This window comes from Pirellulales bacterium, from assembly GCA_035939775.1.
GTDB lineage: Bacteria > Planctomycetota > Planctomycetia > Pirellulales > DATAWG01 > DASZFO01.
Map to the genome: position 1 here is coordinate 1 of DASZFO010000360.1, position 45,315 is coordinate 45,315.

The 45,315-nt window shown below is 61.1% G+C and carries 42 protein-coding genes; 17 read left to right on the forward strand and 25 right to left on the reverse strand.

Going from position 1 to position 45,315, the window contains the following annotated elements:
• Positions 1–185: 185 nt before the first annotated feature.
• From VGY55_23800 to hisF, 3 genes are all read right to left on the reverse strand, one after another.
• Positions 186–1,979, reverse strand: a complete 1,794-nt coding sequence (locus tag VGY55_23800) for an ATPase, T2SS/T4P/T4SS family (protein HEV2973011.1) — start codon at positions 1,977–1,979, stop codon at positions 186–188.
• Complete coding sequence (locus VGY55_23805; protein ID HEV2973012.1) at positions 1,979–3,088, reverse strand: PilT/PilU family type 4a pilus ATPase; 1,110 nt, start codon at positions 3,086–3,088, stop codon at positions 1,979–1,981. Before VGY55_23805 ends, VGY55_23800 begins: the two co-directional genes overlap by 1 nt.
• A gap of 91 nt (positions 3,089–3,179) precedes the next feature.
• Complete coding sequence (gene hisF / locus VGY55_23810; GenBank protein HEV2973013.1) at positions 3,180–3,968, reverse strand: imidazole glycerol phosphate synthase subunit HisF; 789 nt, start codon at positions 3,966–3,968, stop codon at positions 3,180–3,182.
• Between the two features lie 393 nt (positions 3,969–4,361).
• On the opposite strand from hisF, the gene VGY55_23815 reads away from it, so the two are divergent.
• Positions 4,362–5,138 carry a DUF1080 domain-containing protein gene (locus tag VGY55_23815; protein ID HEV2973014.1) on the forward strand — a complete coding sequence of 259 codons (777 nt, stop codon included), beginning with the start codon at positions 4,362–4,364 and terminating at the stop codon, positions 5,136–5,138.
• A gap of 44 nt (positions 5,139–5,182) precedes the next feature.
• Here the strand turns inward: VGY55_23815 and VGY55_23820 are convergent, their stop codons facing one another.
• The 4 genes from VGY55_23820 to VGY55_23835 form a co-directional block, all read right to left on the reverse strand.
• Positions 5,183–5,956 (reverse strand): hypothetical protein, encoded by a 774-nt coding sequence (locus VGY55_23820; GenBank protein ID HEV2973015.1) that lies wholly within the window; start codon positions 5,954–5,956, stop codon positions 5,183–5,185.
• A 240-nt stretch (positions 5,957–6,196) separates the two neighbouring features.
• Positions 6,197–7,234, reverse strand: coding sequence for a PIN domain-containing protein (locus VGY55_23825; GenBank protein HEV2973016.1), 1,038 nt, complete (start codon positions 7,232–7,234; stop codon positions 6,197–6,199).
• Positions 7,235–7,419: 185 nt separating this feature from the next.
• The gene (locus VGY55_23830; protein HEV2973017.1) at positions 7,420–8,406 is read right to left on the reverse strand and encodes an endonuclease/exonuclease/phosphatase; all 987 of its coding nucleotides are present in this window, start codon (positions 8,404–8,406) and stop codon (positions 7,420–7,422) included.
• 396 nt (positions 8,407–8,802) lie between these two features.
• On the reverse strand, positions 8,803–9,312 hold the full coding sequence (locus VGY55_23835; GenBank protein ID HEV2973018.1) for a MogA/MoaB family molybdenum cofactor biosynthesis protein: 510 nt from the start codon (positions 9,310–9,312) through the stop codon (positions 8,803–8,805).
• Positions 9,313–9,465: 153 nt separating this feature from the next.
• Between VGY55_23835 and VGY55_23840 the strand changes: the two genes are divergently transcribed.
• Positions 9,466–10,683 carry a HEAT repeat domain-containing protein gene (locus VGY55_23840; protein HEV2973019.1) on the forward strand — a complete coding sequence of 406 codons (1,218 nt, stop codon included), beginning with the start codon at positions 9,466–9,468 and terminating at the stop codon, positions 10,681–10,683.
• A gap of 218 nt (positions 10,684–10,901) precedes the next feature.
• Positions 10,902–12,305, forward strand: coding sequence for a DUF1598 domain-containing protein (locus VGY55_23845; GenBank protein ID HEV2973020.1), 1,404 nt, complete (start codon positions 10,902–10,904; stop codon positions 12,303–12,305).
• Positions 12,306–12,312: 7 nt separating this feature from the next.
• On the opposite strand, the gene VGY55_23850 is transcribed toward VGY55_23845, so the two are convergent.
• Together VGY55_23850 and VGY55_23855 are read right to left on the reverse strand one after the other, a co-directional pair.
• Positions 12,313–14,688: an ABC transporter permease gene (locus tag VGY55_23850; protein HEV2973021.1), complete on the reverse strand. Its 2,376-nt coding sequence runs from the start codon at positions 14,686–14,688 to the stop codon at positions 12,313–12,315.
• 76 nt (positions 14,689–14,764) lie between these two features.
• Positions 14,765–16,087 (reverse strand): efflux RND transporter periplasmic adaptor subunit, encoded by a 1,323-nt coding sequence (locus VGY55_23855; protein HEV2973022.1) that lies wholly within the window; start codon positions 16,085–16,087, stop codon positions 14,765–14,767.
• Positions 16,088–16,377: 290 nt separating this feature from the next.
• Between VGY55_23855 and VGY55_23860 the strand changes: the two genes are divergently transcribed.
• Positions 16,378–17,205, forward strand: a complete 828-nt coding sequence (locus tag VGY55_23860) for a sugar phosphate isomerase/epimerase family protein (protein ID HEV2973023.1) — start codon at positions 16,378–16,380, stop codon at positions 17,203–17,205.
• Between the two features lie 105 nt (positions 17,206–17,310).
• On the opposite strand, the gene VGY55_23865 is transcribed toward VGY55_23860, so the two are convergent.
• Complete coding sequence (locus VGY55_23865; protein ID HEV2973024.1) at positions 17,311–17,706, reverse strand: 4Fe-4S binding protein; 396 nt, start codon at positions 17,704–17,706, stop codon at positions 17,311–17,313.
• A 297-nt stretch (positions 17,707–18,003) separates the two neighbouring features.
• On the opposite strand from VGY55_23865, the gene VGY55_23870 reads away from it, so the two are divergent.
• A complete protein-coding gene (locus VGY55_23870) occupies positions 18,004–18,456 on the forward strand; it encodes a hypothetical protein (GenBank protein HEV2973025.1) in 453 nt (150 codons plus the stop codon).
• 11 nt (positions 18,457–18,467) lie between these two features.
• Here VGY55_23870 and VGY55_23875 read toward each other — a convergent pair whose 3' ends face one another.
• The 4 genes from VGY55_23875 to VGY55_23890 all read right to left on the reverse strand — a co-directional run bounded on the left by VGY55_23875 (position 18,468) and on the right by VGY55_23890 (position 22,600).
• Positions 18,468–19,529, reverse strand: coding sequence for a DNA polymerase III subunit delta' (locus VGY55_23875; GenBank protein HEV2973026.1), 1,062 nt, complete (start codon positions 19,527–19,529; stop codon positions 18,468–18,470).
• A gap of 91 nt (positions 19,530–19,620) precedes the next feature.
• The gene (gene tmk / locus VGY55_23880; GenBank protein ID HEV2973027.1) at positions 19,621–20,232 is read right to left on the reverse strand and encodes a dTMP kinase; all 612 of its coding nucleotides are present in this window, start codon (positions 20,230–20,232) and stop codon (positions 19,621–19,623) included.
• Between the two features lies 1 nt (position 20,233).
• Positions 20,234–21,469 (reverse strand): LL-diaminopimelate aminotransferase, encoded by a 1,236-nt coding sequence (locus VGY55_23885; GenBank protein HEV2973028.1) that lies wholly within the window; start codon positions 21,467–21,469, stop codon positions 20,234–20,236.
• Positions 21,470–21,703: 234 nt separating this feature from the next.
• Positions 21,704–22,600, reverse strand: a complete 897-nt coding sequence (locus VGY55_23890; protein ID HEV2973029.1) for a radical SAM protein — start codon at positions 22,598–22,600, stop codon at positions 21,704–21,706.
• 112 nt (positions 22,601–22,712) lie between these two features.
• Here VGY55_23890 and VGY55_23895 point away from each other — a divergent pair, with 112 nt between their 5' ends.
• Positions 22,713–23,129 (forward strand): HEPN domain-containing protein, encoded by a 417-nt coding sequence (locus VGY55_23895; protein ID HEV2973030.1) that lies wholly within the window; start codon positions 22,713–22,715, stop codon positions 23,127–23,129.
• Positions 23,130–23,133: 4 nt separating this feature from the next.
• On the forward strand, positions 23,134–23,445 hold the full coding sequence (locus VGY55_23900; GenBank protein ID HEV2973031.1) for a hypothetical protein: 312 nt from the start codon (positions 23,134–23,136) through the stop codon (positions 23,443–23,445).
• 11 nt (positions 23,446–23,456) lie between these two features.
• Here VGY55_23900 and VGY55_23905 read toward each other — a convergent pair whose 3' ends face one another.
• The 5 genes from VGY55_23905 to VGY55_23925 form a co-directional block, all read right to left on the reverse strand.
• Positions 23,457–23,738, reverse strand: coding sequence for a hypothetical protein (locus VGY55_23905; GenBank protein ID HEV2973032.1), 282 nt, complete (start codon positions 23,736–23,738; stop codon positions 23,457–23,459).
• A gap of 6 nt (positions 23,739–23,744) precedes the next feature.
• Positions 23,745–24,749 carry a ketol-acid reductoisomerase gene (ilvC, locus tag VGY55_23910; protein HEV2973033.1) on the reverse strand — a complete coding sequence of 335 codons (1,005 nt, stop codon included), beginning with the start codon at positions 24,747–24,749 and terminating at the stop codon, positions 23,745–23,747.
• A gap of 75 nt (positions 24,750–24,824) precedes the next feature.
• The gene (ilvN, locus tag VGY55_23915; GenBank protein ID HEV2973034.1) at positions 24,825–25,373 is read right to left on the reverse strand and encodes an acetolactate synthase small subunit; all 549 of its coding nucleotides are present in this window, start codon (positions 25,371–25,373) and stop codon (positions 24,825–24,827) included.
• Between the two features lie 258 nt (positions 25,374–25,631).
• Positions 25,632–25,814, reverse strand: coding sequence for a hypothetical protein (locus VGY55_23920; GenBank protein ID HEV2973035.1), 183 nt, complete (start codon positions 25,812–25,814; stop codon positions 25,632–25,634).
• Between the two features lie 112 nt (positions 25,815–25,926).
• Positions 25,927–26,760: an AAA family ATPase gene (locus VGY55_23925; protein HEV2973036.1), complete on the reverse strand. Its 834-nt coding sequence runs from the start codon at positions 26,758–26,760 to the stop codon at positions 25,927–25,929.
• Between the two features lie 83 nt (positions 26,761–26,843).
• On the opposite strand from VGY55_23925, the gene VGY55_23930 reads away from it, so the two are divergent.
• Positions 26,844–27,698: a 16S rRNA (uracil(1498)-N(3))-methyltransferase gene (locus VGY55_23930; GenBank protein ID HEV2973037.1), complete on the forward strand. Its 855-nt coding sequence runs from the start codon at positions 26,844–26,846 to the stop codon at positions 27,696–27,698.
• Here VGY55_23930 and VGY55_23935 read toward each other — a convergent pair.
• From VGY55_23935 to VGY55_23950, 4 genes are all read right to left on the reverse strand, one after another.
• A complete protein-coding gene (locus VGY55_23935) occupies positions 27,695–28,798 on the reverse strand; it encodes a fatty acid desaturase (protein ID HEV2973038.1) in 1,104 nt (367 codons plus the stop codon). The genes VGY55_23930 and VGY55_23935 overlap by 4 nt on opposite strands.
• Before the next feature lie 375 nt (positions 28,799–29,173).
• Positions 29,174–29,851 carry a hypothetical protein gene (locus tag VGY55_23940; GenBank protein ID HEV2973039.1) on the reverse strand — a complete coding sequence of 226 codons (678 nt, stop codon included), beginning with the start codon at positions 29,849–29,851 and terminating at the stop codon, positions 29,174–29,176.
• Between the two features lie 580 nt (positions 29,852–30,431).
• Complete coding sequence (locus tag VGY55_23945; protein HEV2973040.1) at positions 30,432–30,935, reverse strand: hypothetical protein; 504 nt, start codon at positions 30,933–30,935, stop codon at positions 30,432–30,434.
• Positions 30,936–31,060: 125 nt separating this feature from the next.
• Positions 31,061–31,843 (reverse strand): sugar phosphate isomerase/epimerase family protein, encoded by a 783-nt coding sequence (locus tag VGY55_23950; protein ID HEV2973041.1) that lies wholly within the window; start codon positions 31,841–31,843, stop codon positions 31,061–31,063.
• A 179-nt stretch (positions 31,844–32,022) separates the two neighbouring features.
• Between VGY55_23950 and VGY55_23955 the strand changes: the two genes are divergently transcribed.
• From VGY55_23955 to ald, 8 genes are all read left to right on the forward strand, one after another.
• Complete coding sequence (locus VGY55_23955; protein HEV2973042.1) at positions 32,023–34,629, forward strand: hypothetical protein; 2,607 nt, start codon at positions 32,023–32,025, stop codon at positions 34,627–34,629.
• A 295-nt stretch (positions 34,630–34,924) separates the two neighbouring features.
• Positions 34,925–35,692: an SDR family NAD(P)-dependent oxidoreductase gene (locus VGY55_23960; GenBank protein ID HEV2973043.1), complete on the forward strand. Its 768-nt coding sequence runs from the start codon at positions 34,925–34,927 to the stop codon at positions 35,690–35,692.
• A complete protein-coding gene (locus tag VGY55_23965; GenBank protein HEV2973044.1) occupies positions 35,693–36,115 on the forward strand; it encodes a secondary thiamine-phosphate synthase enzyme YjbQ in 423 nt (140 codons plus the stop codon).
• A gap of 93 nt (positions 36,116–36,208) precedes the next feature.
• Positions 36,209–36,907 (forward strand): hypothetical protein, encoded by a 699-nt coding sequence (locus tag VGY55_23970; protein ID HEV2973045.1) that lies wholly within the window; start codon positions 36,209–36,211, stop codon positions 36,905–36,907.
• A gap of 241 nt (positions 36,908–37,148) precedes the next feature.
• Positions 37,149–37,796, forward strand: coding sequence for a hypothetical protein (locus VGY55_23975; protein HEV2973046.1), 648 nt, complete (start codon positions 37,149–37,151; stop codon positions 37,794–37,796).
• 719 nt (positions 37,797–38,515) lie between these two features.
• The gene (locus VGY55_23980; protein ID HEV2973047.1) at positions 38,516–39,265 is read left to right on the forward strand and encodes an SDR family NAD(P)-dependent oxidoreductase; all 750 of its coding nucleotides are present in this window, start codon (positions 38,516–38,518) and stop codon (positions 39,263–39,265) included.
• Positions 39,266–39,540: 275 nt separating this feature from the next.
• The gene (locus VGY55_23985; protein HEV2973048.1) at positions 39,541–41,691 is read left to right on the forward strand and encodes a 3-hydroxyacyl-CoA dehydrogenase NAD-binding domain-containing protein; all 2,151 of its coding nucleotides are present in this window, start codon (positions 39,541–39,543) and stop codon (positions 41,689–41,691) included.
• Between the two features lie 181 nt (positions 41,692–41,872).
• Positions 41,873–42,982, forward strand: coding sequence for an alanine dehydrogenase (gene ald / locus VGY55_23990; GenBank protein HEV2973049.1), 1,110 nt, complete (start codon positions 41,873–41,875; stop codon positions 42,980–42,982).
• Positions 42,983–43,111: 129 nt separating this feature from the next.
• Here ald and VGY55_23995 read toward each other — a convergent pair whose 3' ends face one another.
• Both VGY55_23995 and VGY55_24000 read right to left on the reverse strand, forming a co-directional pair.
• Positions 43,112–44,254 carry a toxin-antitoxin system HicB family antitoxin gene (locus tag VGY55_23995; protein HEV2973050.1) on the reverse strand — a complete coding sequence of 381 codons (1,143 nt, stop codon included), beginning with the start codon at positions 44,252–44,254 and terminating at the stop codon, positions 43,112–43,114.
• 21 nt (positions 44,255–44,275) lie between these two features.
• Positions 44,276–44,530 (reverse strand): hypothetical protein, encoded by a 255-nt coding sequence (locus VGY55_24000; GenBank protein ID HEV2973051.1) that lies wholly within the window; start codon positions 44,528–44,530, stop codon positions 44,276–44,278.
• A gap of 244 nt (positions 44,531–44,774) precedes the next feature.
• On the opposite strand from VGY55_24000, the gene VGY55_24005 reads away from it, so the two are divergent.
• A partial coding sequence (locus tag VGY55_24005) for a DNA adenine methylase (GenBank protein HEV2973052.1) occupies positions 44,775–45,315 on the forward strand: 541 nt, incomplete at its 3' end.

Sequence of the window (45,315 nt, forward strand, 5' to 3'; positions counted from 1 at the left end):
ACAATCCTTCGCGCATCGTCATCGCCACGCATGCCGCGAAGATCACTAGCAGCACCAGATTAAACCACATGGCAATTATCTCTTTGTGCGCTTCACAAATCCGGCCGGGAGAACGGGACAGTCCCCGTTTTGCTCCGCGGACTGCGCAAAAGGGGGACAGTCCCCGCCGGATTGGTTAAGCATTTTTACCCTTTCAGCACGCGCGCCAATTCGGCATGCGACGTCGTCCCTTTCACCACCAACACGGTGCCTTCCTCTTGCAGCGTGCGCATCCCGGCCTTCCGCGCTGCGGCACGGACGGCGTCGAGCTTCGGCGTCGTTTTCAGCGCCTGCCGCACGCCATCGTCGACGACCAACAACTCGAAGACCGCGGTCCGTCCCTTGTAGCCCAACCCAAGGCATTCCGGGCATGGCGGCGGAGGCTGCTGGCCGGCGGGGGGCGGCGAAGGCGGACGATACAGCTCCGGCACCCGACCCGCCGGAATGCCGAGCTGCGCGAGCGCTTCCGGCGCAGGCGCGTAGGCCTCCTTGCAGGCCTCGCACAGCTTGCGGATCATCCGCTGATTGACGACCCCGGTCACCGCCGGGGCGAACGTCGCCGCCGGCACCTTGAGCATCAACACCCGCAAGAGCGCCTCGGCGCACTCTTTGGCGCGAATGCCGCTGATCACCAGCCGGTCCGAGCCGACCTCGTCGCACAGGAAATCGACCGTTTGGGCGTCGGCCATGTCTCGCAACACGATCACGTTCGGATAGCTGCGAACTACCTTAGTCAGCGCTGTGATTACCGTTTCGCCCGCTTTGCTATCGAAGGTGGTCACCTGCACGTTCTGGATCTCGTGCTCGCGCCGGGCAGCGTCTTCCACCGCCACCACGTCGCGCATGAACCGATCGAGCGAGCGGATCGAAGTGTCGAGCGTGGTCGTCAGCCCGCCGGCGGGCAACGCCGAAAAGAGGACAAACCCCTTCGGGCGGCCGAGCACCTCGCCGAGCTGCTCGACGACCTTATTGCGCATGCCCAACTCGTCGAAAGTCCACATGCGATCGATGGGGTCGGTCAACTGGATCACGGCGCGTTCGCCGGTTTGCACCCCTTGACTGACGATCCGGCAATTGCGCTTGGTTCCCTGATACTCGACGGCAAACGTGCCTTCCTGCTTCGCTTGCCGCTGGTTGGCGTTGAGCGCGGCGACCGTCTTGAGAACGGCAAGCATCGGGTCGCCGCCGATCCGATCGAGCGGCTCGTAGACGTGCCAGACGCCGTCGATCTGATAGCGCACGCCGACGGCCGCCTCCGTGTAGTCGAGCATGACGGCGTCGGCCCGATGCTCGATCATGTCGGCAATCAGCTCGCGCGCGACGGGAAAGCCGGGGGATTGCTTGGCCAAGAGGGAATTGGCCGTGTTCTCGCGATCGGTTTTGCCTCCTTGCCCCGTGAAATTGACCGGCGGGCCCTCTTTCTTGGCCTTCTTTTTTGCCGGATCGACTTTAACGCCGAACTGCTTGATCCGATGCTCGTACAGGTGCCGCAAATGGTCGGGCGTCAGGATCCGCTTCTCGGCGGAGACGGCCGAATTGCGAACGATGATGTACGTGGCCAGCGGCCCGACATAAGCCAAGATCAGCAGAAAGAAGCCGATCGCGAACAACGGAATCATCCACAGCAGCAAGAACGCCGCCACGAAACTGAAGAACACGACGGGATTCCAGAGCGCGTAGTTCAATCGCATCCGCTGGCAATCCTGGTTGACAAAATCGGTCGTCTTGACCCACAGCAGAAACACCAGCCAGCAGAGGATGATCTTCGGGAGGCTGAGATAGCCCCCCGCCCCGCGAGAAAACGACCCTGGCATGTTGGGCCAGTTGCCCGGCGAATCCGCCCAGGCGGTTTGCGCATTGGCCAGCACCACGAGCGCCGCAAACGGAATTGCCGTCGCTCGAGCGGTCGCGGCGCCGAGCGCCTTGCGGATGCCAGCCATCAAAGAATCCCAGGTTGCGTAACGTCGATGCCTTTGAGCGCCATTTTGAGGGCCTCGGTGTTCGGGGCGACCTCCAGGGCGACTGCGCGGTCGATCAAGTCCCGATCGACCAGGTCCTTCAAGCTGAGCGTGAAATCCTGCATCCCATCCTTGCTCGACATCCGGATCAGGTCGGAGAGCTTCTCGTCGCGGGCTTCGAGAATCAGCTTCTTGACCGACGGGCTGAAGGTCATGATCTCGACGGCAGGAACGCGTCCGACGCCCGGCTTGATCGACGGCAAGAGTTTTTGCGATACGATCGCCTTCATGTTGAACGCGATCGCGCTGCGCAGCGACGGGTGCAACTCTTGGGGAAAGAGATCGAGGATGCGGCCGATTGTCGTGGGGGCGCTCGATGCATGGATCGTGCCGAACACGAGGTGCCCCGTCTCGGCCGCCTGGATGGCCGTCAAGAACGTTTCGCGATCGCGCATCTCACCGACGACCATCACATCAGGGTCTTCGCGGACGGCGTGCTTCATCCCCAGTCCGAAATCCCTCACGTCGATGCCGATCTCGCGCTGGTTGATCAGGCATTTGTCTTCCGTGAACGTGAATTCGATCGGGTCTTCGAGCGTCAGGATGTGCTTGCGATAGTGGGCGTTGATCCAGTTGAGCATCGAGGCGATCGTGGTCGATTTGCCCGAACCGGTCACGCCGGAGAGCAAAACCATCCCCTGATCGAACTTGCACAGCTCCTCCATGATCGGCGGCAGATTGAGCTTCGCGAAATCGGGGATGAAGCGATTCACGCGCCGTGCAACCAACCCCAAATGTCCTTGCTGCTGCAAGACGTTGACGCGGAACCGCCAGGCATTGCCGTCGACGTCGATGATGTGCGCGAAATCGACGCCACCATCCTCGTCCAAGAGCTTGCGGAGACGGGTGTCGAGCATCGGCATGATCAGCCGCACGGCCTCCGCGTTGTCCAGCGGCCCGCGGTTCATCGGCCGCAGCGAGCCGTTCACCCGCACATAGGGCGGGCGATCCACTTTCAGGTGCAGGTCGCTTCCTTCGAGCTTCACCACGGCGCGGAATATCTTGTCGATATCCAATTCCTGGCGCTGCATCAGGAATCGATCTTCAACTTCGTCCGTGACGACCGCGTTATTGGCTTTGTGGGGGTTCACGTGGGCCGCTTCCTTCTTCTCTTTGAAAATCTCAGGCCGCGGTTCGGCTAGCCGTGCCGCGGACCGGGATGCCTCGCTCGTGCATGTGCCGCTTGACTTGTGCGATCGTGAATTCGCCGAAATGGAAAATGCCGGCCGCCAGCGCCGCGTCGGCGTGGCCGAGCAGAATGGCATCGGCGAAATGCTCGGGCCGGCCGGCGCCGCCGCTAGCCACCACCGGGATCGAAACGGCTCGGCTCACGGCCGCGGTGATTTCGAGATCGAAACCGTTCTTCGTGCCGTCAGCGTCCATGCTGGTGAGCACAATCTCGCCCGCCCCGAGTTGCTCGACCTCTTTCGCCCAGGCGACCGCTTCGAGTCCCGTGCCGATCCGCCCGCCGTTGATGTGAACTTCCCAGACCTCGCGGCCATCTTTGCGCACGCGCTTGGGGTCGATATTCACCACGATGCACTGGCTGCCGAACCGCCGGGCCGCTTGGCGGATGAACTCATGATCGCGGACGGCGGCCGAATTGATCGAGACTTTGTCGCTCCCGGCGTTCAGCAGGTCGCGGATATCGTCGATGGTGCGGATGCCGCCGCCGACAGTGAGCGGCATGAACACGACCTCGGCTGTGCGGCGAACCACGGCGAGCATGATCGCCCGACCTTCGTGGCTGGCCGTGATGTCGAGGAACACGAGTTCATCGGCCCCTTCGCTCTCATAGCGGGCGGCAACTTCGACCGGGTCGCCCGCGTCGCGGAGGTTGAGGAAATTCGTCCCCTTCACGACGCGGCCGCGATCGACATCCAGACAGGGAATAACGCGCTTGGCGAGCATGCAACGACCACCGGGAATCAGGGACTATGAAAAAGGGGACTGGCTCCGAGCACCCTCCGAATATCGCTCGCCAGAGCGGATCAAAGCGAGGTGCCTGTCCCCTTTTTCACAGGCCCGCTTTTTTTATGGTCCCGCAGTCCTGCGAGCACAGTCCTGACGAGACGAGACCGCCGAACTTTTCTGTCCATTCCGATCTACCGCTCGGCCGTTAATCGCCGAGCAAACCTACACTTTAAGTCCCGCCGGGCCCCCGGTCAACCCGCCCGTTTTTCTCCGTTTCGCCCGCCGGTTTTCGCCCTAGAGCTGGAAAACTAGCGAGCGCGCTCCGCAACGGGTATACTCGCGACTTGGAATCTGGCAACCCAACTACCAATTCTTTCCGGAGCGACATCGATGCCGTCATTCAGAACTCGACTTTGCACCGCCGCCGTGCTCGTTTTGTTGTTTGTGCCTTCACTCCGCGCGCTGCATGCCGACGAGGCTTCGGCCAAAGCAGGGGCGGCCGACGAGACCTCCGCGCCGAACACCCTCAGCGAGAGCGAGAAGGCGGCCGGCTGGAAGCTGCTGTTCGATGGCAAGACGACTGACGGCTGGCACACGTTCAAGCGAAAAGACGTTCTTCCCGGCTGGCAGGTCAAAGACGGCACACTGGCCTGCATCGATCCGCACAACGCCGGCGATATCTGCACCGACGGCAAGTACGACTGGTTCGAGTTGCGGCTGGAGTACAACATTTCCGAGGCGGGCAACAGCGGCATCATGTATCACGTGACCAATGCCGGCGGAGCGGTCTGGGCGACCGGGCCGGAATTTCAGCTTGAAGACAACGAGAAGGCCGCCGACCCGATCCGCTGCGGCTGGCTCTACGCTCTCTACAAACCGCCGAAGGATCCGACGACTGGCAAGACGCTCGATGCGACCAAACCGGTCGGCCAGTGGAACCAGGTCCGGCTTGTCCTCAGCCCCGAGAAATGCGAGCACTACATCAACGGGGTGAAGTATTTCGAATACGTGCTGGGGAGCGACGATTTCAAAGCCCGCGTGGCCAAAAGCAAATTCGCGAGCATGCCGAACTTCGCCAAGGCTGACACGGGCTACCTTGCCCTGCAAGGGGACCACGGGCAAGTGGCGTTCCGCAATATCAAGCTCTTGCCTATTGCGGCGAAGTGAAGAGTGGGAGGTCGCAAGCGGGGTGACGAGAGCGTTGCTCTTCGTTAGCCGCGGTCGGCCAAGCGCTCGAGTCGCGATTCTTTGGCCAATACGGCCTTGCGTAAGCGGTGGATGAAAACTGCTTGGACCAGCTCGAACGTCAACCAGAGGATCAGCTCAACGCGAATACCGGTCGTATCGGTGGCGAGGTCGAACTTTGGCTTTCCGAACAACGGTTCCCTCTGCCAGAAACTGAATCCGCTTATGGCGACGCAGACGGCGCAAAACGCCAGGAGCCTCGATGACCAAACAATCAATGCGCGGCGCCGAACGTAGAGCGACAACCGTTGGTTGTAAACGATGAATGCTAGCGCCCCGGCCGATGCAGCTAGGTACCGGGCGAGCCCGAGTCGTGGTGCCCACTCGTGAATAATCAGCAGACGCAAGAATACGGAATTGAGTGATACGAGGATCTCTAGCGCCAACGCGATGGCCGCGGCCGCCACTGCGATTCGTAGCGGCCATTTGGTTCGGACTTCTTCGGGCGTGGCAAGACACGCCATGACTCCCACCAATTTGATTAGCCTGCCAACAAGCAGGAGCAGCGCGGTCAAAACAAAAATCTCGAATCTGAAATCCGCATTCTTCCAAATATCGGACGCCGCCGACACCACGAACACCGTGTCCCCAACAATCATTGCGACGAGGCCGAACACGACCAGCCGCAGCCCGAACGCAACGCGCGCGAGCGAGCCGGGATTCATCGCGATCGATGGCTCGGCATTCACCGGCCGATCGGTTGAAGTGGGCGAGGCGTAAGGATTCGAAGGGGCATTCATGCTTCACGGCCTATCGCGATCTCCCTTTGAAACCCTTCACGCCTTGGCACTCTCAATCCTCAAAAACCGATCCGCCTTCGGCGCCATCATCCTTGTGCGCCGGTCAGGATCGCCGTGCGAGTATTTGCCAACAGGATGAGATAGCGAATGAATGTTACCAGAGTTACGACGACGGCAATCGGCGGCTAAGCCGCAAGCGGACGTTTCCGAGCCAGACTTCCGAGCCCCGAGCCCCGCTCCTCACGCTTTCGCCGGGCCGTCGCAGCGGCCGAAGACCATCCGGCCGGCGCTGGTTTGCAGGACGCTCGTGACAGCGATCCGCACGCTGCGGTTGATGTGCTCGCGGCCCCCTTCGACGACGATCATCGTGCCGTCGTCCAAGTAGCCCACCCCTTGCCCGACCGATTCCCCCGGCTTGACGATCTTGACCTCGACCAATTCGCCGGGCAAGAAAACCGGCTTGAGCGCGTTGGCCAAATCGTTGAGATTCACCACGCCGACGCCGTGGAGCTTGGCCACTTTGTTGAGATTGTAGTCGTTCGTGACCACGCGGCCATTCAGATGTTTGGCCAACAGGACCAGCTTCAGATCGACCGCCTGGCCGCTGAACTCGGGCAATTCGCGGTCGAAGATCGTCAGCTCGACGCGCTTGTTTGACCGGAGGCGATTGAGCACATCCAGCCCGCGGCGGCCGCGGCTACGGCGGAGCTTGTCGCCGCTGTCGGCGATGTTTTGCAGCTCGCTGATGACGAATTGGGGCATGATGAGTTCATTGTCGATCAGATCGGTCTCGACGACGTCGGCGATCCGGCCGTCGATCACCACGCTGGTGTCGAGCACGTATGGCGCCCGCCCTTTTACCTCCTTGGCGAACTCGACGTAGGGGATGATAAAGCGGAAGTCGTTCTTGGTCTGAATCAGAAGGCTGATGCAGGTGTAACAGAGCACGGTCCCCATCGAGAGGAAGATCAGGTCGACGATCTCCTTGCTCGGAATCGTGGCCAGGAGCGGATTGAGCGCCAGCCGCAGCACATAGGTGAGAAATAGGCCAACGATCAGGCCAAAGTAAACTGCCGAGATCGTATCGAGCTGCTTTCGCGGCAAGAGCGCATCGGCGGCTATCACCAGCCCCGCCAAGAGGATACAGCCCACGATCACCAACCAGGGGATCCAAATCGGCTGCTCGGGCAACACCTTGGAATTAATTAGCACAACGCCCAAGCTGACCGCCACCAAGACAAAGATCGAGCGCACGACGAAAAGAGCAACATTCGACATTTGCAGTCACCGCACGAAAACCAAATGAATAATACCGCTAATAGGATCATTTCATTCTAACACAATCGGGCTGGGTTAATAATGACCCTTGTCGCACGACGAGTCGCAAAACGATGTCGAAGATGCGCCGCGGCGAGGCGAATGTCCGAAGGACGAGTCGCGGGCAAAGGTTTCAAACGGCATCGCTACCGCGATTCGGGCCGAGTCGCCAGGCGTCCGGGCTGCCCGCCCTCGTAGATACTAAACTCAGCCCAGATCGGCAGATGGTCGGAGACTTGCAGGGCTTGGGGCATGGTGAGACTGCACTCATGCATCAGATCGAGCACCCCCGCTCGGCCGGTGAATTCGATCGTGGCCTCGCGATTGAAGAGGATGTTGTCAACCATTTTCGTGCCCCGCGTGTTCGTGGGGGCCGCGGTGAGCGCCGAGGTCATGTTCGGCAGTTGGCCCAGCAGGCCGAGCCGCCGATCGTCGGCGCCGAGATTGCCCAAGAGAATAATGTCGTCCTCGCCGAGGCCGTTGTTGCGGACCGCGCGATAGACGTCCGCAAGAGCATCGAGTTCGCTGCTGGCCCGCTGAGCGTCGACGTGTACATTGACCAGCGCGAAGGTGAATGCGTCTTTTGGCTCCGGACCGCGGACGCGGAACGTCGCCACCAGCGGATCGCGGCGCAACAGCCGCGCGGGATCATCGACCGTGTACATCGTGCTTCGATCCACCTCGACACTGGCGGCGTCTAAGATGAAGGCAAGCTGCTCGGGCGCGGCATCGCCCCCCGATCGCGGACCAATGACATAGTCGAAGTGCCGGCCGTTGTAGTTGAGCTGCTCGATCACCACCGCCATCAGATCGTCGCGCGGAGTGGAGATGCCCTGGATGGCGATCACATCGAAACGACGGACCACGTCGAGCACGGTTTTCATGACCTCCGGCCGGCCGAGCTTCGCAGCGTCAAACTTCTGAACGTCGAACGAAGCGATGCGGATCGTCTGCGTTGGTCGTTGCGGGGGGGACGCGGCGTCGGCTACCGTATTCTCGAACGCCGTCGAATCGGCGACCGTGCCGCGCGGCTTGAGCGACACCCGATCGATCCCGTCGATCCGGTATTTCTGGAAGAAGAACCAACTCCCGCCGGCGCCGGCCAAGAGCAGCAATATGAACAGCCTTCGCATGAACCTCTCCGTGGGTTTTCGACGCGGACTTATGTCGAACGCTGGTCAGCGTCCGCGCCGACGCTGGCAGCGTCGGCCACGTTCCAAGGAACGGACTCGCCCCAAAGCCAATTCCGGCAAGCTGGGCGGAATAGAATAGCCCGATCGCGATAACCGCTCCAGGTCAGTTAGGAACGGGAAGATCGAAAGAACGAAGGTTTTTTATGAGGAGGCCAGGAAGACAGGAGTAGGAGCCGGAAATGAATGGGAATAAACGCAAATTGAGATATGGTGAGATCGATTCGTTGGCGAGGTACTCGACTCCACTCATAATTCGCGTACATTCCCGTTCATTTCCGGCCATTCCAACTCCCTCTTCCTCCTGCCTTCCTGGTCTCCTCATAGAAACTGCTTTCTTCATTTCCGGGCTTCGCGGACAAGATGGCCGAGTTCCGGGAGAATCAGCTTTTCCATAGCGAGTTGGACGGCCGCCGGGGAGCCGGGCATGGTGAGCAGGATTTTGCCGGCCATCAGGCCGCCGATCGCCCGGCTGAGCATCGCCGCGGCGCCGACCTGCTCGAAACTGAGCATGCGGAATAATTCGCCGTAGCCGGGGAGAATCTTGGATAGCAGGCCGCTGACGGTCTCGAAGGTTTGGTCGCGGCTGCCGATCCCCGTGCCCCCGGTCATCAGAATGGCATCCAGGTCCGCCTGCCCGCCGAGCTTCGCCAGCAGCGCTCGCATCGTTGCCGGCTCGTCGGGAATGATCTCGCGGGCGGCGACGTCGTGGCCGGCCGCGGCGAGCAGTTCGGCAATCAGCAATCCCCCCCTGTCAGTGGCAAGCGTCCGCGTGTCGCTCACGGTAATCACGGCGCAGCGGACGCGCCTCGGCGCCTCGGCCCGATGTTCTTGTGTGGATTGGCTCATGGACTTGCCGACAAACCGCGGAATGGTTGATTGCCCGTCAGCGATTGGCGAACTTATACTATGAATACGGCGGTCGTTTAACCTGGAGCGCCGCAGGCACGATCGTAAACGAGCACCTGTCGCGGAACAATACCCGGGGCCGGAGAGAGTTCGATGAAACGAATCTTCGCAGCCCTCATCGCCGGCGCGGCACTCGCGGCAAGCGGCTCGATTCTCATCGATGCTCGCGCGGCGCGGGCCGACATCTTCGTGCTCACCAGCGACGGCCAAATCCAAGGGGAGGCCGTCAACTCGCCCGACACTCCGAAAGACAAGACCGTGATCCGCACCCTGGCAGGCGGGGAGATCACGCTCGAAAAGAAGCAGATCAGGCAGATCATTCCGCAAAGCGCAGCCGAATTGGAATACGAAAAGATTCGGCCGACCTATCCCGACACGGTTGAAGGGCAATGGCAATTGGCCGAATGGTGCCGCGATCATTCGCTCTCGAAGCAGCGGCAAGTTCATCTCGAGCGCGTCATCGCCTTGGACGCCGGTCACAAACAGGCTCGGGCCGTGCTCGGCTATTCGATGATCGACGGGCACTGGATTCGTCGCGACGATTTGATGAAGGAGCGCGGCTACGTGCTCTACAAGGGGAAATGGGAATTGCCGCAACAGGTCGAAATCGATGAACAGAGGCGAAAGGAAGACGCGGCCCAGCGCGATTGGTTCGCGACACTCAAGCGCTGGCGGGCACGCCTGGACGCTGACGAGCTTCACGAAAAGCTGCTCGCCACGACCGATCCGACCGCGATCCCGGCGATCTCGCTGATGCTCAAGAACGAACCGGTGCAGAAGATCAAAATCTACCTGATCGAATCGCTCATCCATCTTGGCACTACCGGCGCGCTCAAAACCGCGGTCAGTCTCACGCTCGACGATCCGGACGAAGAGGTGCGGTGGTCCGCGCTCGACCTCCTAGCGGCAACGAAACATCCCGAACTCACATCAATCTATATTGGGGCACTCCGCAGCTCGGACAACACGCGGGTGAATCGAGCGGCGTACTGTCTGGGAAAGCTTGGCGACAAGTCAGCCGTCCTCGCGCTCATCGACGCCCTGCAAACTCGACACAAGACCGTCGAGGGCAACGGCCCGCCGGGCCAGATGTCCACGACGTTCGGCAGCGGGCCGGGCGGTAGTATCGGCGGCCTGTCCATCAACGGCGGCACCCAGAAGGAGATCAAGGTCTGGTTGCAGAACCCGGAAGTTCTCAAGGCGCTCGACGCGTTGACGAACGCGGATTTCCAGTACAATCAGGCGGCCTGGAAAAGCTGGTACGCCAGCCAGAAGAAACCGGTGAACGTCGACGCCCGACGCGGCGAGTGAACGCGCCGCGGAACGCCCCGCCGCGGCGGATGCCGTTCCGAATCCGCTGGATTTCGGCCTCGGTTTTGTTGCTTTACGACGCCGGGCAAATTACCATCAATGAAGGAAGGGCTGGCAATCGGCTGCCCCGTGGCGTCGCCCATGCGCCAATTCGAGGCGGTGGCCGCGAAGAAAAGCCGGAGCAGATTTCTCACCTTTGATGCAGGAGTCAGTGAATCATGCGTGTCACGCCTCGGAACAATCGCCGAATTCTGGCCCTGGCCGTTGCCGGCTTGCTGACCGCGTGGCTGCCGTTGGCCAGCCGCTCGCCAGCGCAGATCATCAACCAAGCGCCGCTGGTCGCCGGTGTCTCCGTGGATGCCAACGGCGTGCTGAAGATGAACGTCAAAGCCGATCCGACGGGGCAATTGAGCAAGCTGCGACGAGAGCAGGCTCGCGGGGCGCTCGATTCCAAGGTCGCCACGCCGAGCAAGCTCCGTAAGGTCTCAATCAATCGGCTGGAAGAAGCGGTTAAGAATCAGATCGCGGCCGGCAAACGGCCAACCGAGGAGATGATGTTTCTGGCGGGGCTCACCCGCGTGCAATACGTCTTTTGCTATCCCGACTCGAAAGACATCGTCCTTGCCGGACCCGCTGAGGGCTGGGGCCGCGATCTGACGGACCGCGTCGTTGGCATCCAAACGGGCCGGCCCGTCATCGAGCTGCAAGACTTGATCGTCGCCTTGCGTTTGTTTCCGCCGGGAGGCCGCGCCACGCCGCTGATCGGTTGCTCGATCGATCCGACGAAAGAGGGCTTGGCGCGGCTGCAGGACTACATTCACCGCGCGCCGCCGAACGGCTCCGGGCCCGACACCGAGCGGTTCGTGGCCGGGATGAAAGAGACCCTGGGTCTGCAAAACGTGACCGTCAACGGCGTCCCTTCGGACACGCACTTCGCTCACGTGCTGGTCGAGGCCGATTATCGAATGAAGCTGATCGGCATCGGCCTGGAACGGCCGCCGATCAGTCTCAAGAGCTACGTCGATCGAGCCAACCCGAACATGGTCAGCCGCAACGCGCTCGAGCGGTGGTACTTCGTGCCGGATTATCAATGCGTGCGGGTCAGCGACGACGACTTGGCGATGCAGCTCGTGGGGGAAGGGGTCAAGCTGGTCGGCGCGGATGAATTGGTCGGGGCCAACGGCGAGCGCCAGCAGACCTCGGGCCGGGGGAATCCGGCGGCCAAGGCATTTGCCGATGAGTTCACGAAGAAGTACCCTCAGCTTTCCGCCGCGCTACCGATCTATGCCCAGTTGCGAAATCTGATCGACTTGTCGGTCGTGGCAGCCTTCATGCAGCAGCGCGACTTTTTCAGCAAGGCCGAATGGCGAATGGAGGGCTTCGGCAACGAAGCCACGATGCCGGTCAAGACGGAGAACGCCCCGAAGCAAGTGGAAACGGCCGTCAATGCCGTCTGGCGCGGCTCGCACTTGATGACGCCAATCGGCGGCGGGGTACACATCAGCCCACACGAGGCGATTTCGACCTCGAATTTGCTGCCGGACGACGGCGGCAAAGTGAGCCAGGCCCGCGACAAGGTTGAAATGAAGAACTTGTCGCCGGGGCAGTGGTGGTGGGATTAGGCCGCCGCTACTCGTATCGCAGGGCCTCGATCGGATCGAGTCGCGAGGCTTTCCAGGCCGGATAGAAGCCGAACACCAGGCCGACGGTGAACGAGACCGCGACCGCGGCGATGTTCACGGGTAGCCAGAATTCCGTCGGCAGGTGCCCGAATCGGTGCGCCAAGAGCGAAAACACCCGAGCCAGCGCGATGCCGACCGCCCCGCCGAACAAGCAGATGATGACTGCCTCGGTGATGAACTGCCAGAGAATGTCGCGCGGCCGAGCGCCAACCGCCATCCGCAGGCCGATCTCACGGGTCCGCTCGGTCACGGACACGAGCATGATATTCATGATTCCCACTCCTCCGACGATCAGCGATCCCGTCGCGACGACCAACAAAAAGATCGTCATCGTCGTGGTGAGCTGCATCAGCGTGTTGCTCACCTCGGTCATGTCGCGGATGCTGAAGTCGTCGGGATCAGTCGACTTGATCCGATGCCGCTCGTGCAGCAGGGCCGTAATCTGATCGATGGCCGTCGGAATCTCCTCGGGCGACCGGGCCTGAGCCATGACCTGATCGACGTTGGCGAAGCGGATCGGCTGCGGCGTGTCGGCGGTCTCCGTGGCGGACATGGCCGGATACAGCGCCGTGGCCCCGCTCGGATAGAGCTGATTGAGGCTGTTGACGGCCGTCGACGTCGAACCGGAATTCGCTTGCGCGGCCGAGGCGCTTTGATTCACATTGCCGAGCGACGAGCCGCTGACACGGTATTTGATCGTCGTCCAGGGGGCGAGCACAAAGTCATCCTGGTCCATGCCGAACGTGTTGGCCCCCTTGCGACTGAGCACGCCGACCACGCGGAATGTGACGTTCTGCATCCGCACGTCCTTGCCGACCGGCGATTCATCGCCGAACAAGTTCTTCACCACCGTTTGGCCAAGCAGACAGACCGCGGCGCTGTTGCGGACGTCGCGATCGGTGAACGTCGCTCCTTGGGCCAGGTTTTCCCAGTCGCGGATTTTGAGGAACTCCCCTGTGCTGCCGTTGATGTTCATCGGCACCCAGTTGTGGTTGCCGTAGACGACCTGGCAACGGGCACGAACCACCGGGGCCACTGCCGAGACGGCGGGGCATTCGCGTTCGATCGCGTCGGAGTCTTGGGGCGTAAGCGTCATGCCGCTGCCGCCGCCAAAGCTGACGCCGCCGCTCGTGGCGGTGCCCGGCATGATCAGCAGCAAGTTGGCCCCCATGCTGGCCATCGATTGCTTCATCGCCGCCGCCGAACCTTGGCCGATCTCGACCACCGCGATCACGATCGTGATTCCGATGATGATCCCGAGCGCCGTCAGCGCGGAGCGAAAAATGCTTCGCCACAAGGCGATCAACGCCGTAGTGAGCGTTCGCGGCACCAGCCGAACCGCGCCGCCGGTTTTCGGCAGAACGGATCGCCGAACGACCGGTGAGGCTAAAGCCAGTTCCGCCACGGGTTCCGCCAAGACGGCCGTGCTCGGCTGTGATGGCGCGGCCAAATGCGGCGCGGGTTCATACCCCCCCACCGTCGCCGCGGCAGGCGCGGCTGCCAGTTCAGCCGCGTACACCGGATGACCATTGCCCACTTCAGGGCCATGTCCCGCGGCCCCATTACCGTGAGCGGCGCCGTTGCCATTTGCCGAACCATTGCCGCTGGGGACATCTTCGGCCAATTCGTGACCCGCCGCTGCCGGCTGATGGGCGATCAATCCGTCCTTAATGAAGATGATCCGATCGGCATGCCGGGCAACGTTCATATCGTGAGTAACGAGGATCACGGTGATTCCCTGCTCCCGATTGAGCCGCCGGAACATTTCGAGGATTTCGACGCTCGTTTTGGAGTCCAGGTTGCCGGTGGGCTCGTCGGCCAGCAGGATCGGCGGGTGATTCACCAGCGACCGCGAAATGGCCACGCGCTGCTGCTGCCCGCCGGAGAGCTGCGAGGGTTCGTGATCGTGCCGGTCGCCGAGACCAACCTCGCCCAGCAGCTCGATGGCCCGCTCGCGCTCATGGCGGTTCGACATCGAATGGACCGAGTAGGTCAAGGGCATCCGCACGTTTTCGAGGGCGCTGGTTCGGGCCAGCAGGTTGAAGCTCTGAAAGACGAACCCGACGTTGCGATTTCGGACCTGGGCCCGCTTGTCGGACGAAAGCTGCGAGACCTCTTGGCCCCCCAGCCAGTAGTGCCCCGACGTGGGGCGGTCGAGCAGACCGAGGATGTTCATCAAGGTCGATTTGCCGGACCCCGAGGCCCCCATCAGCGCGACCATCTCGCCTTGCTTGATGACGAGCGAGACCCCCTTGAGCACGGGCACGTCGACCTCGCCCAGGAAGTAGGTCTTATACAGATTCTCGATGCGGATGAGTTCCATGGTGGGATGACCGGTGAGGCCGAGGACGCGCGGGGCCGATGTTGGGCCAGCCCCGCGCGCCGGGTGGTGTGATTGCTTATCCCTTTTTGCCGCCGCCGAATTTCGGAGCAAACGGGTTGACGTCCGCCGTGGCGGCGGCGTCGTTGTGCGCTTCGCCGGTCACAACTTCGTCCCCTTCTTTAACGTCGCCCGAAGTGATTTCCGTCGTGACGCCGTCCGAGGCGCCGATCTTCACCGGCACCGGGCGAACGAATTCTCCGTCGCTGACCCACAGCGTCCCGCGTTCGCGGCGATTTTTCTCCGCCTTCGGGTCGGGGGCCTTGGTCGTACCGCCGGCGGGCGCGGGTTGCGCAGCCTGGTTGCGGGGCTTCATTTTCGCCGCAAACGCGTCGCGGTCTTCGGGACGAACCTGCTGCAACTGCGTCGGCCGCCACCGCAGGGCGATGTTCGGCGCCATCAGCACGTCGTCGTGCTTGCCGGCATTGAATTGCACGTTGGCGGTCTGATAGGGGAGCAGTTTGCCGTCGGAATTGTCGACTGTGATGACGACCGTGTACGTCACGACGTTCTGCGTCATCTGGGCGTTGAGTCGCTGTTGCGTCACCTTTCCCTTGAAGGTCCGATCGGGGTAGGCGTCGACGGTGAATTGCACGTCCTGATCGGGATAAATCTGGCCGATGTCGGCCTCGTTGACGCTGGCCCAAATTTGCATCCGCTTCAAATCGCGGGCGATGAGAAACAAGCTCGGCGTGTTGAGGCTTGCAACAACCGTCTGCCCGACGTTCACGCGGCGGTCGATGATCGTGCCTTTGACGGGAGACTTGATGACCGTGTAAGCAAAGTTGATGTTCGTCTGATCCAACGCGGCCTGGGATTGGCTGACCTCGGCATTTGCGAGCGCGAGGGAGGCGACGGCCAGTTTCTGGTTCGCGACTGCGGCATCGTAATCGCTCTGGCTAATCGCCCTCTTTGGCAATTCTGCTTTGGCCCGTTCTAAATCGGCGTTGGTTTGGTCGATCTTGGCCTGTGCCGAGAGCACATCAGCCTGAGCGTGCTGCAGATTCGCTTTCGCGGCGTCCACTTGGGTTTGATACAGTCTCTGATCGATGTGCGCGAGCACCGTATCCTCCTCGACGCGCGAATTGTAATCGATCGGTTTATCCGGATGGTCGAGGTCCTTGCCGAAATCCGTGATCAATCCGGCGACCTGGGCCCCCACGTCGACGACTTCTTCCGGCTCGAGCGTGCCCGTCGAGCGGATGACGAGATCGAGATTTCCGCGCTCGATCTTCGCGGTGGCGAAGCCGGCTTGCGGCGAGCCCCCGTACGCATGGTAGAGATACAATCCGCCACCGGCCGTCAGGGCTAGAAAAATCAATAAATAGAGTCCGGTTTTCATGGGTCAACTTCTTGGATTATGATGAGCGGGTTCGGAACGGTGCTGCTTCCAGATACGGCCTGGATCCGAAATTCGTTCAGCCCTGCATTATATACGGTTTTTGCTTTTCCACCCTATAGAAACCACGGCGATCAATCAGGGTTTCTCGGAAAATGGGTTCCGTCGCAAGTTTTTTCTTGTTCATGGCTTAGGGCGATGGGCCGGCAACCGCTCGGCGCGAATCCCAAGCCATTCAACCATAAGATTGCCATTGCTCGCTTCGAGCGGACAGAAATCTTAGAATCCTTTCCATGAAATTCGCGATCTGCAACGAGACGTTTCTCGACTGGCCGCTCGAGCGGGCACTCCGTTTCGCCGCCGAATGCGGGTACACCGGGATCGAGTTTGCACCGTTCACGCTCGGGCCATCGGCCGGCGAGATTTCGCCAGCACGGCGCGCGGAGGTGGCTCGATTGGCGCGCGGAGCGGGGTTGGAAACGGTTGGCCTGCATTGGCTCTTGGCCAGGACCCAAGGATTGCACCTTACCTCTCCGGACGCGAGCGTTCGCCGTCGCACCGCGGACTATCTGGCCGATCTAGCGCGCCTCTGCCGCGATCTCGACGGCTCGATCCTGGTGCTAGGCTCGCCGCAACAGCGCAATCTCGCGCCGGGGATCTCATCTGCCGACGGCATGCGCTACGCCGCCGAGGTGATACAAGCGGCGCTGCCCGCGCTCGAAGCGACCAACGTCGTGTTGGCGATCGAACCGCTGGGACCGGCGGAAGGAGATTTCTTGCTCACTGCCGCCGAAGGGACTCGGCTCGTCGAAATGGTCGGCTCGCCGCATTGCCGCCTGCACCTGGATTGCAAGGCGATGTCGAGCGAAGCGACGCCGAGCACGGACTTGATTCGCCGGCATCGCGAGCAACTCGTGCATTTCCATGCCAACGATCCCAATCGGCAGGGACCGGGCTTCGGCGAACTGAAATTCGAGCCGATTCTGTCCGCCCTCGAAGAAACCGGCTATCGCGGTTGGGTCTCCGTCGAGGTATTCGACTACAGCCCCGGCGTCGAACAACTCGCGCGGCGAAGCGTCGAATACCTGCGCGCGTGCCTCGCGCGAATCGCCCAGACGTAGCGGAATTCACCAGAATTCCGGGGATGTAAGCGAGCGAGCGACACTGAATTCTGGCGAATTCAGCTACGCGTAGGTTCAGCGGCGGGCATGCGCCGGAAAAGCCGCTCAACCCGTGCTGGCCTTCAGCTCAGCCAGATGCTGGGCTGTACCCACCAGCCGGTCCCAGTTGTCGTAGATATATTGCGGCGGGCCGCCGATTTGGGCCACTGTCTGGGCGACCAGTTCCGTAGGGACCATTTCAATCGCGTCCCACGGGCAGACGGTCAACTCATAGGGATTGCTCTTCTTCTGCGGGATATGCACGCAAACTTCGCACCCCACACAGCGCTCCAGGTCGATCTCGCACCAGCTCTGCATCCCCGGCATATTGCCGAACTGCTGGATTTTCACGATGCAATCGACCGGGCAGACTTCGAGGCAGGCCTCGCAACCGGTGCAGTTGTCGGCATTGATTACGGCAAGTTCTTTGGGAAGCTTCTTGCGCGGGCCCTGTTTGGCCATCTTCTTGTTCCTCTAGTTCGCCTGAAAAAGCGGCCTACGCAATCATAGTGAGCAATCGGCCGTTCGCCAATCGCCAATTCAGGCAGAACCGCCGGGGACTGTCCCCTTTTGTGGAGTCTTCGAAACAAAAGGGGACTGTCCCCCTCCCCGCAGGCGGTTCTCGGCGGCGTAAATCTCCCCTTGACGAGTGGCTGCGGCCTGCCGTAAAGTCCGCCCATTCTTGGGCGTCGCTCCCGAGTAAGAGCGGGACGATGTCGTGCCCCCACCCGTATTGGCCATCACCCTCCGGAGCAAGCCATGATCCAGGTCCTCAACCGCATCGCCAGACGTTTTGCTCTTCGTAGAAGGTGGCTTTTCGCCGCGGCGCTCGTGGCGGTCGGCTGTATCGCGGGCATCGCGTCCAATCGAGCCGCCGCACAAGCTCCATTTCCGGCCCCGGTGCAGACCGACGTGCCGCGCGTTGTCGGCCGCTGGAGCGGGAAGACTGAAGACGATGGCATCCTTACTCTGGTCGTCTTTCCCGCGCCGGGCAGGCAGCTTGTGTACGAATTCAGCGGCGGATCCAAGGAGCATGCCGACGGCACCTTCACCCTCCGCGGCGCCAACGAGCTGGACTTCACCCCGAAAGGCGAAAAGGAAGCCGAGAAGTGGACTTACTCGTTCGACGAAAACGGCAAGCTCCATCTTAAGATGGAAGAAGAGAAGCCAGAGGACGAGGAAGAGTATGTCCTGAGCCGGGCCGGGCAGTGAAAAGGGCGCGATTAGACGCGGCTGAGGGGTGCGGAAAGCGCCGCCAGGTCGTCGAACCAGCTTTCGACCATCGTCGCCTGGTTGGCGTTGCGATCGACGTGCGATAGGGCGTCCAACGAGCGCTCCAGCGCTGCGACCGCCGCCGATTCGTTCCAGCCGTTGCGGATCGCTTGCTCGACGAGTTCGGCCAGCTCGGCATGCTCGACCGCCGCATGGCCGTGCAGCCGGCGCACGAGCGCTCGAAAGAAGTCCAGCCCAAAGCCAATCAACAGCCGCGAGCGAGCGCGGCGCGGCGCGGCGTCCTTGCCTGCCTCGTTGATGAAATCGTTCACGGATTGGGCCGTTCGATAACCTTCGACCGGCCAGCGAGCGAGCGATCCGAGCAGGTCGCCGCGAAAACTCCAGAGCGCAGCGTCGGCCAACTCGACTGCCTGCTCCAAGCTGCCGCCGCTGTAGGATGCCAGCCGCCGCGCCTCGGCCGGATCGGCCGCGATCTCGCGCTCGACGAGCAGCTTAGCCACAATCTCCTCCGCGAGTGGCTGGAAGCGAATAATCTGCGCCCGCGAGCGAATCGTCGGCAACTGCTTATCGACGCTGGTGCCGATTAGGATCAGGACGGAACGTGGCGGCGGTTCTTCGAGCGTTTTCAACAGCGCGTTGGCTCCCTCCTGATTGAGATAATCGGCATCGTCGATGATCGCGATCTTGCGCCCGCCCATGAACGGCTTCAGCCCGATCCGGTGGCAAAGCCCTTCCTGCATCCGATGCTCGGGGTCGCCGATGAAAGCGGCCAGGGGAATGAAGCTCTTATCCGCCGGCTTGCTCACGGTCTCGAGATCGGGGTGCGTCCCCGCGGCGACTTGCACGCAGGCCGGGCAGCGCTCGCATGGATCGAGCTGCGCTGCTTCGCGCTGTTCGCAAAGTAGAGCCTGCGCGAGTTTCATGGCAAATGTCCGCTTGCCAATCCCCGCCGGCCCGACGAATAGAAACGTGCTCGCCAGCCGCCCGCGGGCAAGCGCGTTACGGAAGCGCTCAACCATCGTGTCGTGTCCTTCGATATGGTGCCAAGACATGAGAGTGTGAAAAGTGGCGAGTATAGTGTATTCCTCACGCTCCGCGTGAGGATTGTCATCACGACGGAGCGTGATGACTACACTGATCAGGTCAGCGGCCGGATTCAAGCCGCTCGGCCGCGCGGCGGATTTCGGCTTGAATTGCATCAATTGGGCGGTCGGCGTCGATGAGCAGAATCTTGTCTGGCCGGCGCGCGGCCTCGTGTCGAAACCCATCCCGCAGCTTTTGGCAGAATTCGTCTCCCTGAGACTCCATCCGATCGAGTTGGCGATTCATGCGCTTGGTCGCAACCTCGGGCGCCAGGTCGAGGACGAACGTCAGATCGGGTTCCAGTCCGCCGGTCGCCATTTGGCCGATTCGCCACAGTTCATCGACATCCAGCCCGCCGGCGTGCCCTTGATAAACCACATTGGCCAGCAAAAAACGATCGCAGACGACCGTATCGCCTCGCTCGAGCGCCGGGCGAATGCACTGCTCGACGAGCTGCGCTCGAGCGGCCATGTACAAAAAGGCCTCGGCCGGGCGACCGATCGCCAACTCGTGTCGATCCAAGAGCAGCGAGCGCACGGCATCGCCCAGCGGCGTGCTTCCCGGATCGCGACAGGCGACGACACGCTGCCCATGCTCGATAAGCCAAGCGCGAAACAGCTCGATCTGCGTCGATTTGCCAGAACCGTCAATGCCGTCGAAACTATAGAACATTTCAGGCGAATTCGAGTTTCAGCGGCTTGAGCCGTGCTTCCGTTTCGGCCATCAAGGCATTCTCCGCGGCTTCGTCGGGGGCTTCGTACGTTGCCGAAAAGCGGAGAAACGCGCCGGCATCATCCCACGGGACCGTGCAGATCGAATGCTCGGCGATCAAATACTGGCTCGCCGCTTCGGCATTCTCGAATCGCTGCCCGCCGGCGAGACCCTTCGGGCTGGCCGCGTAGAGGAAGTAAGTGCCGCCTGGCATTTTGCAAGTGAAGCCGCAGCGGCTGATCGCGGCGACGAGTTTTTGCAGTCGGCGGCGATACTTCTCGCGGACCATCGCGGGGATCGAGGCGTCGTCGAGCGCCGCGGCGGCCGCCTTTTGGATCGCGATGAATTGGCCGGAGTCGCTGTTGTCTTTGATGTCGGCCAGTGCCCGCACGATTCGCTCGTGTCCGCACACCCAGCCGAGCCGCCAGCCGATCATGTGGAAGCCTTTCGACATGGAATGGACCTCGACGCCGACTTCCTTCGCCCCCGGCACGGAGAGAAAGCTGAGCGGCGGGCTGTCGTAGCTGAGCATGATATGGGCCGCGTCTTGCACGACGACGATCCGATTTCGCTGGGCGAACTCGACGACCCGGCGATAGAATTCGCGTGTGGCGACGCGCCCCGTCGGGCTGTTCGGATAGTTGAGCGCCAGCAGCTTCGCTCGCCGCAGCACGTCGGCCGGAATCGAATCGAGATCGGGAAAGAAATCGTTCTGGGCCAACAGCGGCAGCCGATGCACCTCGCCGCCGTAGTATCGCGTGTGCGTTCCAGCGACCGGGTAGCCGGGCACGGTCATTAGCGTCACATCGCCCGGATTGATGAACGCCGCGGGGAGCATTGCCAGTGCCGGCTTCGAGCCGATGCAGTGATTCACTTCGCTCACGGGGTCCAGCTCGACTCCGAAATTCCGCTGCATGAACCGTGCGGCGGCTTCCTTGTAGGCCGCGATGCCGTTATCGGCGTAGCCGCGGTTCTCGGGACGATTGATCTCGCGGGCCATCACTCCCCGCACGCTCTCGGGGGCCATCTCGTCGTTCTCGCCGATGCCGAAATCGACCAGCCGCCGCTCGGGATGCTCGGTCAGCGCCTTCCGCTTGGCGCGCTTGATCTTTTCAAACTTGTAAATCTCAGTTCCCTTGCCGTAATTAGCGCCGCCAATCCGCTCGGCAAAGAGCTGCTGAAAATAAGGATCGCTCATAGAATCAGGTCTTTAAGAAGACGACGAGGAGGACCGCAGATGGACGCGGATTAACGCCGATTTTCGCAGATGATAAACTCTTGTTTCTTATGAGGAAACCAGGAAGCCAGGAACGGGATTTGGTTTTGGGCCGATTCGCGACTGCTAATCCTACGAAACTGATTGGAGTACTTATACTTGGCCACATCCTCCTGCCTTCCTGGTTTCCTCATAAAACTCCGCCGTAATCCGCGTTCATCTGCGTCCATCTGCGGTTTCTTCTTCCATGTGTCCGTAATACGCGGCGGCCGGCACGCCGGTGCGGCGGCGGACGAGTTCGACTAGAGCATCGACCTCGGCGTTCGTCAACGGGGTGACGAAGCTCTCGGCGGGGCGGCGGGCGACCGTGTAAATTTGCACGAGCTTGATCCGCCCGCCCGCGGCGGTGATCTCAGCCAGCCGATCGCAAAACGCCGCTTGCTCGGCGGCCGAGGGTGGCTCGCCGGCGATCCGCATGAACAGGGACTGAATCACGAGCGGGCGGACGCAAGCGGCGGCCGTGATGTTGTCGAGAATCTGCCGGAAGGGGATTGGGGTGCGCTCGACGAGCCGGTAGTATTCGTCGGTCCCCGCTTCGAGCTTGGCCCAAATCTCCCCCTGGTTCTCGTCGAGTATTTCGAGGCCCCGTTGAACGTGTGGCCGGTGGAACATGCTGGCGTTGGTGATCAGAACCATCTTGACGTCGGCGAGCCCGCGCCGCCGCTTTGACTCCGCACAAGCGGCGATGATCTCGTCGAAGTTGCGGTAGGTGGTCGGCTCGCCGTCGCCGGAGAAGGCGATGTCGTTCAATCGCCGCAGCGGTTCGGGCACGGCCGCAAACTTCTCAGTGGTGAAAATCTGCCCAGACGCGGCGAGCGACAGCATGGAATCCAGCTCGGCCAACAGCGCGGGCGTTTCCACGAACGTCGTCTCGCTCTGCCGAGTCCGATCGACCTGGCAATAGATGCAATCGAAGTTGCAAATCTTGTCGGGATTAAGATTCACCCCGATCGAAATCCCGCCGGATCGGCGGCTGAGCACGGGATAAACGAAGCGAAACTGCTCGAAAAGACGTTCGTGCCGGGCAAAAAGTGGATTAGAAGAGATGGACATATGTTGCAATTGTATGCATCGGTTTCGTCCGGGCAGAATTGCCGACTTCGCCGATCCATCCTATATTAGTCTTTGGAACGAGCAATCGACAATTTGAACCCGCGGACATTTCATGAGTTTGCCACGCGGGAAGAACGCCCGGACGTTTTACCGCGCCGCCAAGCAACGTTTTTCGGATGCGGAGTTGCTCTTGGAGCACAACCGAACGACCAGTGCGGTTTATCTGGCGGGATACGGCGTCGAGTGCATGTTAAAGGCGCTCATGCTGGAGTCGGTTCCAGAATCTCGACACGATACCATTGGCGATCTGTTCCGCGGACAGCTTGGCCATAATCTGATTCTATTGATGCGTGAACTAAGAACGCACTTGCGCGGCTCGCTGCCGTCCATAATCGAGCGAACTCTCTTGCGGGTGAATACGTGGACCACGAATCTGCGATATATGCCCGGCAATATCAAGTCGTCACTTGCGACTGAATACATCCGCGACGCTGCACAAATCATTCAGTGGACTGACGAAAGGATTTGAATTTATGGACCACGTCACAAATGACACCAACGTCGGGCAAATCGAGCGGGCGCTCGCGCCTTACCAAGAACGCCACCCGGTTGCAGACATAAAGGTCCGCCGCGAGAATTCGGCATCCGTTCGAATCCGCATCATTGATCCGGCATTTCGAGGACGTGGCTTGGCGGAGAGGGAAGACGAGATTTGGCCGGCGATCGAAGCGCTTGCGCCGGATGTCAGAGAGGAAATCACGATGCTATTGCTCTTGGCGCCGGAGGAAGCCGCTAACTCTCTGGTCAACACTGAATTCGAGCACCCCTTACCTTCGCGAATCTGAGCCTCTCTAGCTCACAGCTTCCGCATCTGCGTGTATTCATCCATCGTGACGGTTGTCAGTTCCCCGTCGTCGCGGGCGAGGATGAGTAGGTCGCTGTAGACCTTGTCGTCCGGATTGCGGCGGAAGTGCAGGCCGTGGCGGCGGCGCTCGGTGCGGACGACCGTGCCGACGGTCTTCGTTGTCCAATCGGCGCTCGAGCCGATCTTCACGTCGTGGACGACTTCGACGCGGTCCCCCCGCTTGAGTTCGGAGAACAATTGGCTGGAAGCGGAATTGGCGGCGCTCGTGGGCATGAGCGATTAAACTTCCTTCGACTTAATCCACGGCATGAGGCGGCGCAGCCGGCGGCCGACTTCTTCGATTGGATGGTTGCGCTCGGCGCGCCGCGTGGCCTTGAACATCGGGGCGTTCGCCTTGTTCTCGAGAATCCACTCGCGGGCGAATTGGCCGCTGCGGATTTCGCCGAGGATCTTCTTCATCTCGGCTTTCGTTTGCTCCGTGACAATTCGCGGGCCGCGCGTATAGTCGCCGTATTCGGCCGTGTTGGAGACGCTGTAGCGCATGTAGTTCAAGCCGCCCTGATAGAACAAGTCGACGATCAGCTTCAACTCGTGCATGCACTCGAAATAGGCCATCTCCGGCTGATAGCCGGCCTCGACGAGCGTCTCGAAGGCCGCCTTCACCAGCGCGCTCACGCCGCCGCAGAGTACCGTCTGCTCGCCGAACAGATCGGTCTCGGTCTCCTCGGCGAACGTGGTCTCAATCACGCCCGCTCGCGTGCCGCCGATCCCCTTCGCGTACGCCAGCCCGAGTTTCTTCGACTGCTCGCTCGCGCCGACGTTGAAGGCGATGAGGCAAGGCACGCCGCCGCCGCGCTCGAATTCGCTCCGCACCAAATGCCCTGGCCCCTTCGGGGCGACGAGCACCGTATCGACGCCTTGCGGCGCTTCGACCTGACCGAAATGCACGTTGAATCCGTGCGAGCACATCAGCACGTTGCCGGCGATGAGATGCGGCTTGATGTGGTGCCGGAATACATCCCCCTGCACTTCGTCGGGCAAGAGGATGTTGATCAGATCGGCCCGCTTGGCGGCGTCTTCGACGGTGCTCGGTTGGAACCCGTGGCTCAGGGCCAGCTCGTAGTTCGCGCTGCCGGGACGTTGGCCGATGATCACCTGGCAGCCGCTGTCGCGCAAGTTCTGGGCCTGGGCATGCCCTTGGGAGCCATAGCCGAGAATGGCGATGGTTTTGCCTTTAAGCAGCGACAGATCGGCGTCGGAATCGTAATAGATTTTGGCGGACATCGGGAAGGGGCTAGGGACTCGGGATTAGGGGCTAGGGAAGTCGGCACGCTGCGCGTGCCGGCATCGGTCGGCGGCTTAGGTTTGTTGGGCCGGTTCGGAATTGGGGCTGGGTTGGGGCTGCGAGTTCTGCGGGCCGTTGCGGCGGGCAGCGCCGCGAACCATCGCGATCCGGCCGGTGCGCACGAGTTCAATGATCCCGAACGGCCGGATCATATCGACAAACGCTTCAAGCTTTCGCTCCTGACCGGAAATCTCGACGATCACCGTTTCGGACGCCACGTCCACGATTCGCCCGCGAAAGATATCGGCCAGCTCGCGCAGCTCGCTCCGCTTGCCGCCGGCCGGGGCTTGCAGCTTGATCAACATCAGATCGCGCTCGACGTAATCCTGCGAACTCACATCGTCCACTCGCACGACCGTGACGATCTTTTCAAGCTGGCGGCGGACTTGCTCGAGCACCCGATCGTCGCCGACCACCACGAAGGTCATCCGCGAGAAGTGCGAGTCTTCCGTCTCGCCGACCGCCAGGCTGTCGATGTTATAGCCGCGCGAGGCGAGCATGCCCGAGATGTGGGCGAGCACGCCCGGCACGTTCTGAACCACAGCGGAAAGCACGTGACGCATCGCAACTCCCTATCGGAAAAGGCAATTCAGCATGATAGCCCGGCATGGGTGCGGTCGCAAGGTGCAGTCGCGTTCGGCAGCGATGTTGCAGGAGAATTGCCCAGGGAGAAATGGCTAGCGGCGAAACGACCGAAGAGCGGCAAGGACGAGAGGCAATCTGTTCCCGATGATGAGAAGCACGATGACCCCGATAATCAGCCAGTCCATAGTTTACTGAGGACGCGAACATCGCCGCACTATACCAGCGCATGGAACTGGCTACCGCGTGCGGCGTTGTCGCCTTTGCGCGTCTCGCAAGGCGGATCGGAAACAGACCCAGAGCCCGATTAATATGATGCCCGTGCCGAGGATGAATTTAGCGGCCTCGAACGAGATGCCTAACCACTCCGCGACAATCGCGAGGATGACAAGCGCGATGAGCTCCAAAAGCGCTTCAAGCATGGTCAGCATTATACCAGCTTGCGAAACGCCCGGCGGGAGCGAATTCTCGCATTCCGCAGCCTTTCAGGCAGAAGGCAACGCGCTGGCTCCTGGCCCCTGGCCCCGCGCCACCCTACGCGGCCGCGTCGATCACGCCGAGTTCGTGATGGATCGATTCGACAGTTTCGGCGTCGATGAGAGGGGTTTGGCGGGCCGCCCCAGCCACCAGCGCCAGGCTGGCCAATTGGTTCACGCGGCGCGGAATACCCTCCGAGAGAGCGTGCAGACGGATCATCGCCTCTTCGGAGAAGGCGGAGGTCTTCCGCCCCGCCTGGGCCAACGACCAACTGAGATAACCCAGCGTATCGGGCTCTTCCCAAGGCTCGACGTCGATCCGCAGCTCGGCCAGTTCCAGCAGACGCGTCTCGAGTGCGGCGGCGCGGCCGGTCGCCAGCGCCAAGACCACCGTCAGCCGCGAGTGCGCTCCCCGATCCGCTTCCGCCAACCGAGCGACGTGCTCGAGCACTTCGCGCGACCCGTCATGGGCGTCGTCCAAGAGGATGATCGTTTCCAAGTGCTGATAGCGGTTTTCGGTCAGCCGATCCAGTACGCCGCGCCACAAGCGGAACGCATCGTCGCGGCCGTCGGGATTCAATCCCAGCTCGGCCGCGATCAGCCAGAGGAATTCTCGTAGATCGGCGCCCAACAAGCTCACATTGGCCACCTGGCTCCCGCCGCGGCGCAAATGCCGGGCGAACACTTCCAGTAGCATCGACTTGCCTGTGCCCGATTCGCCGATCAGCAGCCCGAGCCGCTGCCTCTCCTCGACGAGAAAGTGCAGCCGGGCGAGCGCCTCTTCGTGCGTCGGGCTTTCAAAAAAGAACCGCGGATCCAAGCCGCCGCGAAAGGGCGTTTCGCGAAGACCCCAATGCGCGCGATACGTCGGACTGGGCGCCGATGCGTTCATTATTGAGAATCCAAAGCTGAGAAGTGCTTTAGAGACATGACCGATTCCTAACTTTTGAATGATCGGTATAATCGGGACGCGACTTGAAGCTAGTAGACTGTCAGGGGCGAGTTCGCCGGTTCGTCGCGGATGCTGCTAGCGTCTGCACCGACGCTGGCAGCGTCGGCCACAAGCTTTTCCACAAGGGCCCTGCTTGCTTGCCCGACCGCTTCTTCCACCCTTCGCTCGCCGGTCACGGTTCCATTTCCATCGAGGGAACCGAAGCCCATCACTTGATTCACGTCTTGCGGGCGAAGCCGGGGCTCGAGGTGATTCTGTTCGATGGTAGTGGCGCCGAGTTTTTGGCGCGGGTCGAGCGAGTCGAGCGTTCGACCGTGCGGCTGGCGGTGGTGGAGAGCCGCGAAGTGGATCGAGAGTTGCCAGTGAGCGTTACGCTTGGCGTCGCGCTTCCCAAAGGAGACCGGCAGCGATGGCTGGTCGAGAAAGCGACCGAGTTGGGCATCACCCGCCTGACGCCGCTCGTGACGGCCCGCGGCGTGGCGCAGCCGACGCGGGAAACGCTGCGGCGACTCGAGCGAGCGGTGATCGAAGCGTCGAAACAATGCGGGCGAAATCGGCTGATGCAGATCGCTGTGCCGGTTTGCTGGAGCGACTTTCTGCTGGCCGCCGGCAGCGCGACCAAACTTTTCGCCGATCCTGGTGGATCGGCGCTCTCGATCGACCTGCTCTCTCAGTTTAGCGCCGCCCTCGAGATCCTTCTGGCGATCGGTCCCGAAGGAGGCCTAACCGACGCGGAAGTAGACGAAGCCGTTGGCACCGGCTGGCAGGCAGTCGATCTCGGCCGCCGCATCCTCCGTATCGAAACGGCCGCCATCGCGCTCGTGGCCGCCGTCACATTGCCGATCCCTCGTCCCTCGCCCCTCGTCCCCGGCGCCTAGCGAGCCATTTCCGGCTCTTCGGTGGCGGCTTGGATCGTCTGCGAGCTAGTCGGCTCGCCAGCCCAGTTGGTCCAGCGATGGGCGCGATAGTCGTAGAGCTGACAGACACTCAGCATATAACGGAACGAACGCCAACTGAATTTGTGCTCGACCACGTCTTCGGGAAAGGCGCGGGTGAGGCTCTCCTGGGCCTCGGCCAAATGATACAGCGGAATCCGTGGATCGGCATGATGCGCCGTGTGCTCCATGATGTTGTGGATGATCCAGTTGATCGGCCCCGGAAACTGCACGTGCGCCGTGCCTTGAATCTGTCCCTTGTAAAACGTCCATTCTTGTTGATCGTCGAACCAGGGGATCCGCGGATGGGTATGGTGCAGGCAAATCAGGAACGCGATCAGCCAATTCCAAATCGCGAACGGCAGCCATTGGCCGAAGAAGAGCGACTCGACCAACGGGCTCGAGCTTCCGAACCACCGCGGGGCGAGAATCAAAAAGGCCGTTTGCGCGGCGATGAAGGCAACCACCAGCAAGCAATCGCCAACGAAGCGCGGCATGTTCATGCGGCCGCGGAATTGCCGCCCGGGGAAAATCGTCCGCCGCAGGTACACGTCAAAGAAATAGTAAGCGCCCAATCCGAGCGGTGTGCGATAGAAGCGCTGCATTGCCCGGCGCCACGCGGGCAGCCGATCGTAATCCTCTTTGGTGAGCGGCGCCCAGGCGTAATCCTTCTGCCGCAGATTCGTCCAGGCGTGATGGACGTGATTGTGGGCATGCTCCCAGCCGGCATACGGATGCCACGAGGGCAAGAGCGCGATGCGCCCGAGAATCGCATTGAGCCGCGCCGACGGAGTCAGCGCTCCGTGACAAGCATCATGCCCGATCACGAACAGAATCGAGAGGAAAAAGGCGTTCGCGAGCGAGAACAGCAGCTTCAGCGGCCACCAAGGCGCCGCCACCCCGGCGACCACGGCTCCCAGATACAGAGCCAGCGCTGCGCCAAACAGCACGAGAGCATGAATGGTCGAGCGATTGCCAACACTTGCGGGCATCGTCGCGCGCACGTCCCCCGCATTCGGCCCTTTGGAACGGGATGTGGACATAACAAGACCTTCAATCGACGCTGCACGGAATGACCGGCGCGATTGCTTCCGGGCAATCCTGAACCATCAATACTAGTCGGTTTCGCCTGGGTTTTGAAGTGACTGAAATCGGCGGGCGTGGCTTAGATCGCATTCGGCGGCAATTGCCACGCGAACGTAGTCTCTTTTCCGCAGACCTTACAGCGAAAGTGTGCCAGGCCGCCGAGCATCGGATGCCGTTCCGTTCGCGTGAGTTCAAGGGCGAACCACTTGCCGCATGCTGGGCATGGGCGCAGGAATCCGGGACGAGGCGGCCGAGCAAGTATTCTGTCCATAGGTTCCCGGTCTAAAGCAACCGAATGGAAACTGGCTTAACCAATCTGGTCGCCCGCGTTGTTATTTCTCGCCACGAATGCTCAGGCCGTTAGCTGTGAGATGCTTGCGGAATATGACGAGAAATTGCAGCGCCAAAATCAATGCCAAGCCGAGCGCCAACCACCAAGGCACCTTTGAGTGAATCGCTAAGATCGTGGGAAAGATCACCGCAAATGCCAGCAAGGCCATCAACTGCACGTTTCGCGGGAGAGGCCGATTGGCCCTGGCCCACCATCCAGTTGCAATTGAAGGCGCGCCGTTGCTAACCCCGCCATCGTCGCTCAATTCGAAATCCGCAAAAATCTCACCGTAATCCATTGCGAGGTCCACGACGAAGATGGTTATTTTCGCCGTCACGAGGCCCAAGAACGAAGCCGCCAGCCCAGCCAACGGTCCGCAAGCGAGACCCACGACTATCGCCCCCGCGAAAAGCCAGGAAAACGCAGGAATCGAGACGGCCACGAACAAGGGCGTTGAAAGTTTCGGATTCAACGGCGATTGCGTTCCCGCTAAGGCTGCATCGCGCTTTCCCCGTCGCGCACAGCGGGCGAGCGCGCTTGTCCACACCGCCGTCCACCAGATCGGCAAAACCAGCGCCAATGAACCCGATGTCTTCAGCAGGAACACAACGCAGGCGATGATGGCCAAGTACGCTAGAAAGCTCCGAAACCAACGCCAGATTCTCGATTTTCGGTCCATCACTTCGCTCCTAACCACGGCCGCGCAAAGCGAAGAGTAGTGCGAAGTATAGCGCCGCGTCCAAGCCGACTCCGACAGGACACGCTACCGAAATAAAAATGGACCGCGCCGGCATCTTGTCGCGCCACCGCCGCACAAGCACCCAGCCAACCAGCAAGACACAAACGAACGGCAATACTTGAAAAACGGCGATGACGCCGGCGAGCCAGAGAAGCTGCCAGATCAGCCAGAACGGTGATTCGATTCGAAGCCATGCGAGAAACACAAGCCCGATAACTGACACTCCCGCGAGGATCGCGCATAAATACAAAAATGACCTCGCAGCAGCCCAGCACAAATCCGGTTTTGGGTCCGGTCGCAATCCGTCTCGAATCCGCAAAACCGCGGTTCCAATGCCGAGCCAGACGATCACCGATGCCCAGGTGATCACGACGTCAATCGGGCTCGAAAACAACGCACTGTATGGGTTCATCTTGCCGTCCTTCGGGCGGTTCGGTTTGCTCGGCCGCATCAAACGGCGCCACCATCCCGCCGCAAGCGGCGGGGCTAACGAACGATCTTTGACCTCCCAGCCCGGTCTCTAATGCTTGACCACGCGGCCGTAGAGTTCGCCGCGGTGGTTGCCGCCGCTCCACATGCCGGCGAAGCTGCCGTCGTAGATCAGCACTCGGGCGGAGAATGTGCCGAATCCCGGCACCGGGGCCTTGTCGAGCGTGATCACCGGCGTGTCGCCCGCCCAGCGCACGGCCAGCGGGATCGGGATCGTTAGATCGTGGTCGCCGTATTTGATCTGCGCTTCGAAGAGCCAGAGGTCATCGCCGAGTTTCGACACCTTATTGATCACGTACTTCGATTCGCGCGGCTTCGCTTCGTCGCCGGGCGTTTCCGTGAAGAAGCCGTCGAGCGTCGCGCCCGTGAGAGTTTCGGAAAACTTCTTTTCAAGATCGGCTTTGTCGGGGACCTTGTTGGCCGCCTGCGGGGCGGCGGGTTTATCGCCCGGTGCGTCCGCGGCACAGGCCAGCGAGGAACCGATGACGGCCGCCAATGCGGCTGCAATCGCGAGCAGAATGATAATGCGTTTCATAGCATCCTCCGTTTCCAAGTAGTCGCCAGAAGCAGTTCCAAAACCCCGGGGACTGTCCCCATTTTACGCAGTCTTCGGAGTAAAACGGGGACTGTCCCCTTCTCCCGGCGGTTTTGGAGCTGCTTCTACAAACTCCGCAAGTATTCTACCGCGGCGCCGATCTCGACCAGCGGATCGTCGGCCGTCCGCCGCTGAATCGTAAGATACCCACGATAATTGTGTTCTTCCAGCTTCCCCAGCAGATTCGGGAAATCCGCGACGCCGCGCCCCAGGGCTGTTTCCACGCCACGGCCGCGGGCCAAATCGCGGACGGCATCGGTCGCGTGCACGTGCAGGATGTGCGGCCCCAGCGCGTCGATCGCCTCCGGCGGAGAAAAGCCGTTCACGATCAGATTCGCTGGATCGAGATCGACCCCCAGCGATCCGCCCGGCAGCGCGGCGATCAGGCGGGCCAAATCCGGGCCGCTCTCCGTTCCGGTCTGAGCAGCCAATTGTGCGCCGGCCCGATGCGCGAATCGTCCCAAGTCGCTGAGCACCTCGATAAGCTGACTCCATTGGGATCCCGTCGGTTCGGCGGGAACTCGCCCCACGTGGTTGACGACGACTGAAGCGCCGAGCTGGTAGGCCAGCTTGATCGCGTCCTTCGTGCCGGCGATTCGTTCCTCGATATCCTCCGCGACATCGTAACCGCGGCGAGTGGGAAAGCTGACCGCCGCGACCCGCAGGCTGTAATCCTCGAGCAGCTTGCGAATCTGGCGCAGGGCGGTTTGCGTCATCTGCGAGGGGCGCAGCTCGCCGCGGGCATCGAGTTCCACTCCCTGCGCGCCCAAGCGGTGGGCAGAAGCCAAGGCCTGCCGGAGCGGCTGCCGCAAGCTGGCGATCTGAATCCCAATCTTTAGCGCTGGCATGGGTTACCTAAAGGCAATTGGCGAGGATTGTAGGGTGTGTCGAGCGAAGCGAAGACACACCGGGTGTGATTGGTGCGTCAGCGCTTCGCTTGACGCACCCTACATCTCTAGCGCTGGCATGGGATAGGTCGATAGGTTTTCTGGCTTGTCGCTGCCGATATGCTTCGAGAATTCCGATCATGCAGACTTTGCTGACTGTTCTTATTCTAGCGGCGGGAGTCGCTGCGCCCACCGATGTTCGCTATCCGGACGCGGTGAAGGTGTTTGACTGCGACTTCGGCCCGCAATGGGACCAGCGCTTCGACCGCTGGCCGGACCGCTGGATTCGCCAGCGCTCGGCTGCCTATCCGGCGTATTTGCCGGTCCGAATTATCGACGACACGACGGCCGCCAACGGACACTGCCTGCGGATCGATCTCGACGGCGGGGCAGCCGCCATCTACAGCCCGCCGATCAAGGTCAACGCGATTTTCAGCTACGTGATCGAGGCGCGGCTGAAGACCGAGGGTCTCGTGAACGACGAAGCGCACATCAGCGTGACGTTTTACGACGGCAGGCACAAGGCGCTGGAGAAAATCGTTTCCGAGCAAGTTCGCGGAACGAGCGATTGGGTCAAGATGCGAATCGACCCGATTGCCCCCGCCCACAACGAAACCGAGTATGCCGTCGTCGGCTTGCACCTCGAGCCAACCGTGCGGGCCGACGTGCATGGCTCGGCTTCGTTCGCCGATGTTTGGGTCGGCCGCCTGCCGCGAATGACGCTCACGACGGATCGCCGCGACAACGTCTACGTCGAGCCGGCGCGGCCGAAGGTGACCTGCACCGGCAGCGGTTTTGCCGAAGAGAACTCGCGTGTCCGGTTCGAATTGCTCGACCTTTCGGGCAGTGTCATCGCGACCGAAGAGCAACAATTGGTCGTCGCCAGAAAATCCAGCGCTCCGCGGCCGGAAGCTGATGCGGGCGAGACGGCGCGCGGAGCGGGAATCGTCGGCGCCGCGACTTGGGTTCCGCCGATGCCCGACACGGGGTTCTATCGCGTCCGCGTGCAAATGTTGGGGCGCACCGGAGTCGTGCATCAGCGCGAACTATCGCTGGCCGTCGTCCATGCGCAAGCCAACCCGGCCAGCGGCGAATTCGGCTGGACTCTCCCCGACGGCGAAGGTCCGTTGACTCTTGGCGAGTTGCCGGAGCTGCTCGGGCAGGCCGGGGTGAACTGGGTGAAATTCCCGGTCTGGACGAGCGGCCAAGACAACACCCGCGGCGACCGGCTGGTGTGGTTTGCCGAGCGGCTGCACTTCCAGCACATCGAGATGGTCGGCTTGCTGCACCAGCCGCCGCCGGACGTGCGGAAGCGGCTAGGCGATGCCGACCGCCCTCCGGCCGCGCAGGTCTTCTCCACCGAGAAGGAGTTGTGGTATCCGTCGCTCGAGCCGGTGCTGACTTCGCTCTCGCTGAAGGTGCGGTGGTGGCAGTTGGGGTCGGACAAAGACACCAGCTTCGTTGGTTATCCCAACGCGACCGAGAAAGTGACGCAAATGCGGAAGCTCGCGGCCCGCTTCGGCCAACAGGTGTCTATCGGCATCGGTTGGTCGTGGTTGCACGAATTGCCGAGCCAGCCGCAGGCCTGGGATTTTGTCGCGCTCTCCTCCGATCCGCCGCTCACCTGGGAAGAGCAATCGACCTATTTGAAGCTCTCCGCCGGCGCGAAGACGCGCCGCTGGGTCGTGCTTGAGCCGTTGCCAAAGGACGATTACTCGGCCGAGATCCGCGCCGGCGACCTCGCCCGCCGAATGCTCTCGGCTAAGATCGAAGGGGCCGACGGGATTTTCGCCCCCGAAGTGTTCAGCACAACCCGCGGCTTGATGAACGACGACGGCACGGCTGGCGAATTGCTGCTCCCCTGGCGGACGACGGCGCTGGCCCTGGCCGGGGCCACGTATCTCGGCAGCATCAATCTGCCCAACGGCAGCGTCAATCACGTTTTCGACCGGAACGGCGAGATCGTGATCGTCCTCTGGAACGATCGCCCCACGGAAGAGCGAGTTTATCTCGGCGACGACGTGCGGCAGATGGACCTTTGGGGCCGCGCGACGAAACCACCCACCGACAAATCGGAGCAGGTGATCCAAGTCGGCACGCTGCCGGTCTTCATCACCGGGTTGAATGCGCCCGCGCTGCGCTGGCGGATGTCGGTCAAGCTGGCCGAGACGCAATGGCCGAGCGTATTCGGAATCACGCACGGCAATTCCTTGATCGTGAAAAACTCGTTTGGCCAGGGGATCAGCGGACAAATCAAGATTGTCACTCCCGAAGGCTGGCGGATCGCGCCTCCTGAAGTGGGTTTCAAGCTGGCTTCGGGCGAAACGCTAAACCAACCGTTCGACGTGGTCCTGCCGCTCGACGCTGCCACGGGACGGCAAGATATCCGCTTCGATTTCGACATCATGGCCGACCGCCGTTACCAGTTCAACGTTCGGCGAGAAATCGACGTGGGGCTGGATGACGTGATGATCGCGGCCAGCACGCGGCTGAACGATCAAGGGGAGTTGGAAATCGAGCAGCGGCTCACCAATGAGACCGACAACGTCGTCAGCTTCAAATGCTTTCTCTACGCCCCCGACCGATTGCCGATCGTCACCCAAGTGGTCGAGCAAGGCCGCGGGACCGACACCAAGAACTATCGCATTCCCAACGGAGCGGAACTCGTCGGCAAGACGCTGCTCTTGCGGGCCGACGAAATCGCCGGCCAGCGGATTATCAACTGTCGGTTCACGGCGCAACCTTAGGAAGGGACTCGGGGCTAGGGGCTGGGAACGAAGGAGACGTGGCCGACGCTGCCAGCGTCGGCGATGACTACATCGCTGCGTTTATCTCCGCGGTCTCAGCGCCCTCCGCGTTTCAAACTCCGGGCTCAAGCCTTATCTGAGCGGCTGACCGACAAATCCGGCGGACACTGTTCCGATTCCGCGAACCGGCCACCGTCGCCGCGATGGTCGGCGGCAAAATGGGACGATTCCCCTCTCCCGGCCGAATTTGTTGGACGCTCTAATGGAGTCATCCCGGTACAGTGAGCAGCCATTCATGCAAATCCCTTCCCACACATTTCTCATCACCGGCGGCAGCTCGGGCTTGGGCGCCGCCTGCGCGCGACTCTTGGCGTCGCTGGGTGCGAACGTCGTGATCGCCGATTTGAATGAACCGGCCGGCGAGCGGGTCGCCGGCGAACTCGGCGCGAGTGCCCGGTTCGCGAAGACCGATGTGACGGACGAGGCGCAGGTCAGTGCGGCGATCGAAGTCGCGGTCAGCAGCTTTGGCCGGCTCGACGGCGCGGTGAGCTGCGCCGGCATCCTCGGGGCGGCGCGGATCGTCGGCAAGAGCCGCCCGCACGATTTGCAGCTTTTCTCCCGGATCGTGCAAGTGAATCTGATCGGCACGTTCAACGTGCTCCGGCTGGCGGCGGCCGCGATGGCGGCGAACCCACCCGCGGCCGACGGCGAGCGCGGCATCGTCATCAACACCTCATCGGTCGCGGCCTTCGAAGGACAAATCGGCCAGGCGGCTTACGCGGCAAGCAAGGGAGGCGTCGCCTCGCTCACTCTGCCCGCCGCCCGCGAGCTGGCCCGTTTCGGGATCCGCGTGATGGCGATCGCTCCGGGCATGTTCGACACGGCCATGATGTCCGCCGCCCCCGACGAAGTCCGCAGCTCCCTCATCGACCGAATCCCTTTCCCCTCGCGCCCCGGCCGCCCCGAAGAATTCGCCAGCCTCGTCCGCGAAATCATCGAGAACCGATTTCTCAACGGCTCCGTGATCCGCCTAGACGGCGCGCTGAGGATGGCAGCGAAATAAATGAAATCTCTCACCGAACATCTCACGTTCAACATCCCGGCCCGGATGGAATTCCGCAACATCACGCCCGAGGTCGCGGCTGCCGTGAAGCGGAGCGGAATTCAGGAGGGGCTGTGCCTGGTAAATGCCATGCACATCACGGCCAGCGTGTTCATCAACGACGACGAGCCGGGATTGCACGAGGATTACAAAAAGTGGCTGGAAGGGCTAGCCCCGTTCGACGCTTCGCCGCAGCGCTACCGCCACAACCGCACGGGCGAAGACAACGCCGACGCCCATCTCAAGCGGCAAGTCATGGGGCGCGAAGTCGTCGTGGCGATCACCGGCGGCAATCTCGACTTTGGACCCTGGGAGCAAATCTTCTACGGCGAATTCGACGGGCGAAGGCCGAAGCGAGTGTTGGTGAAGGTGATCGGTGAATAGACCGGCGGCTCCCAAAGACCGCGCCGAGTTAGCACAGGAAGAATTTGATCGCGAATCTCGCACGTTGGCATGGCGGTGGATATGATCTAGGGCATGGCCGATGATCCGCTCGACTTCTTGAACGATCTGGATGCGCGAACGCCGCGCCCTGGGCCGCCCATGCCCCCGCCGCTTCCGCCGCCACCACCGCTTCTCGCGACACCAGTGCCCGACGATCCACTTGGCTTTCTCGAAGGGCAATATGATCTGCCGTCACAAACTAGCGGCGGCATGACCAGGCCCCTGACGCTTCAGCAACAACGGCAGCAATGGCTACTGCGCATGGCGTCGTTGATTCGCGCGGAAGAACTCTGTCCCCTAGCCATTTCGGTTTATCAACATTTGCTTGCAATTGACGCTAGGCTGCGCATCGGATTTGAGACAAACGTGTTTCCGGCAGCGGCTCTATGCGACCTTTTGGGCGCATCCTTGGTGAACTTGGAGCAGCTTGCCGCCCAAGGTAGCTGCCCGGCCTTCAGCGAGGTTGCCAAGACGGCTCATAATCTTTACCGAGAGATCGTCCGTCTGATGCGGACATTCCCGCAGCAGAGGCCGTACTTGATCGGCGGCGGCTTCGGAATTCGCGGTGCGGTGAAAGGGATTGCCGTTGCGACCGGGATTAATTGGATGCTAAACCACCCGACACGACAGCGCCAAAGTCACGCAGCTCAGTCCCTTGCGGAGAACGTACAGAACGCCCATGTGTTACTTCAGTTGTTGCGAGACCGGTGCGGCGCAGTTTCTAATCCGTGAGATTCAAGGTGGCGAAGCCTTCCAGCGCTCCCGCCCAGCATACGCCCGAAAGACCCGCACGGCTGGCGCGGCGGCCCGATTATGTGCGGGCTTCTAGCAAGGCGGCAGATAGCTGGTACCATCGCGGGCAAGGCTCAATTGCTTTTCACACTGAACCGTCTGGCCATTCTCTGTGTCAACGACAAGGACGTTACCGACATTCTAGGCGCGCCCACAATAAGGCGATTGACAGAACATGTCCATGAACTATGACGTGGGGAGGCTCCTACTCGAAGCCTCCCGGGACCCGTTCCACGCCGTTCGTGGTCTGGCAATCCAATCCCACGCCAGTTTGGAGCAGTCTCTTTGTTCTCTGCTTGCTACGTTTGGAGACATCCGCGAAGACGTCGCGTCTGTCATCTTTTTCAAGATAAGTAATGCTCGCGCCCGAGACGACATCCTCGAAAAACTTTTGAAAAAGAAGTACGGGGAGAAACACGCAGTTTTCTGGCATTCCGTCAAGATCCTAAATGGGCAAGTCACCCAGGTTCGGAACGAAATCGTCCATTGGAATGTCGTGAACTGTGTGGGCGACAATGGCCAGGAATTGCGGCTGATGCCTCCGGCCTTCTGGGATGTGAATCCAAATAGCCCGTACAAGACCATTGCCGACCTAAACGACTTCCGCGTCAAGTGCGGCTTCATGGGCCGCCTATGTAATATGTTCAGGTTTTTTCTGATGCCTGACAGGCCCCCTGTCTGGACCCCGGAGCAACTGCAAACATGGACCGATATATTTCGGCAAGCAGTAGCCTATCCGCCTCCAGATACTCATCCGCTATGCCAGACGACGACGGCACCCGAACTTCAGCCTCCATCATCAGTGGAGTCACAGCCACCTCAATCGTAGGCTCGCTTTGTTTCAATTCGTTAATAATTCGCCGGCGCGGTTAAGGTTCGGTTCACGTTCGGACCACCCTGGTACGTCGCCGCGTTGGCCGATCACCCCAACGCCCGCAACCACTCGACAAATCGGCTCGGACATTTGGTCTGGGCTCGGAGCGACCTTTCAGGCCGCAGGGCATCGAGTCCGACGGATCACGTTGCGATCTCCGCCGCTGTGGTGCGATCGTCTTTGATCGTGCCGGCAGTTGAACCGTGGCAATTCTCGTGTATCCTAGTTCCCAGGCTCTGCCTGGGCTCCGCAATTTGTCGAGTTTTAGGTCGGTCAGGTTTGATGATTCTCGTCGGTTTTTATTCGGGCTCGGGCGTTGCACGCGATGGATGATCGACGGCCGCGAGAGCATCCTGGAAGGATGCCAGCCATTAGCCGGCGGTCGAGGCCGCAGGCCGATACCGCCGGTTGAACGATGCGCGGGGTGGTCCGACCCTGGCAGGGGTCGCAGCACGCTGGCACCCTGTCAGGGTGCTACCGTTTTTCATCAACCTTGACGGGGGGTATCGGCCTGACGGCCTCGACCCCCGGCTACCGTCTTGCAACCCTGCCGGGTTCCAGGAAACCCCCATTTCCATGTGGCGATTTCGGGAACAAGAACACGACTAGCAGGCGCAGTCCGCAGGCCGCGTTTTTCGCAGTCCAGGCTCTGCCTGGGAACGAGAGGGAAGACCATGAATCTCGATCAAAAATCTTGTTTAATCACCGGTGGCACAAAAGGGATTGGCGCGGCGACCGCCGTGGCGCTTGCCGAGCAGGGGGCGAATCTGGCGTTGGCGGCGCGGAATATCGATGACGAGGCGCGAGCGCTTGGCAAGCGGATTGAAGCATTTGGCCGGCGGTGTTTGCTCATCGCCGCCGATGTGGGACGGCCGGAGGAGGCGGTGCGGTGCGTCGAGCAAACGGCCGCGGAATTCGGCTCGGTCGATGTGCTGGTTCATTCGGCCGGCGGGCCGGTGCCGGGAGGACTGCTCGAGGTGACGCCCGAGGAATGGATGCGGGCGTTCGACGTCCATGTCCATGCGATTTATCACCTCTGCCGCAGTGCGATTCCGCTGATGCAGAAGAAGCGCGAGGGGGCGATCGTGTTGGTCTCGTCGTCGGCTGGCCGCCGCGGCTGCCCTGGCATCACGGCGTATCAGGTGGTGAAAGGGGCGCTGCCGCAGTTCGCGCAGGCGATGGCCCGGGATTTCGCGGCGGACAATATCCGCGTGAACGTCGTCGCCCCCGGCGTGATTCGCACTCGGTTTCACGAAAAGATGACCGAGGCCACGCGGAAGAACAACCTGGAAAACCGGATCCCGCTTCGCCGCGAAGGAACTTCCGAGCAGGTTGCCACTCTTATCCGCGAACTGGTCACGAATGACTACATCACGGGCGAGACGTTCGGCATCGACGGCGGGCTGACGATGCGGATCGCGTAGTGTACTCCTCACGCTCCGCGCGAGTAGTAACACTCTCCCTCTCCCTTGACGGGAGAGGGCCGGGGTGAGGGTGAAGGACTTCCGGCAGCGCCGCCCATCACCCCCGACCCCTCTCCCGCAAAGGGGAGAGGGGAGAAATCGTTGCAAACGTACTGCGTGAGCACGTCCTGCACGAGAGCGATCTGGGTTTACGCGGCGGACAGTCCCCTTTATGCTGGCGGTAGAATTACGCCGGCAACCCGCCCATCCGCACGACTGTCTGGAACCGCCCGACTATGCCCGCCGCGCCGACGATTCAGCTTTCATTTCCCGAGCCGGACATCGCCCAGCTCACGCTGGATGATCCGAGCAAAGGGGCCAATGTGCTATCGAGCGGCGTGCTCGCGGAATTCGCGGCCCATCTCGATCAGCTCGAAAAGCGTTCGGGGCTGGCGGGGCTGGTGATTCGCTCCGGCAAGCCCGGCTCGTTCATCGCCGGGGCCGATCTGCGCGAGTTCGTGGCCTCACTCGACGCCCCGAAGGACCAAATCGTGGCCATGTGCCATCGTGGGCGGCGGCTGTTCGAGCGGCTCTCGAAAGGCCCGTTCGTCACGGTGGCGGCGATCGACGGCGTTTGCCTCGGCGGCGGAGCGGAGCTGGCAATCTGGTGCGACCGGCGGATCATGGCCGACGATCCCAAGGCCCAGTTCGGCTTTCCCGAAGTGAAACTTGGACTGTATCCGGGCTGGGGAGGCACCGCCCGTGCGTCGCGGATCGTCGGGCTGGCCAACGCGGTCGAGTTGGTCACGAGCGGCGAATCGATCGATGGCCGCGCTGCCGCGCTGATGGAATTGGCGACCGACGTGGTCCCGGCCGATCGGATTGGCGCCGCGGCGATCGCACTGATTCGCGCTGGGCAGCAGGGCAAGCAGTATCTCGAAGATCGCGGGCGCTGGCGACAGCCGATCGAAATCGACGAGACCGAACTGACTTTCTTGGGCGCGACCGCCTCGGCCCTCATCCAGCAGCAAACCAAGGGGCACTATCCGGCGCCGGTGGCCGCGCTCGAGTTGATGCTCGAAGCAGCGTCCCTCGATCTAGACTCGGCCTGCACGAAAGAGGCCGAGGGGATGGCCGAATTGTTCGGTTCCCCCGTGAACCGCGCGCTCATCAATGTGTTCTTCCTCGGCGACCGCAACAAGAAGGACACTGGCATCGCGCGGACCGACATCAAGCCCCGGCCAATCAAGTCGGTCAGCGTCGTCGGGGCGGGAATCATGGGGCGCGGGATCGCCGCCGCCAATCTCAAACGGAACATCCCGGTGCGCATCACCGACGCCGCGGCTGCCGCGCTTGATTCGGGCATCGAGCAAACGCTGGAAGAAGCCTCGTTCGACCGGCAAACCAAGCGGCCCGATCCGAAGCGAGCCGTGCATTTCGCCTCGCTCCTGCACGCCACGACGAGCGACGATGAGCTGGCGGCCAGCGATCTAGCGATCGAGGCGGTGGTCGAAATCCCGGACGTGAAGCGCGCGGTCTTTGCTCGGCTCGAGCCGCGGCTTGGCCCCGAGGCGATCTTGGCGACCAACACCTCCACGATTCCGATCACTCAACTCTCGCAGAAGCTAACCCATCCCGATCGCTTTTGCGGCATCCACTTTTTCAATCCCGTGCGGAAGATGCCGCTGGTCGAGGTGATTCGCGGAGAGCGGACGAGCGACGAGACGGTCGCCACGGCGGTGGCCTATGCCAAGAGCGTCGGCAAGTCGCCTGTGGTGGTGAACGACGGACCCGGCTTTCTCGTGAATCGCCTGCTTTTCTTTTACATGCTCGAGGCCCTGGAGCTGCTTTCGGAAGGGGCCGAGATCAAGGCCATCGAGCGGGCGGCGAAGAGCTTCGGAATGCCGATGGGGCCGCTGGCGCTGTACGACGTGGTGGGCTTCGACACGGCGGTTCTCGCCGGACGCGTGATGTACGACGCGTTTCCCGATCGGATCGTGCTCTCGCCGATTGTTGGGGCGCTGATGAAGGCTGGCCGGTTGGGCCAGAAATCCGGGGCGGGCTTCTTCTCATACGCGCGCGACAAAGAGCGCGGCGAGCCGGACCCGCGTGTGGTGGAAATCCTCGCCCCGTATCTCCGCGAGCAGGATAAGTTCACGCCGGAGCAACTCATTTCGCGGCTGTTTCTGCCAATGCTGCTGGAAGCGACACGCGTATTGCAGGAGGGCCTGGTCCGCGACCCGCGCGATGTCGATCTGGCGCTGATCTACGGCATCGGCTTTCCGCCGTTCAAAGGAGGGCTGCTGTTCTGGGCCGACACGGTCGGCGTCGAACGAATCCTCAAGATGCTCGAACCGCTCCAATCGCTCGGCCCAAGGATGGCGCCGACGGGCTTGCTCCTGGAGATGGCGAAAACGGGACGACGGTTTTACCGGCCGGGCGAGTAGAATCGAAACTGGAGTAATGACGAATGCCTAATGACGAATGTCTAAAGAATGACGAAGCACGAAGCTCGATTTGTCAATTGTCAGTTGTGCATCGTCAGTTGCTAAGCACAACGGACGACGGACCACTTTCGACGTTACATTCGTCATTCGACATTCGTCATTTTCCCCGGAGGGAGTTCGCGTGATTGTCGGCGTCCCGAAGGAAATCAAGCGCGACGAATACCGCGTTGCCATCTTGCCGGTCGGCGTCGAGGAATTGACCCGTGCCAAGCACAAGGTCATCGTGCAGCGCGGGGCGGGAGTCGGCTCGGGGCTTCCCGATCAGCGGTATGAAGAGCAGGGAGCGCGGCTGGTCGATACGGCCGAGGAAGTTTTCGCCGAGGCGGAGATGATCCTCAAGGTGAAAGAGCCGCTCGCCGCGGAACTGCCGCTAATTCGCGCGGGGCAAATCGTATTCACTTATTTTCATTTCGCCGCCGATCGGCATCTTACCGAGGCATTCCTCGCCACTGGGGCGACCGCCGTCGCCTACGAGACGCTCCGCGATGATCAAGGCCGGCTGCCGCTCTTGACCCCGATGAGCGAAGTCGCCGGACGGATGAGCATTCAAGAGGGGGCGAAGTATCTCGAACGCCCGCAGATGGGGCGCGGCATATTGCTCGGCGGCGTGCCCGGCGTCGCCCCTGCCCACATCACGATCCTCGGCGGCGGGATCGTCGGAGCGAACGCCGCGAAAGTGGCCGCCGGCTTCGGGGCCGACATCTGCCTCTTGGACGTCAACATGGATCGGCTCCGCTATCTCGACGACGTGATGCCGGCCAATGTCGATGTGCTGTTCAGCGATCGCCACATCATCCGCGAGCAGTTGGCATTGGCCGATCTCGTGGTCGGCGCCGTGCTCATCCCCGGCGCGAAGGCCCCGCGGCTCATCGAGCGCGACGATTTGAAGCTGATGAAGCCGGGGAGCGTGATTATCGACGTGGCCATCGATCAGGGAGGCTGCGTGGCCACCAGCCGGCCGACCACGCACAGCGAGCCGGTCTATCTCGTCGACGAAGTGCTGCACTATTGCGTCACCAATATGCCCGGCGCAGTCGGTCGCACGAGCACCTATGCCCTGTGCAACGTGACGCTCCCCTGGGCATTGCAAATCGCAAGCCGCGGCTTGATCCGCGCCGCCGAAACCCTCGCGCCGATCGCGCGAGCCATCAACATCATCGACCAAAAAGTGACCAACCGCGCCGTGGCCGAGACCTTCGGCATGACCTACCATCCGCGCTTTCCGCAATGATCCGAGAGTTCAAAGCTGAGATCTCAAGTCTCGGTGGTGGTCCAAAAATGTGTTGTTAGTGCGGTGAGCCGATTCGCCTCAGAAATCAACATGAGCCTGGTCGAAGCGGCACCTTCGCCCGCACCCTGTTCATGCCGCTATCTGGTAGTTCAGTGGCGGTTTCTCCCGATTGATGAAGTGATTCAGCCAAAGCAGACGATCTTTGGCCGAAAACTTCGGCAACGAGAAAAACTTCAACTCCAGATTACTTTCGCATCCGAGTTCCAGCCAACTCGGCAAGAATTGATGATTCGCGTGCTCAAGGTGTAGTCGAATTCTATGGCGAAGGTGCGCTGTCTCGCCCGCGTAAATCGGTCGAACACCACTTTCGTAGAAAGCGTACATCCCCGGAAACTCTGGCAGGTCACCGAGCTTCACGTTGCCGACCTTTCCCGCCATAATCAAGTCGTACGAGGGGGCCAAGGCTTCCTGCGGCGACAAGCGATGTGTCTTTCTTAGATAGAGAGCGCCCATTCTCAGCTTGAATGGCGATTGCTCAGGCGATAGCCGCTGTGCTATCGCGTCAAACTTCGCTCTGAATTCGGAATCGCAAAGGACTCGATCAAGGGTTACGGAATCCCTTCGCTGCAAATACCTGAATGCGATTTCGCTCGCGAAAAGGAAGTCGTCATAGTCAGTAATCTTTGGCTTCTTGGTGGCCGGCGGAAGGACTGCCTTGCCGCTCTTTCGGATGTCAAACAGGATGTGGTTGAGTTCGTAATCACTTTGAGTGAGCCCAACCTTCCGGCACTTGTCCAAAAATCTCTTGTTGAATTCCGGGTCCACGATGACTCTGTCAGACGAATAGCCATCGCACACTTGCCGATATGCCTCGACGATTAGAGAAGTTGTAAGATCGGCCGCATCTTTCAGCCGGACAGACAGCTTCGTAAGAGCAAGCTGATTTAGGCTAACGCCCTCTTCACTGGCCTCGACTTCGAGAACTGAGTGAATCGTCTTTGGTACTCGCACAATGAATTTGCCGCTCTTCTTTGGGGCGGCACCGTCCGCAACTCCAAATCGCTTAATCAGACTGAGAAAGATCTCATTGACCTCTGCGTATTGAACCATGTCATAAAACGACTGACGTTCTGTCATCCTTGGGAAGGTCTTTGCAACATAGCCGTCATCCTGAGAGAACATTTGATTTGAGAATTCGGTCCACGACTTTGCTCGCCGCGCCAACTGACGCGCGTGGTCAATGATCTGATTGGCTTTTTCTTCGATTGACATGGTTCACCTTTCCTCAACTCGTTAGTCTTCTTCGCGCCCGCTCTCAACGTCGATGATTTCCACCGATGGCGCAGGAGCGTCAAAATACATAGCGTGCTGTCCGAGCCTCTTTCCGATTGCGATCACGACTTCCCTCAACTCTGGGATTTGTTTCGGCAGAACAGTCACTTCGATTTCGTGTGTTTCTTCCACCTGGCCGTGCCACGATCCCTCGGTCGGCGAAAGCATTTTGTAACCGCCGAAACGACGATCTAATGCCATTTTTATTTCGAGCATCACCTCCGGTTCGACTAACCTGCCGTCGTTGTATCTGACAGGGACCAGGAATCGACAGCGTGACTTAGCCATGCCAATAATGATATCGCCTGTAGTATCATAGTCAATACAGTTTCTTCCGGCCTAATTCAAATGCGCGGCGCAAATCATTTGATGCAAATATGTTACGTATTTACAACCTGGTCGGTTGAGCGTATCATTTCGCTGGCGATCCACCCTCATATTCATTACCACGGAGAGCCAAATGGCGATTCGTCCCCCAGTTAAGTGGCATGGCGGCAAACGTTACCTTGCAATCAGGATCATTGAGAACTTCCCGGCTCATCGCGTTTATTTAGAGCCCTTTGGCGGCGGCGCATCGGTCTTGCTCAACAAGGCTCCCGTCGAAGTCGAGACTTACAACGATCTCGATTTGCGGATTTCCCGACTCTTCCGCGTTCTGCGGGATCGCGGAGAAGAGTTTCTCGCGAAGGTCCGACTGATCCCGTACTCACAGGTGGAATTCGACGGCGCGGCGACTTATCCACAGAGTGCTGCCGAGGCGGAAATGGCCGTTTGCGACTTTGTTCGTTGGCGGCAGTCCTTCGGAGGAAAGGGCCGAAACTGGAGTTACACCACTGGTCGCGCGAGAGGAGGCATGGCTGGCGACGTAAACGCGTGGTGGACCGCGATCGAAATGCTGCCGCAAATCATTGATCGTTTAAGGCGAGTCCAAATCATCTGCCAGTCAGCGTTCGACGCAATCCCTCGTTTCGATCACAAGGATGGGCTGATTTACTGCGACC

What these genes read in the sequence shown, in the direction of transcription:
- VGY55_23800 (HEV2973011.1), bottom strand. Translation starts at nt 1,979, where the DNA reads ATGGCTGGCATCCGCAAGGCGCTCGGCGCCGCGACCGCTCGAGCGACG.
- VGY55_23805 (HEV2973012.1), bottom strand. Translation starts at nt 3,088, where the DNA reads ATGCAGCGCCAGGAATTGGATATCGACAAGATATTCCGCGCCGTGGTG.
- hisF (HEV2973013.1), bottom strand. Translation starts at nt 3,968, where the DNA reads ATGCTCGCCAAGCGCGTTATTCCCTGTCTGGATGTCGATCGCGGCCGC.
- VGY55_23815 (HEV2973014.1), top strand. Translation starts at nt 4,362, where the DNA reads ATGCCGTCATTCAGAACTCGACTTTGCACCGCCGCCGTGCTCGTTTTG.
- VGY55_23820 (HEV2973015.1), bottom strand. Translation starts at nt 5,956, where the DNA reads ATGAATGCCCCTTCGAATCCTTACGCCTCGCCCACTTCAACCGATCGG.
- VGY55_23825 (HEV2973016.1), bottom strand. Translation starts at nt 7,234, where the DNA reads ATGTCGAATGTTGCTCTTTTCGTCGTGCGCTCGATCTTTGTCTTGGTG.
- VGY55_23830 (HEV2973017.1), bottom strand. Translation starts at nt 8,406, where the DNA reads ATGCGAAGGCTGTTCATATTGCTGCTCTTGGCCGGCGCCGGCGGGAGT.
- VGY55_23835 (HEV2973018.1), bottom strand. Translation starts at nt 9,312, where the DNA reads ATGAGCCAATCCACACAAGAACATCGGGCCGAGGCGCCGAGGCGCGTC.
- VGY55_23840 (HEV2973019.1), top strand. Translation starts at nt 9,466, where the DNA reads ATGAAACGAATCTTCGCAGCCCTCATCGCCGGCGCGGCACTCGCGGCA.
- VGY55_23845 (HEV2973020.1), top strand. Translation starts at nt 10,902, where the DNA reads ATGCGTGTCACGCCTCGGAACAATCGCCGAATTCTGGCCCTGGCCGTT.
- VGY55_23850 (HEV2973021.1), bottom strand. Translation starts at nt 14,688, where the DNA reads ATGGAACTCATCCGCATCGAGAATCTGTATAAGACCTACTTCCTGGGC.
- VGY55_23855 (HEV2973022.1), bottom strand. Translation starts at nt 16,087, where the DNA reads ATGAAAACCGGACTCTATTTATTGATTTTTCTAGCCCTGACGGCCGGT.
- VGY55_23860 (HEV2973023.1), top strand. Translation starts at nt 16,378, where the DNA reads ATGAAATTCGCGATCTGCAACGAGACGTTTCTCGACTGGCCGCTCGAG.
- VGY55_23865 (HEV2973024.1), bottom strand. Translation starts at nt 17,706, where the DNA reads ATGGCCAAACAGGGCCCGCGCAAGAAGCTTCCCAAAGAACTTGCCGTA.
- VGY55_23870 (HEV2973025.1), top strand. Translation starts at nt 18,004, where the DNA reads ATGATCCAGGTCCTCAACCGCATCGCCAGACGTTTTGCTCTTCGTAGA.
- VGY55_23875 (HEV2973026.1), bottom strand. Translation starts at nt 19,529, where the DNA reads ATGTCTTGGCACCATATCGAAGGACACGACACGATGGTTGAGCGCTTC.
- tmk (HEV2973027.1), bottom strand. Translation starts at nt 20,232, where the DNA reads ATGTTCTATAGTTTCGACGGCATTGACGGTTCTGGCAAATCGACGCAG.
- VGY55_23885 (HEV2973028.1), bottom strand. Translation starts at nt 21,469, where the DNA reads ATGAGCGATCCTTATTTTCAGCAGCTCTTTGCCGAGCGGATTGGCGGC.
- VGY55_23890 (HEV2973029.1), bottom strand. Translation starts at nt 22,600, where the DNA reads ATGTCCATCTCTTCTAATCCACTTTTTGCCCGGCACGAACGTCTTTTC.
- VGY55_23895 (HEV2973030.1), top strand. Translation starts at nt 22,713, where the DNA reads ATGAGTTTGCCACGCGGGAAGAACGCCCGGACGTTTTACCGCGCCGCC.
- VGY55_23900 (HEV2973031.1), top strand. Translation starts at nt 23,134, where the DNA reads ATGGACCACGTCACAAATGACACCAACGTCGGGCAAATCGAGCGGGCG.
- VGY55_23905 (HEV2973032.1), bottom strand. Translation starts at nt 23,738, where the DNA reads ATGCCCACGAGCGCCGCCAATTCCGCTTCCAGCCAATTGTTCTCCGAA.
- ilvC (HEV2973033.1), bottom strand. Translation starts at nt 24,749, where the DNA reads ATGTCCGCCAAAATCTATTACGATTCCGACGCCGATCTGTCGCTGCTT.
- ilvN (HEV2973034.1), bottom strand. Translation starts at nt 25,373, where the DNA reads ATGCGTCACGTGCTTTCCGCTGTGGTTCAGAACGTGCCGGGCGTGCTC.
- VGY55_23920 (HEV2973035.1), bottom strand. Translation starts at nt 25,814, where the DNA reads ATGCTTGAAGCGCTTTTGGAGCTCATCGCGCTTGTCATCCTCGCGATT.
- VGY55_23925 (HEV2973036.1), bottom strand. Translation starts at nt 26,760, where the DNA reads ATGAACGCATCGGCGCCCAGTCCGACGTATCGCGCGCATTGGGGTCTT.
- VGY55_23935 (HEV2973038.1), bottom strand. Translation starts at nt 28,798, where the DNA reads ATGTCCACATCCCGTTCCAAAGGGCCGAATGCGGGGGACGTGCGCGCG.
- VGY55_23940 (HEV2973039.1), bottom strand. Translation starts at nt 29,851, where the DNA reads ATGGACCGAAAATCGAGAATCTGGCGTTGGTTTCGGAGCTTTCTAGCG.
- VGY55_23945 (HEV2973040.1), bottom strand. Translation starts at nt 30,935, where the DNA reads ATGAAACGCATTATCATTCTGCTCGCGATTGCAGCCGCATTGGCGGCC.
- VGY55_23950 (HEV2973041.1), bottom strand. Translation starts at nt 31,843, where the DNA reads ATGCCAGCGCTAAAGATTGGGATTCAGATCGCCAGCTTGCGGCAGCCG.
- VGY55_23955 (HEV2973042.1), top strand. Translation starts at nt 32,023, where the DNA reads ATGCAGACTTTGCTGACTGTTCTTATTCTAGCGGCGGGAGTCGCTGCG.
- VGY55_23960 (HEV2973043.1), top strand. Translation starts at nt 34,925, where the DNA reads ATGCAAATCCCTTCCCACACATTTCTCATCACCGGCGGCAGCTCGGGC.
- VGY55_23965 (HEV2973044.1), top strand. Translation starts at nt 35,693, where the DNA reads ATGAAATCTCTCACCGAACATCTCACGTTCAACATCCCGGCCCGGATG.
- VGY55_23970 (HEV2973045.1), top strand. Translation starts at nt 36,209, where the DNA reads ATGGCCGATGATCCGCTCGACTTCTTGAACGATCTGGATGCGCGAACG.
- VGY55_23975 (HEV2973046.1), top strand. Translation starts at nt 37,149, where the DNA reads ATGAACTATGACGTGGGGAGGCTCCTACTCGAAGCCTCCCGGGACCCG.
- VGY55_23980 (HEV2973047.1), top strand. Translation starts at nt 38,516, where the DNA reads ATGAATCTCGATCAAAAATCTTGTTTAATCACCGGTGGCACAAAAGGG.
- VGY55_23985 (HEV2973048.1), top strand. Translation starts at nt 39,541, where the DNA reads ATGCCCGCCGCGCCGACGATTCAGCTTTCATTTCCCGAGCCGGACATC.
- VGY55_23995 (HEV2973050.1), bottom strand. Translation starts at nt 44,254, where the DNA reads ATGTCAATCGAAGAAAAAGCCAATCAGATCATTGACCACGCGCGTCAG.
- VGY55_24000 (HEV2973051.1), bottom strand. Translation starts at nt 44,530, where the DNA reads ATGCTCGAAATAAAAATGGCATTAGATCGTCGTTTCGGCGGTTACAAA.